The sequence below is a fragment of the Paraburkholderia sp. RL18-101-BIB-B genome, assembly GCF_046026985.1.
Taxonomy (GTDB): domain Bacteria; phylum Pseudomonadota; class Gammaproteobacteria; order Burkholderiales; family Burkholderiaceae; genus Paraburkholderia.
In genome coordinates this window covers 1-57,671 of sequence record NZ_JARESV010000037.1, presented here as the reverse complement: position 1 = coordinate 57,671, position 57,671 = coordinate 1, and the positions used below count along the sequence as shown (strand labels likewise).

At 60.2% G+C, this 57,671-nt stretch carries 46 protein-coding genes and 2 pseudogenes (1 of these 48 running past the window's edge); 22 read left to right on the top strand and 26 right to left on the bottom strand.

Going from position 1 to position 57,671, the window contains the following annotated elements; genetic code table 11:
- From P0D73_RS34245 to P0D73_RS34230, 4 genes are all read left to right on the top strand, one after another.
- Positions 1 to 1,875, top strand: partial view of a hydantoinase/oxoprolinase family protein gene (locus tag P0D73_RS34245; protein ID WP_408318246.1) — the 3' portion only. Its footprint begins 201 nt before the window's first position; only the last 1,875 of its 2,076 coding nucleotides appear in the window; the start codon falls outside the window, past its left edge; it ends in the stop codon at positions 1,873 to 1,875.
- Between the two features lie 7 nt (positions 1,876 to 1,882).
- The gene (locus P0D73_RS34240; RefSeq protein ID WP_408318248.1) at positions 1,883 to 3,598 is read left to right on the top strand and encodes a hydantoinase B/oxoprolinase family protein; all 1,716 of its coding nucleotides are present in this window, start codon (positions 1,883 to 1,885) and stop codon (positions 3,596 to 3,598) included.
- Positions 3,599 to 3,906: 308 nt separating this feature from the next.
- Entirely contained in the window at positions 3,907 to 4,977 is a 1,071-nt protein-coding gene (locus P0D73_RS34235) for a porin (RefSeq protein ID WP_408434858.1), read from the top strand.
- A gap of 40 nt (positions 4,978 to 5,017) precedes the next feature.
- The gene (locus tag P0D73_RS34230; RefSeq protein ID WP_408318252.1) at positions 5,018 to 6,235 is read left to right on the top strand and encodes an ABC transporter substrate-binding protein; all 1,218 of its coding nucleotides are present in this window, start codon (positions 5,018 to 5,020) and stop codon (positions 6,233 to 6,235) included.
- A 251-nt stretch (positions 6,236 to 6,486) separates the two neighbouring features.
- On the opposite strand, the gene P0D73_RS34225 is transcribed toward P0D73_RS34230, so the two are convergent.
- Positions 6,487 to 6,738 carry a transposase gene (locus tag P0D73_RS34225; protein ID WP_408434862.1) on the bottom strand — a complete coding sequence of 84 codons (252 nt, stop codon included), beginning with the start codon at positions 6,736 to 6,738 and terminating at the stop codon, positions 6,487 to 6,489.
- A gap of 871 nt (positions 6,739 to 7,609) precedes the next feature.
- Here P0D73_RS34225 and P0D73_RS34220 point away from each other — a divergent pair.
- Positions 7,610 to 7,930, top strand: a complete 321-nt coding sequence (locus tag P0D73_RS34220) for a DUF4148 domain-containing protein (protein WP_408318254.1) — start codon at positions 7,610 to 7,612, stop codon at positions 7,928 to 7,930.
- A 789-nt stretch (positions 7,931 to 8,719) separates the two neighbouring features.
- Here the strand turns inward: P0D73_RS34220 and P0D73_RS34215 are convergent.
- From P0D73_RS34215 to P0D73_RS34200, 4 genes are read right to left on the bottom strand one after another with little or no spacing between them, the layout of a single operon-like run.
- A complete protein-coding gene (locus P0D73_RS34215) occupies positions 8,720 to 9,541 on the bottom strand; it encodes an amino acid ABC transporter ATP-binding protein (protein ID WP_408289298.1) in 822 nt (273 codons plus the stop codon).
- Between the two features lie 20 nt (positions 9,542 to 9,561).
- Positions 9,562 to 10,221, bottom strand: coding sequence for an amino acid ABC transporter permease (locus P0D73_RS34210; RefSeq protein WP_408318256.1), 660 nt, complete (start codon positions 10,219 to 10,221; stop codon positions 9,562 to 9,564).
- Complete coding sequence (locus P0D73_RS34205; RefSeq protein ID WP_408179627.1) at positions 10,218 to 10,862, bottom strand: amino acid ABC transporter permease; 645 nt, start codon at positions 10,860 to 10,862, stop codon at positions 10,218 to 10,220. Before P0D73_RS34205 ends, P0D73_RS34210 begins: the two co-directional genes overlap by 4 nt.
- 21 nt (positions 10,863 to 10,883) lie before the next feature.
- Entirely contained in the window at positions 10,884 to 11,918 is a 1,035-nt protein-coding gene (locus tag P0D73_RS34200) for a transporter substrate-binding domain-containing protein (RefSeq protein WP_408318258.1), read from the bottom strand.
- A gap of 288 nt (positions 11,919 to 12,206) precedes the next feature.
- Here P0D73_RS34200 and P0D73_RS34195 point away from each other — a divergent pair, with 288 nt between their 5' ends.
- Together P0D73_RS34195 and P0D73_RS34190 are read left to right on the top strand one after the other, a co-directional pair.
- Entirely contained in the window at positions 12,207 to 12,857 is a 651-nt protein-coding gene (locus tag P0D73_RS34195; protein ID WP_408179628.1) for a DUF1989 domain-containing protein, read from the top strand.
- 8 nt (positions 12,858 to 12,865) lie between these two features.
- Positions 12,866 to 13,411: a MarR family winged helix-turn-helix transcriptional regulator gene (locus P0D73_RS34190; protein ID WP_408318260.1), complete on the top strand. Its 546-nt coding sequence runs from the start codon at positions 12,866 to 12,868 to the stop codon at positions 13,409 to 13,411.
- Between the two features lie 146 nt (positions 13,412 to 13,557).
- Here P0D73_RS34190 and P0D73_RS34185 read toward each other — a convergent pair whose 3' ends face one another.
- From P0D73_RS34185 to P0D73_RS34160, 6 genes are read right to left on the bottom strand one after another with little or no spacing between them, the layout of a single operon-like run.
- Complete coding sequence (locus P0D73_RS34185; RefSeq protein ID WP_408318261.1) at positions 13,558 to 14,739, bottom strand: oxamate carbamoyltransferase subunit AllG family protein; 1,182 nt, start codon at positions 14,737 to 14,739, stop codon at positions 13,558 to 13,560.
- Complete coding sequence (locus P0D73_RS34180; RefSeq protein ID WP_408289168.1) at positions 14,736 to 15,440, bottom strand: SRPBCC family protein; 705 nt, start codon at positions 15,438 to 15,440, stop codon at positions 14,736 to 14,738. The genes P0D73_RS34185 and P0D73_RS34180 overlap by 4 nt, the downstream gene beginning before the upstream one ends.
- A 29-nt stretch (positions 15,441 to 15,469) precedes the next feature.
- Complete coding sequence (locus P0D73_RS34175) at positions 15,470 to 15,988, bottom strand: (2Fe-2S)-binding protein (RefSeq protein WP_408179632.1); 519 nt, start codon at positions 15,986 to 15,988, stop codon at positions 15,470 to 15,472.
- A complete protein-coding gene (locus P0D73_RS34170; RefSeq protein WP_408318263.1) occupies positions 15,985 to 16,812 on the bottom strand; it encodes an FAD binding domain-containing protein in 828 nt (275 codons plus the stop codon). The genes P0D73_RS34175 and P0D73_RS34170 overlap by 4 nt, the downstream gene beginning before the upstream one ends.
- On the bottom strand, positions 16,809 to 19,208 hold the full coding sequence (locus P0D73_RS34165; RefSeq protein ID WP_408318265.1) for a xanthine dehydrogenase family protein molybdopterin-binding subunit: 2,400 nt from the start codon (positions 19,206 to 19,208) through the stop codon (positions 16,809 to 16,811). The genes P0D73_RS34170 and P0D73_RS34165 overlap by 4 nt, the downstream gene beginning before the upstream one ends.
- Before the next feature lie 31 nt (positions 19,209 to 19,239).
- Positions 19,240 to 20,502 carry an amidohydrolase/deacetylase family metallohydrolase gene (locus P0D73_RS34160; protein WP_408318267.1) on the bottom strand — a complete coding sequence of 421 codons (1,263 nt, stop codon included), beginning with the start codon at positions 20,500 to 20,502 and terminating at the stop codon, positions 19,240 to 19,242.
- A gap of 342 nt (positions 20,503 to 20,844) precedes the next feature.
- Between P0D73_RS34160 and P0D73_RS34155 the strand changes: the two genes are divergently transcribed.
- Positions 20,845 to 21,372, top strand: a complete 528-nt coding sequence (locus P0D73_RS34155; protein ID WP_408318268.1) for a MarR family winged helix-turn-helix transcriptional regulator — start codon at positions 20,845 to 20,847, stop codon at positions 21,370 to 21,372.
- A 219-nt stretch (positions 21,373 to 21,591) separates the two neighbouring features.
- Here the strand turns inward: P0D73_RS34155 and P0D73_RS34150 are convergent, their stop codons facing one another.
- The 4 genes from P0D73_RS34150 to P0D73_RS34135 all read right to left on the bottom strand — a co-directional run bounded on the left by P0D73_RS34150 (position 21,592) and on the right by P0D73_RS34135 (position 25,444).
- Positions 21,592 to 22,632: a LysR family transcriptional regulator gene (locus tag P0D73_RS34150; RefSeq protein ID WP_408289150.1), complete on the bottom strand. Its 1,041-nt coding sequence runs from the start codon at positions 22,630 to 22,632 to the stop codon at positions 21,592 to 21,594.
- A 409-nt stretch (positions 22,633 to 23,041) separates the two neighbouring features.
- Positions 23,042 to 23,665 carry an FMN-dependent NADH-azoreductase gene (locus P0D73_RS34145; RefSeq protein WP_408434856.1) on the bottom strand — a complete coding sequence of 208 codons (624 nt, stop codon included), beginning with the start codon at positions 23,663 to 23,665 and terminating at the stop codon, positions 23,042 to 23,044.
- Positions 23,666 to 24,036: 371 nt separating this feature from the next.
- Positions 24,037 to 24,816, bottom strand: a complete 780-nt coding sequence (locus P0D73_RS34140; RefSeq protein ID WP_408289142.1) for an alpha/beta hydrolase — start codon at positions 24,814 to 24,816, stop codon at positions 24,037 to 24,039.
- Between the two features lie 373 nt (positions 24,817 to 25,189).
- Positions 25,190 to 25,444 carry a hypothetical protein gene (locus tag P0D73_RS34135; RefSeq protein ID WP_408289139.1) on the bottom strand — a complete coding sequence of 85 codons (255 nt, stop codon included), beginning with the start codon at positions 25,442 to 25,444 and terminating at the stop codon, positions 25,190 to 25,192.
- A 145-nt stretch (positions 25,445 to 25,589) separates the two neighbouring features.
- Between P0D73_RS34135 and P0D73_RS34130 the strand changes: the two genes are divergently transcribed.
- The 4 genes from P0D73_RS34130 (at position 25,590) to P0D73_RS34115 (ending at position 33,146) form a co-directional block, all read left to right on the top strand.
- Positions 25,590 to 26,342 carry a tetratricopeptide repeat protein gene (locus P0D73_RS34130; protein WP_408318272.1) on the top strand — a complete coding sequence of 251 codons (753 nt, stop codon included), beginning with the start codon at positions 25,590 to 25,592 and terminating at the stop codon, positions 26,340 to 26,342.
- 936 nt (positions 26,343 to 27,278) lie between these two features.
- Positions 27,279 to 29,699, top strand: coding sequence for a glycoside hydrolase family 95 protein (locus P0D73_RS34125; protein WP_408318274.1), 2,421 nt, complete (start codon positions 27,279 to 27,281; stop codon positions 29,697 to 29,699).
- An 89-nt stretch (positions 29,700 to 29,788) separates the two neighbouring features.
- Positions 29,789 to 31,918: an alpha-galactosidase D gene (locus tag P0D73_RS34120; protein WP_408318276.1), complete on the top strand. Its 2,130-nt coding sequence runs from the start codon at positions 29,789 to 29,791 to the stop codon at positions 31,916 to 31,918.
- Positions 31,919 to 31,940: 22 nt separating this feature from the next.
- Positions 31,941 to 33,146 (top strand): hypothetical protein, encoded by a 1,206-nt coding sequence (locus tag P0D73_RS34115; protein ID WP_408318278.1) that lies wholly within the window; start codon positions 31,941 to 31,943, stop codon positions 33,144 to 33,146.
- A gap of 134 nt (positions 33,147 to 33,280) precedes the next feature.
- Here the strand turns inward: P0D73_RS34115 and P0D73_RS34110 are convergent, their stop codons facing one another.
- The 3 genes from P0D73_RS34110 to P0D73_RS34100 all read right to left on the bottom strand — a co-directional run bounded on the left by P0D73_RS34110 (position 33,281) and on the right by P0D73_RS34100 (position 36,502).
- Positions 33,281 to 33,700 carry a c-type cytochrome gene (locus tag P0D73_RS34110; RefSeq protein ID WP_408289122.1) on the bottom strand — a complete coding sequence of 140 codons (420 nt, stop codon included), beginning with the start codon at positions 33,698 to 33,700 and terminating at the stop codon, positions 33,281 to 33,283.
- Positions 33,693 to 35,261: a flavin monoamine oxidase family protein gene (locus tag P0D73_RS34105; protein ID WP_408289119.1), complete on the bottom strand. Its 1,569-nt coding sequence runs from the start codon at positions 35,259 to 35,261 to the stop codon at positions 33,693 to 33,695. The genes P0D73_RS34110 and P0D73_RS34105 overlap by 8 nt, the downstream gene beginning before the upstream one ends.
- A gap of 524 nt (positions 35,262 to 35,785) precedes the next feature.
- Positions 35,786 to 36,502, bottom strand: coding sequence for a transposase (locus P0D73_RS34100; RefSeq protein ID WP_408179648.1), 717 nt, complete (start codon positions 36,500 to 36,502; stop codon positions 35,786 to 35,788).
- A gap of 186 nt (positions 36,503 to 36,688) precedes the next feature.
- On the opposite strand from P0D73_RS34100, the pseudogene P0D73_RS34095 reads away from it, so the two are divergent.
- From P0D73_RS34095 to P0D73_RS34085, 3 genes and pseudogenes are all read left to right on the top strand, one after another.
- Positions 36,689 to 37,084 (top strand): annotated as a pseudogene (locus P0D73_RS34095) (alginate export family protein); the annotation flags it as partial.
- Positions 37,014 to 37,334, top strand: coding sequence for an alginate export family protein (locus tag P0D73_RS34090; protein WP_408434854.1), 321 nt, complete (start codon positions 37,014 to 37,016; stop codon positions 37,332 to 37,334). The pseudogene P0D73_RS34095 and the gene P0D73_RS34090, both read left to right, overlap by 71 nt.
- Before the next feature lie 835 nt (positions 37,335 to 38,169).
- Positions 38,170 to 39,492, top strand: a complete 1,323-nt coding sequence (locus P0D73_RS34085; RefSeq protein ID WP_408179649.1) for a TIGR00366 family protein — start codon at positions 38,170 to 38,172, stop codon at positions 39,490 to 39,492.
- 553 nt (positions 39,493 to 40,045) lie between these two features.
- Here P0D73_RS34085 and P0D73_RS34080 read toward each other — a convergent pair.
- The 6 genes and pseudogenes from P0D73_RS34080 to P0D73_RS34055 all read right to left on the bottom strand — a co-directional run bounded on the left by P0D73_RS34080 (position 40,046) and on the right by P0D73_RS34055 (position 46,858).
- Entirely contained in the window at positions 40,046 to 40,861 is an 816-nt protein-coding gene (locus P0D73_RS34080) for an alpha/beta fold hydrolase (RefSeq protein WP_408179650.1), read from the bottom strand.
- 207 nt (positions 40,862 to 41,068) lie between these two features.
- A pseudogene (locus tag P0D73_RS34075) lies at positions 41,069 to 41,353 on the bottom strand (SDR family oxidoreductase); the annotation flags it as partial.
- A 407-nt stretch (positions 41,354 to 41,760) separates the two neighbouring features.
- A complete protein-coding gene (locus P0D73_RS34070; RefSeq protein ID WP_408318280.1) occupies positions 41,761 to 42,966 on the bottom strand; it encodes a phthiocerol/phthiodiolone dimycocerosyl transferase family protein in 1,206 nt (401 codons plus the stop codon).
- Positions 42,967 to 43,063: 97 nt separating this feature from the next.
- Positions 43,064 to 45,310 carry a xanthine dehydrogenase family protein molybdopterin-binding subunit gene (locus tag P0D73_RS34065; RefSeq protein ID WP_408318282.1) on the bottom strand — a complete coding sequence of 749 codons (2,247 nt, stop codon included), beginning with the start codon at positions 45,308 to 45,310 and terminating at the stop codon, positions 43,064 to 43,066.
- A complete protein-coding gene (locus P0D73_RS34060; RefSeq protein ID WP_408179654.1) occupies positions 45,303 to 46,361 on the bottom strand; it encodes an FAD binding domain-containing protein in 1,059 nt (352 codons plus the stop codon). Before P0D73_RS34060 ends, P0D73_RS34065 begins: the two co-directional genes overlap by 8 nt.
- Positions 46,358 to 46,858, bottom strand: a complete 501-nt coding sequence (locus P0D73_RS34055) for a (2Fe-2S)-binding protein (RefSeq protein ID WP_408179656.1) — start codon at positions 46,856 to 46,858, stop codon at positions 46,358 to 46,360. The genes P0D73_RS34060 and P0D73_RS34055 overlap by 4 nt, the downstream gene beginning before the upstream one ends.
- A gap of 684 nt (positions 46,859 to 47,542) precedes the next feature.
- On the opposite strand from P0D73_RS34055, the gene P0D73_RS34050 reads away from it, so the two are divergent.
- Positions 47,543 to 47,821 (top strand): DUF2934 domain-containing protein, encoded by a 279-nt coding sequence (locus P0D73_RS34050; RefSeq protein ID WP_408179657.1) that lies wholly within the window; start codon positions 47,543 to 47,545, stop codon positions 47,819 to 47,821.
- 156 nt (positions 47,822 to 47,977) lie between these two features.
- Complete coding sequence (locus P0D73_RS34045) at positions 47,978 to 49,135, top strand: methionine aminotransferase (protein ID WP_408318296.1); 1,158 nt, start codon at positions 47,978 to 47,980, stop codon at positions 49,133 to 49,135.
- A 195-nt stretch (positions 49,136 to 49,330) separates the two neighbouring features.
- Here P0D73_RS34045 and P0D73_RS34040 read toward each other — a convergent pair whose 3' ends face one another.
- Positions 49,331 to 50,224 carry a LysR family transcriptional regulator gene (locus tag P0D73_RS34040; protein WP_408318284.1) on the bottom strand — a complete coding sequence of 298 codons (894 nt, stop codon included), beginning with the start codon at positions 50,222 to 50,224 and terminating at the stop codon, positions 49,331 to 49,333.
- A 331-nt stretch (positions 50,225 to 50,555) separates the two neighbouring features.
- Here P0D73_RS34040 and P0D73_RS34035 point away from each other — a divergent pair, with 331 nt between their 5' ends.
- Positions 50,556 to 51,932: an MFS transporter gene (locus tag P0D73_RS34035; RefSeq protein ID WP_408318298.1), complete on the top strand. Its 1,377-nt coding sequence runs from the start codon at positions 50,556 to 50,558 to the stop codon at positions 51,930 to 51,932.
- Between the two features lie 128 nt (positions 51,933 to 52,060).
- Here P0D73_RS34035 and P0D73_RS34030 read toward each other — a convergent pair whose 3' ends face one another.
- Positions 52,061 to 53,284, bottom strand: coding sequence for a CaiB/BaiF CoA transferase family protein (locus P0D73_RS34030; protein WP_408179659.1), 1,224 nt, complete (start codon positions 53,282 to 53,284; stop codon positions 52,061 to 52,063).
- 339 nt (positions 53,285 to 53,623) lie between these two features.
- Here P0D73_RS34030 and P0D73_RS34025 point away from each other — a divergent pair, with 339 nt between their 5' ends.
- The 4 genes from P0D73_RS34025 to P0D73_RS34010 all read left to right on the top strand — a co-directional run.
- Positions 53,624 to 54,466 (top strand): IclR family transcriptional regulator, encoded by an 843-nt coding sequence (locus P0D73_RS34025; RefSeq protein ID WP_408318286.1) that lies wholly within the window; start codon positions 53,624 to 53,626, stop codon positions 54,464 to 54,466.
- 51 nt (positions 54,467 to 54,517) lie between these two features.
- Positions 54,518 to 55,714, top strand: coding sequence for an acyl-CoA dehydrogenase family protein (locus P0D73_RS34020; RefSeq protein ID WP_408318288.1), 1,197 nt, complete (start codon positions 54,518 to 54,520; stop codon positions 55,712 to 55,714).
- A gap of 71 nt (positions 55,715 to 55,785) precedes the next feature.
- Positions 55,786 to 57,045: an MFS transporter gene (locus P0D73_RS34015; protein ID WP_408434851.1), complete on the top strand. Its 1,260-nt coding sequence runs from the start codon at positions 55,786 to 55,788 to the stop codon at positions 57,043 to 57,045.
- A gap of 71 nt (positions 57,046 to 57,116) precedes the next feature.
- A partial coding sequence (locus P0D73_RS34010) for an electron transfer flavoprotein subunit beta/FixA family protein (protein ID WP_408318290.1) occupies positions 57,117 to 57,671 on the top strand: 555 nt, incomplete at its 3' end.

Sequence of the window (57,671 nt, the reverse complement as noted above, 5' to 3'; positions counted from 1 at the left end):
GGCACTACGGTTGCGACCAATGCGCTGCTTGAACACAAAGGGGTGACGGCGGGGCTGCTGATAAACCGTGGCTTTCGGGCCGTATATGAACTGCGCGGTGGATTGCGGCCGGTGGGTGCGGATGCGATCGATACATTCTGGCGCAAGCCTGGCCCACTCGTACGTCAGCGCCATATCGAGGAAATCGACGGACGGATCGCTTTCGACGGCAGCGAACTGGAACCGCTGGACGAACTCGGCGTGCGCGCGGCGGTGCGTCGATTGAGAGAGCGGGGGGTGTCGGCAATTGCTGTGGCGTACCTCTTCTCGTTCATGAACGATGCTCACGAAGCGCGCACGGCGCAGATCATTCGTGAGGAATTTCCTGGGTGCCGCGTGTCGCTGTCGAGCGTCATTCTGCCCGTGATACGCGAATACCAGCGTATGTCGACGACCGTGGTGGACGCTTATGTTGGTCCGGTAATCGAGAACTATCTGCGCCGGCTGTCGACGGGCCTGAAAGAGCTGAATCTTACGACACAGCAACGTTTCATCATGCAGTCGAACGGCGGCCTGATGCGTGTCGACATGGCCGCGAACTATCCAAACCAGACGTTACTGTCCGGCCCGGCGGCGGGGGTGGTATTCAGTGCACAACTCGGCCTGGCCGTGGGTGAGCCGAATGTTGTCACGTTCGATATGGGTGGCACCAGTACGGATATCGCCGTGCTGGTGGGCGGCGAATACCAGGAAAATCGCGACGGCAGCATCAACCACCAGGACGTCGGCACGCCGATGATTCACATCAACACGCTGGGCGCGGGCGGCGGCACAATCGCGCGTATCGGTCCGGACGGATTGCTCAAGGCGGGGCCGCAATCGGCAGGCGCCGCGCCGGGTCCCGCGTGTTACGGCCGCGGCGGCGAGTTGCCCACCGTGACCGATGCCAATCTCGTGCTCGGCTATCTTGAACCGCATGCGCTTGTGGGCGGCAAGGTCAAGCTCGACGCGAACCTTGCGCGCGAAGCGATTCGCAAGCGCATTGCCGAGCCGCTGGGGTTGAGCGTCGAAGAGGCGGCGCTTGGCATCATCGCGATTGTCAATGTGAACACGGAAGTCGATACGCGCCTTGCGTTTGCCGAGCGCGGGCTCGATCACCGGACCTTCGCGCTCGTGGCATTCGGCGGTGCGGGGCCGGTACACGCAGCGCGCGTGGCGCGAAACGTCGGCATTCCACGCGTGATCGTGCCGCCGCATCCCGGCATTAGTTGCGCGATGGGGCTACTGCAAACGGACGTCAAGCATTTCTACCTGCGCAGTCATCCCGCGCCGTTACCAGCGCTCTCCGTGGCCACGATCAATCAGCTGTTCGGCGAGCTCCGCGAACGGGCGCTTGACGAAGCGTACGCGGAAGGTTTCACGTCCGATGAAGTGGAACTGCATTATCAGATGGACTTGCGCTATCCGTATCAGGGCTATGAACTGACGATTCCATGCGTGGCGCCGCCGTTCCTCGATGCAGATAAGGAAACGGTGCGGCGTGCATTCGACGAGGCCCATCTGCGCGTATACGCGATTTCCGCGCCGCACGAAACGCCGGAGGTCGTGAACTTGCGGCTGGTGTCCGTGAGTGCGGTCCCTCATCTGACCTTACCCGATGTGCCGCAAGGAGAGGGCTCCACGGATGCCGCGCGCGTGGGCACGAGGCGCGCCCGCTTTGAGGAGTTCGACGACTATATCGACACGCCGGTGTATCACCGCGAGCGCTTGCGGCGCGGTGATGTGATCGAAGGACCGGCGATCATCGAACAACTCGATTCGACTACGGTGCTGCTGCCGCGACAGAAGGCCGAAGTCGTGCGCTTCGGCACGCTGATCATCACTGTGGAGGTGTGAGGCGATCATGATTGTGAATCCTGTCACGCTCGAAGTTCTGAACAACCGGCTGCGCGAAATCGTGTCGACAATGGAACATCTGCTGTTTCACGGCGGCTACTCGACGATTTTGCGCGAGTCGAAAGACGGCAGCGCGGTGATTACAGACCGCGACGGCTGCGCGGTATTCTCAGGCTCGCAAGTCCACCTGATGCCCTATCAGTTCACGTTGCGCGCCATTCTCGAACAATACCCGCTGGATACGATGCATGAGGGCGACAGCTTCATCGCCAACGATCCGTATCTGGGAGGCTCGTTCCATGCTTCCGATATTGCAATCGTCACACCGATCTTTTTCGACGGCGACGTGCTCGGCTTTGCGGCGAGTATCGCGCACAAAAGCGATATTGGCGGCATGGTGCCCGGTTCTGCATCGGGCGCGTCGCGCGAGTTGTATCACGAAGGCTTTCTGATTCCCGCGGTCCGCTATGCGACGGCAGATGGGCCAATCGAAGACGTCGTTCGATTGTTGATGCGCAATAGCCGGCAACCCGATGCGTTGCGCGGCGATTTGCAGGCACAGGTTGGTTGCACACGCGTCGGTGCGGAGAAGGTGAGGGCGCTGTGTGAGAGTTACGGGGTGGACACGATCCGCGCGGCGTTTCAGGAGTTGCAGGACGTTACCGAAAGACGCGTGAGGCGCGGTCTGCTCGAATGGCCGGACGGAGAATATACAGGTGAAACCCATTTCGAGGCCGATGGTCATCTGTTCAAGGCGCCAGTACGCTTTAACGTCAGAGTGAGAAAAGAAGCCGACACAATCACATTCGACGTGACCGGCAGCAGCCCGCAGGTGGCAAGCCCGCAAAACATTCGTCCGCAATCGCAACTTGCCGCGGCGGCACTCTCGCTCATCACGAGTATGGATCCATCCATTCCGCTTAACTATGGCGCATTGCGGCCGATTCGTCTTGTCAGTAAGCCCGGCCTGGTCACCGAAGCGAGGTTTCCCGCGCCAGTCGGATCGTATTTTGCATCGACTGCCATGCTGTACAGCGCGTGCCTGATGGCACTCGCACGCTTCAATCCCGCACGTGCGGTGGCGACGAGCGGATTTGGCACCTCGGGGCCAGTACTCGGCTTTCGCCAGGCCCGCTCGGGCAGGCCGGCGGTCTCCTATGAACTGATGTCGCCCTCGCTTGGCGGAACGCCGACGCACGATGGCAATCTGGCCGTCAATCCGATGCATCAGTACACGCCGTACACGCCTGTCGAGATCATCGAGACCGAATATCCGGTGCAGGTCGAGCGCATCGAAACAATTGCGGATTCGGCGGGCGCCGGCCAGTTTCGGGGCGGTTTGGGCTATCGAAAACGCTACCGCGTACTGGAAGACTGCACGCTCAACTTCCGTCGCATGCAGGCGGGAGAGCCACAAGGTGCATTTGGTGGACGCAGTCCCCTGCGTCTGCGCTCGTCGATCAATCCGGATACGGACGATGAGAGACCGCTTACGCATTCGGCGGCATTCGAGCTGAAAGCCGGTGAGACATTCCAGTATCAGTCTCAAGGCGGCAGCGGATACGGCGACCCCTATGCACGTGATCCGCAGTCGGTACTGGATGACATACTCGACGGTTACGTGTCGGTGGAAGGTGCGTTGCGGGATTATGGCGTCGTCATCGATCCTGTCACGCATGCGATCGATGCCACGGCGACTGCCGCGCGCCGATCGGTGCGGTGACAAGCGCGACAGCGGCGAGTAGGGCATCAGCCGATAGGGATTCACCTGATTGGCTACGAAACTTAGATGGCTAAACTAAAGTCATTCTCCGGGAAAGGTTGGCGATGTTCGGAGTAGAAGGGCGGAACATCATGAATCTCGAAGAAGTTGTTTCAGGAAGGACGATTTGTCTTTTGATTAAATAGGATACCTATCAAATAAAGATTGATGAGTTTCGGAGAAAAATCAGTGCGCGACGAGCGTGGGTCTTCTGATCTCTGGCTAATGCGCGCTTCATCCTGAGCTGGACTGAATTGAAAGGGTCTCTCATGACCAACAAGAAAATCTGCGTCGCGCTGGCGTTTGGCGCCGTGTCCGGAATAGCTAGCGCGCAATCGTCGGTGACGCTGTACGGCTTGCTCGACGTCGGCATCGAATACAAGAATCAGGTCCCCACGACGACCGGTAACAAGACCAATAGCAGTCAGGTCCAGATGCAGGCGGGCAATCTGCTCGGCGATCGATGGGGCCTGAAAGGGGTCGAAGACCTGGGTGGCGGTCTCAAGGCGATTTTCACCCTTGAATCCGGCTTCCTCATCAACACCGGTCAGTCTTCGCAGGGCGGTCGCGAGTTCGGGCGTACGTCGGTAGTCGGCCTGGACAGCAAAACGTGGGGCACGGTCACCGTGGGCCGGCAAAAGAATCTCGCGTACGAATATCTATGGACGTATGACCCCTTGCAGTTCGCCTTTTATTCGGCGTATCCGATGGATTCGTTCCTCGCCTCGCGAATGGACAACTCGGTGCGTTACACGATCAATCGTGCTGGCTTTACGTTGGGCGGCATGTACAGCACGGGCTTCGATTCAACGATCGTGAACGGCGCGCAGGTCCCCGGCGCAAGCAAGGTCGGGCGTGAATGGGAACTGATGGCCATGTATCAGGGTTCGCTGCCGATTAGCGCCGGTGTCGTGTTCGATCAGCAGCAGGGCACGTCGATTGCCACACAAAGCAATGCGCTGCAGCGCGTGGTGGCCGGTGCGTCCTATAAGTATGGCAGTCTTACAGGCTATCTGGGGTATCGCTGGCTGAATGGGCAGAACGGCGCGTCGGCGCAAAGCTCGAACCTTTACTGGTCGGGTCTGTTCTATCGCTTCACGCCGGCGTTTTCGCTGTCCGCGGGCGGGTACCACATGCAGATCCGCAATTTGCACAACGGCCCGACAAGCGGCGTGATCCTCGCGGACTACTTCGTCTCCAAGACCACGGACTTCTACGCGCAGGTCTCGAAGATCTGGAACACGAAAGGCAGTAACGTTGGCATTGACGGAGCCGGTTTCAACACGTCTTTCGGCGCGTCCCAAACCGGCGGCATGGTTGGCATCCGGCACACGTTCTAGCTGGCCGACACGCCTGCGCGGTGGGGCTACAGGGGGGACGATGCATAACTATTCGTTTGTACGTCGGACGCTGGCCGCCGCATGCGCGGCGTGGGCGATCAACGCGACGTTCGTCATGCCCGCGTTAGCGGACGACGTGATCCACCTTGGAATGACGGTGCCGATGTCGGGTGCTGGAGCGAGTTGGGGCATGAGTGCGGAGTGGGTCGCGCAAGTGGCCGTCAAATATGTGAACGACCATGGTGGCGTCAATGTCAACGGGAAGATCTATCACTATGCGGTGACGGCGTACGACAACAAGTACACGGCGGCCGACGGGGTCAAAGTCGCCCAGACGATGTTCAATCGGGACGGCATCCGCTATGTCGTATTCGGCATGTCGACGCAGGCCGTCGCGGCGACGCAGAGTATGTCAGAGCGCGCCGGTATTCTCATGTTTACCGTGAGCTGGTCCAATTCGATCAAGGGTCCGAAATATCCACTAACCTTCACGATCACGAACACGCCGACCGAGTTTCTGGGGCCGCTCTATACACTTGTCAAGAAACAGAATCCGTCGATCAAAACGATCGCGCTGATCAGCCCGAATGACGCTGCCGACGAAGAGGCAGTGGCATCCGCCATGCCGCATCTCAAGGCGCTGGGCATTCAGGTTCTCACTTACGTGAAATACGAGCGCGGCACTACCGAGTTTCAACCGGTGGCAACCAAGGTCGTGCAAACCAAACCGGACGCGATCGATACACTAGGTGCGCCGCCTGGTGACATTGGTGTGCTCTATCGCGCGATCGCGGATCAAGGGTGGAATGGTGTTCGCATCGCGTCTGCGGGTACGGTGTCCGATGCGGTGATTCGCACCGGCGGCAAAGCGGTTGAAAACCTTTATATGGGGCTGGGCGCCGACTTTGCCGGACCCAACGCGACGCCGGTGCAGCGTCAAGTGGCCGCAGCGTTCGAGCCGGCGATGCACGAGCCGCTCGATATTGCCGGCATGTCGGCGTGGGAAGCTGTGATGGCGCTCAAGGCAGGAATGGAGAAGTCGGGGAGCATCGATCCGCGCGTCGTTGCTCAGACGCTGCCGAAGATCACCTTCGAGTCAAGCTACGGACCGGCCGCGTTCGGCGGAGCGTCCACCTACGGGGCGCCGCAGGAGATGCTGCTGCCCGTCATCATTACGCAGATACGCAACGGCAAAGTGATCGAACTGGCACGCATCCCGTCGCCTGAGTTGGAAAAACGCGTGGCGCGAGCGAAGTAGCGCCGCCGCTCGTGATGGGCGGAACGGAGATCGACAGGGGAGCTTGACCGGAAATCTCGGCGAGACATCACGTGATATATGGCGAGCACGCCGCCGTGCGCGAAATAGTTAGACCGGTTCGAATTGTTACGCGTTATTCGACACCCGCCCTTGTTTGCGGCCTAAGGAGTACACGACAACGCGCGCTGGCGGGCGGGACGCGCTCGAGGGAGGGCCCGCGAAGTGGTCCGAGAGGCGGGAGTCTTGTGCGGCTAGGGGAGTGAAGTGCTCTCATGAACGGCGGAGTTTCTCGGCCATCGCTTGCGACTCGCAGCCGGTGCGCGTAGCGACGTCCCGTATCGTCGCCAGGTTGCCTGACGCACCGCATTGGCCAGCAGACCGGAGTGACGGAAGCGATGGAAGCTGGCCGGCAGCAGATGCAGCGGGAAGCGCCGCATGAACTCCTGCGGCTCTCGCGTGATCGTCTTCTGGTGCGTGCGACCGCTGCCCGATGTTCCCTCCAGCGGAAGGCGACGCCCCGGTCGTCGAGTGCGGTGAGCCGCTGCTTGAAGTTGATCACGGGATGCGTACAGCGCGATCGATAGACTAGCGCCGCGTCAGTTCGGCGAGCGGGCGCTTCGTACATACACCCATTCACTCAGACGCAGCGGCGCGACCCACGGTGCGAAGCTTGGCGTACTCACCAAAAAAACAACTGGCCCCCTGGTATGCATGAGTGAGCTCTTCTAGGCGCGTCGCCGGATCAACCCCGAATGCACGCATATCGGCAGGAAGACGGCGGCCCGTAATGGCACCCACCGCTCACCGCCCGGCGAAATGCCCCCGCTGCGAACAATGAACGAACTCCCCACTTCGCGCCGGCTCCGAGAGAAGCCCCTTGAGGCCCGGCTGGAGCGTTCTTGTCAAACGTTGCACGCAGGAGAAAGCAGTCTACAAGTGTGTCAGCAAGCATGCGCATTCCAAGTTGCCGAACCTTCTTCGTTGTCGCCGGCGACGAATTCAGAGAGCCAACGAGCCTCGCGCAAGGCGGTGTCGTATCGTCACACTGCGCAAAACATCCTGCGGCGGAGCCACGGGCGTCGGTGCCCCGCAATCATCTTCAGTCCGTGAGCGCCGGGTGAGATGCCTGCCACAGCGTTACCTTTCAGCCGCGCTAGTCTGGAAAACAACTGACACGCCATACACTTCAAATCCGTTAGCTTGGCGGGTTGGCGCGGCCATGCGGCAACCGTTTCGACTACTGTTTCGATTCCCGCAACAGTGCTTTCATCAATTAGGTATTTACCCTGATAAATACGGCTCGTAGACTGCTTTGATGAGTTGCAGACCGGTGTGTCTGTAGCAACACTTGAAATGATCGCTGAGGTTCAAATCATGAAATCGCTCATCAATGCCATCGCTGTTGCATTCGTTCTTGCCGCTCCGGCCGTGTCGTTTGCACAAGTGAATCAACCCGTTACGCGCGCCGAGGTCCGCGCTCAACTGGCCCAGCTCGAGAAGGCTGGCTATGACCCGGCGCGGGCAAATAGCTCCGATTACCCGCAGAACATCCAGGCCGCCGAAGCACGTATCGCTGAACAGAACGGTTCGGCAACCTACGGCGGCGTAGTAAGCGGCTCGTCGACGTCGGGTGTTCATGCCTACAAAGCCGAGGCAGACTCCACTGGCCCGCGCTCTGTATTTTTTGGTCAATGATCGAAGAGTTGGGCGGGCCGCTGCTGCGCAGTCCACCCAGCAACACAGTCCTTGGAGCGCGGTTCCGCTGTGCACCGACATTCATGCAACCGGCTCGCAACTGGGAGTCATCTCGATAGCGAGCCGGTTTTATTTTAATTCTTCCCAAACCACGAAAACTCCTGGCGGATTTGCGCAATCCGCTGGCGTACCTGATTGAAGCACGCAGTACGCACGACACGCCGCTAGAGCTCTTGGCTCAGGCAAATCCGCTCGTCTCATCAAGGCCGCGCACGAGCTCGTCGTCCTTGACGAGCGTGCAGTGTGAGAGCAGGGCGCCCAGGAGCGCCAGCCGGAGATTGCGACGCGGGTCTCGTGGGCTGTCGGAGCGACAGGTCTGTCGCACGTCGCTAACAATTGGCCCTACGAGCTTATCGATGGCATTCGCAATCGGGAACAGTCCGGGTTGGATGACTGTTTGGGTATGACGAAAATGCAACTAACAGTCGATTCTGCCGGAACCTTTAGTCGCGGTTTTACCGCTCAAAAGGCGCCTTCAAAGCGAGTCCAGGTAAGCCTAAAGTAATGTCCGGCATGAGATTGATCGAGCGGGGCACTACCGCACATGCGGGACCGCCGCGTCTTAGCCGCTCTGTAGCCGATCCCTCGAATCCGCTGCATGTCGCGGTGCCCATGCCTTGGTTCGATCGTGACCGTGGCTCATCGTGCCCCAACTCTTCCTACCTGGTATAACCGGCGCACGCCATTTCCCGTCGCGCGCAAGCTCGGGATTAAAAGTCCGTCTCGACCTCAAACCGAAGTGTTGCCGCCATGCCCATGAAATCGAGCGAGAAACTGCCTTGCGCGCAGCGATTCCGGTGAGCCGAAAAATTTGGCTGGCGTCGCCGTTTCGACAACCTGGCCGCCGTCCATGAACACGATACGATCGGCTACCTGTCGCGCGAATTCCATTTCGTGCGTGACGATCACCATCGTCGCCCCTTCGTTGGCAAGCGACCTCATCACGCTCAGCACTTCCCCAACCAGCATCGGATCGAGCGCGCTGGTCGGTTCGTCGAACAGCAGTACGTCCGGTTTCATCGCAAGAGCGCGGGCAATGCCGACCCGTTGCTTCTGCCCCCCGGAAAGGCGTGAGGGAAACTGGTCGTGCTTGTCGGCAAGGCCGACGCGGGTAAGCAGTTCGATCGCTTCCTCGCGCACGGTCGCGCGGTCGCGTTTGAGCACGTGCAGCGGTGCCTCCATCACGTTTTCGATGACGCTCAGGTGCGGCCACAAAGCAAAATGCTGAAAGACCATGCCGATTTTGGCACGCATTTTCGCCAGATCCGCATCGCTCATCCTGATACGGGTATTGTCGCGCACGCCCATCCGTTGGCCGGATACATGCACGCTGCCTGCGTCGGGCACTTCGAGCCAGTTGATACAGCGCAGCAGCGTCGACTTGCCGCATCCGGACGGTCCTAGCAGGCAAACGGTCTCGCCCTGCGCGACCTGCAAAGACACGTCTCGCAGAACGTGGTTATCGCCAAACGACTTGGAGATGCCGACGAGCCTAAGGACGTTCGGCGATGTATCGACGGGGGGCAAATTTTCCGTTTCTGTTGCAGGCATTGTCAAAGGCAAGGTCGGGGTCACGCTCGACGCTCCTCGGCGAATTTGTTCAGCATCCCGGTGCCGGCTTCGATTGCAAGGCAGAGACACCAGTAAAGGAGGACCGCCGCGACGAACGCAGCGAACGGAATGAAGTAGGTGGCCTGAATGCCCGTCATTTCATGGGTCAGTTCGCCGACGGCGATGACGGTCAGAAACGCACTGTCCTTGACGATCTGGATCAACTGGTTGCCGACCAGGGGCATCGCGCGCAGCATGACCGGCGGCAGAATGATCCGTCGTAACAGGGTGAGACCGCGAAATCCGAACGCCTTGCCCGACTCGATCAACGATGCCGGAAGTTCGAGCCAGGCGCCGCGAAGCAACTCGCCCATGTAAGCCGTGTTGTAGAGAATCAGCGCGACTGCGCCAGCCGACCAGTTCGACATTCTGATGCCGAGCGTCGGCAAGCCGAAGTAGATCAGGTAGACAAACAGCAGAAATGGCGCGCAACGCATGGCATCGACGTAGGCGGCGGCCGCGCGGCTGACCGCCTTGTTCTCCGACATGAGCAACGGCGTAAGTAGCGCGCCCAGTACGAGCGACGCCACGCCGGATATGACTAGAAGGATCACCGTGTTGAGCAGGCCAGCCAGCGCGATGTCGCGCTGCTGCCAGATGATCAGGAAGTTGTTGATCAAATCATGCCTCCGGAGCGAAGACGTTTCTCGACCGCGCGTTGCAGCTTGATGAGCGCGAACACGATCAGGCCGTAGAGCGCGAGCGCGAAGATGAACGGAGGCAGCGGCTCATACGTGTTCGAGCCGACACGCAACGCAGCGCGCGTAATCTCGACAATGCCGATCACTGCCACCGCGGGCGTCGACTTGATCTGCAGCGTCATTTCGTTCACGAGACCGGGCAGACTCGCGCGGCAAACCTGTGGCATCACGATGCGCCGTATGCGGGTGAAACGCGGCATCGCGAACGACAGCGCTGCATCGTATTGATCTCGCGGAAATTCGACGAGCGCGCTGCGCCATATCTCGCAGTTGAAGGCCGACGTGCTGATAGTCAACGCGACAATCGCGGCGGGCAGCGGATCGAGCGATAGTCCGAGCTGGGGCAACGCGAAGAACACCAGCAAGGTCAACGTCACGGTCGGACACGACCGGATGACGCTGACGTAGGAGTACACGAAGCGGTCGAGCACCGGCACTTTCGCCCAGCGAATCAGCGCCAGTGCGAGCCCGAGCGGAACGCCGAGCACGATGCTGATGAGCGACAGCGAAATGGTCGCGAGTGCACCCTGCGTGATGCTCCAGTAATCGTAAGCGGTCATTAAGCGGGCTCGCCTGCGAGGTCAGTTGATGGACTGCGGCATCGATTCAAAGCTGGCGCCGAACCACTTCTTCTGAACCTGGTACATCTCACCACTCTTGCGCAGGTCGAGGAGCACGCTGTTGACCATCTGCAGCGCAGCCGTGTCGCCCTTCTTGACCGCCCATGCGATATACACTGGGCTGCCGATCTTTTGACCGATTACGAATGTGTCCGGCCGCGTCCTGATTAGTGAGTTGAGATTGATCTGCGTATTGGCGACGGCGTCGAGCCGCCCGAGCGCGAGATCCTGATAGGTCTCCGGATACGACTGATATTCGACAATCTGCTTGAGGCCGTTGCCGCCGTGGGTTTTCTTCAGTTGCTCGTCAAATGCTTTCACGTCGGCCAGCATTGCGCTGCCGGTCTGCACGCCGATCACCTTGCCGATCAGGTCGTCGGCGGACTTAATGGGCGATCCCTTCTTGGTCGCAAAAAACGTCGTCGATTCCGCCAGCGGCGCGGTGAAATCAAAGGTACCTTTGCGCTCCGGCGTGACTAGAACCGCAGTGACAGCCATGTCGTACTTGCCTGTCGTTACGCCCGGCAGGATGCCCGACCACGGCATGATCTGCTGCTTCACCTGTACCGGAAGCTTCTTCTTCACTAGCGCGAGCATCTCGTTGTCATAGCCGGTGGGGGCACCGTTATCGACGAATTCGAATGGCTTGAAATCGTCTTCGGTCGCGACCGAGATATAGCCGCGCGATTTGATCTCGTCGACGCTGGCAGCCGATGCGATGTGCGCAGCGCCCGCAAAGGCGGCAATAGCGAACAGCGAACGCAGAGACGACAGCGCGAGCCGCCTGAAGCCGGTGCGGAAAGTCTTGTCCGTTGCGGCACTTTGGATGGTGAGAGACGACATGAATACCCCTCTTGGCTGTAATGACTCGATGGCGCGCGAAGCGTGCGCTTTGGTGGCCGAAAGGCCGTCTCGTTCATGCGCAATCGAAAATTCGTATGCACACTGACAAGTTGCGCATCTCCGATGCAATTCACATGCCAGTTCGACGAACACCGCGCCTTGCCGATGTGAGCGTCGAGGCGAGCGCATACATGCGTCGATAGAGGGCAATCTGCGCACCAACAAAAGACTTAAGCCCCACAGAATGGACGAAATGCACTCATTTGAGTCAATGCAGAGGCTTTGGCGCCGTTGCGCGATAAAGCAGACGGCGCACAAAAAACGTGCGTGACGGACAGAGACGAGAAAGAAGAGAATTTCTGTTTTTGTACTGATACGATGCATACTGACGAATCAACTTCCCGTTGAGCAATTTGATAAGAAGCATGGAGGCTTGACCAAATGAAAGGCGGCGATCTTACGTTACAAGAACCGGCTTATCGTGAAATCATCGAACCGGGCGGCCGCTGGTCGATGCGGCTGGAGACGGGCGATCAGTTGCGTATCGTCGATCTGGAGGGGCAGCAGGCGGTCGACTTTCTCTGCTACTCCGGCGAGTTGCCACTCGACCGGCTCAACGTTCCGAACACGGTAAAACTCAATCGCTCGTTGTATGTGACCAAGGGCACCACGATCTATTCCGATCGCGCGCGCAAGATGTTTTCGGTGCTCGACGACACCTGCGGTTTTCACGACACGCTCGCGGGATGTTGCAGCCACGAGATGGACTTCCTCCGCTACGGCGTGCATAACAAGCTGAGTTGCCGCAGCAACTTCGCGCAGGAACTGGCGAAGTGGTCTCTGGGGCCGTCGGAGATCGTCTCGAACATCAACTTCTTCATGCGTGTGACGTTCGGCCAGCAGGGCGAGGTCGAGATTGCGCCAAGCCCGTCGAAAGCAGGCGACTACGTGGTGTTGCGCGCGGAGATGCCCGTTATTGCTGTGTTGTCGAACTGCCCGCAACAGAACAATCCCTCGTCGGGCTTCCGACCCACGCCTGTCGAGGTCACGGTGTCGCGCGCCCCGTCAGATAACCCTCCGCAGGCAAAATAAGGCAGGTCATGGTGGCGAGTCCGAATAAAGCAAAACCCGACAGGGCAGGCGCGAGCGATAGCGCGTCCAAGGACTGGCGTCATACCGCGCTGGATGCACGCCCAGGCTTCCTGATCCGCCGGCTGCATCAGATCCATGTCGCGTTATTCGTCGAAGAGTGCGCGCCAGAGGGTATTACGCCAGTGCAATACAGCATCCTCACTGCGCTGGAGCAGATAGGGCCGTCCGAACAGATTGCTTTGTCGCGCGCCGTCGGTCTCGATCGCGCCAATACCGCCGACGTGATCGGGCGGCTTGTCGAGCGGCGTTTCATTCAGCGGCGCGTGTCGAAGACGGATAAACGCAAGAAGGTGGCGGAGCTGACGGAGATTGGACGGGCGCTGCTGGCGCGGCTCGAGACGGGCGTCGCGCGGGCTCACGAGCGGACGCTCGCCGCGCTGCCGCCCGAGGATCGCAAGCGCTTCATGACCTTTCTGACGTTGCTCGTCGAGACCAATAACGATCTGAGCCGAACACCGGTCGGTGGCGCCGCGAAGAAAAGCGACGACGACTGACATTTCTGCCTTTTGGCGAAGCGTGGATCGTGCGTGCGACAGTGAGGATTTGCCAGGCGCCATCGATCCGGGCCTCGGCTCTGCGACTGACAGCCCAGAGGCGATTCTGGTCGGGAAGTCGTTGCCAAAGGCGGTCTCGGAACAGCTCACGAGCATCGCGTTTCGAGAGATTGAACGGCCGACGCAAACAGACTCTGCGGAGCAGCGAAGAGACCGCGGCCTAGCAGACCGGCACGGCCATCGGCGCCGATCATTGCGATCGCAGCGAGCGGCGCGACGCGGTGTAAGGCGACTCGCGCGGCATCGAGTCCGCAGTGGAGATCAGTAAAGCAGGGGTGGGAACCCGCGTACAGTTGGGCTTGCTCGCGTTGCCATTCGGGCGGCAGCCACGCGGCGAAGGCACCCGCCGGTTCAGGCGCGAGCGCGAGCGCCTGCGCTCCAAAACCGGCTATATCGATGACGCCGCTGTCTCCGGTCAAAGGAGCGGCAGCGACCTTGAGCGCGAGATTGATGGCCGGCCCTGCCGGCGCAGCAGCAGCGGCGGTGTGCCAGAGCGACGGGCGGCCCGCCAGTTGAATCCCGACGTCGATGCCGTTTCCCGCGAGCGAGACGACGAGCGTCGATGCCGGATCCGCATTTCGCGCGGCAGCCGACGTCATCAGGCGACACGCGGCCATCCACAGCGTGAGGAAGAACAGCGGCGTCTGCTGCAACATCGTATGGATCGACGAATCGGTGAGTCGTGCGGACAACACGTCGTAGAGCGCTGCGCTTGCGGCGGTCGTGCGGGCGTGCAGATCGTCGCCGTTGTCGAGGCCGTGCCGGGCGAGCGCGAGGAGATCGACGGGTTCGCCGCGCAGCGCTGTGTCGAGTGCCGGCGCGAGAACCGAGTCGCGCCATTTCATGCGGTCGAGAATCGCGGGGTCGCGTGAGCCGAAGCGCAGTTGCGGCCCCGCGCCGCTGCCCAGCAGCGACCAGGCGGCGCCAGTCGGATCGCCGGCTTCGACAAGCGCCGTGCTGCCCGAAATCACGGCTGCGAGCGGCGTAACCACGCCATAGGATTGGGCGCTGACAAGGTTCACGCGGCCGGTGGCGATCAGGCGTTCGGCATCCTGCTCGCTTGCCGCCCAGCCTTCATACAGACAGCACAACACCGCCGACGACAGCACCGGCGGGGGTGGCCTGCATGGGTCTTCATACGGAGGGCCTGCATGCAGCAGCGTGAACTCGGGCAGCCCAACGGCATTGCGTGCGAAGCGCACAGCGCGCCATTGAGGACGAACCGCTTGCAGGCGCTGAAGCGCGGCATCCTGGACCGGGGATGTCATCTGCGGGCTCCGAAGCCGAACAGACCGCAAACACGCGACCACAGGATTTTCCAGAACATGTTGCCGAGGTTGAGCGGGGCATTAGCGGACGGCTGCGTAGCCGGGTTAGCCGTATGGGCTGGTATGACATCCGTAGGCTGCAAAACGGGTGGAACTGTTGCGGCTGGCGTCGTCACCGGGTCGGGGGCTGAAACGGTTGCCAGTTCCGGCTCGGCAACAGGCGCGGTGGTCGTAGCTGCGACTTGCGAAGCCGAGAGATCCAGCCGGGCCTTGAGGTTCGCAGCGAAGGCTTCGGTCATCCGTGTGGCGAGTTCCTTTACGATGCCGCCACGCGAGAACTGGGCAAGGCTGCCGGCGATCGCGTAGTCCACCTTCACGTCGACGCGCGTCTCGCGAGGCGTCGGGTCGTCGAGTGAGAACGACGCTTCCCCCTTCACGCGCGACGCGCTCTTGCGGTCCACGCCGCCGCCAATAACGCTGCCACGCCAGGCTGTATCGTCCAGCTTCATTTCGCCGTCGCCGGCAAAGCTTGCCACGATTGGCCCGAGTTTGACGGTCATCGCGAGCTTCAGCCGGCCGTCGTCCGGTGGCGCGGTCAGCGACGCCCCGGGCAGACACGCTACGATCCCAGGCGTATCGCGGAAACAGGCCCATACGACATCGCGTGGGTAGGGCACTGTAAAGTTTTGCTCAATTTCCATTCGTGGTCCGGTCTCTTGAGACTAGGGGATCAGGTTGCTGCAGTCGCGGCGAGCGGTGCACGCTGACTCGCCCGGTGCGCATCCAGTACGCGCCGGATCGCTCGCACGATACCGACATAGCCGGTGCACCGGCACAGGTTGCCCGACAGTTCGAGGCGCACGCGGTCGTCGTCTGCGTCGGGCAGGCGGGTCACGATATCGCGTGCCGTCACCAGCATTCCCGGCGTGCAGTAGCCGCATTGCAACGCGTGCTCTGCTGTGAAGGCGGTGCGCAGTTCGTTCATCACGTCGTCGCCGTCGAAGCCTTCTATGCTCTGCACGTCGGAACCCGAGCACGAGACCGCCGATGTGATGCACGAGCGGGTCGGCATGCCGTCGACCATCAGCGTGCACGCGCCGCACACGCCCTGTTCGCAACCGAGGTTCGTCCCGCACAGCATCTGATGCTCGCGCAGGAAATCCGCGAGACTCGTGCGCGGTTCGACAGCGGCCGACACCTGCTCGCAATTGATCCGGAGTTCGATCCGTTGAGTGAGGATATCGGTCATTGCTGCTTCCTGTTTTCGCGGACGATTGCGGCAGCCCGTTCAAGCGCCACGCGATGCACCTGGTATTCGTAGCTCCCGGTTTCGAGACCCGCTGCGTCGAGATGCGGATCGAGCAGCGCTGCATTGGGGCTGTCGAGCAACGCGCGCGCGTTCTCGATCAAATGCGGCGGCCCGTCGATTGCACCGATCACGGCGCGGCAAACGCCGGCCGGCGCATCGTCGATGAAGACCGCAATCGCTTCCGCGAACTCGCCGGGCTTGCGATTGAACTTGTAGTAGCTCCAGCGCGCGGCAGGCGACAGGCGCCGAAAGCGCACGCCGGTGAGAATCTCGTCGGCCTTCAGCGCGGTCGTGAACGCGCCGCTCATCCAGCCGGCCGCCGTCAACGAGCGGGTCCCATGCGGGCCCGCGACGAGAAATTCCGCGTCGAGTGCATACATCGTGTTAATCCAGTCGGCAGCCGGATCGGCATGAGCGAGACTGCCGCCGAGTGTGCCGCGATTGCGCACCGCGCGATACGCGATGCCGCGCGCCACGTAGGGCATCAATCCCTGTGTACCGTCGTCGATCTTGCGATCTTCGATCTCCGCGTGCGTCACGCATGCGCCGATCAGCGTCCTGTTACCTTCGTTGCCGCATTCACGCAACGCCGCGATACCGCGCAGATCGACCAGCGTCTCGGGTTGCGTGAGCCGCAGATTCATCATTGGGCCAAGCGACTGGCCACCGGACACGAACTTCGCCATTCCGTCGCTGGCGCCAACCAGCGCGATCGCGCTATCTTCGGTAACGGGCTTTGCATAGTCGTAGATCGCGGCTTTCATGCTGGCATCCCCTTGGCGGCGCGAGCCGGCGTTGCCGATCGCATGGCTTCGACAATGACACGCGGCGAGATCGGCAACTGGTCGACCTGAACGCCGAGCGGCCGCAGTGCATCGTTGACGGCATTCGCGATCGCGGCAGGGGAACCGATCGCGCCGCTTTCGCCGATGCCTTTTTGCCCGAATTCGGTGTACGGAGCGGGCGTTTCCATGTGTTCGATACGGATAGCGGGGACTTCCGTGGCGCCGGGCAGCAGGTAGTCGGCGAGGGTAGAGGCAAGCGGCTGGCCGTCCTCGCTGTACGGCATCGCTTCGTAAAGGGCCGTGCCGATTCCCTGCGCTGCACCGCCGAATACCTGCCCATCGACGACCATCGGATTGATCAGCACGCCGCCGTCCTCGACGATCACGTAATCGAGAATTTCGGTCTTGCCGAGTTGTGTGTCGACGGCAACTACGACCGCATGGCACGCGTAGCTGAACGTGCCGGTATCGCGTTTAGCCTGATACGACGTCGACACTTCCAGGCCGCGCGGATCGACGTCGGGCGGCAGCAGTTGTGGCGCGAGATACCACGTTCGCGCAATGTCGGCGATGGTGTAGCGGCCTTCCGCACCGACAACTGCGCCGTGCTCCCAACGCACGGCGTCGAGCGGCTCCTTCAGCAGCCATGCGCCGATTTTCATCATCCGCTGTCTGAGTTCCTTCGAGGCCTGCCCTAGTGCGCCGCCAGCCATCACGATCGAGCGCGAGCCCCATGTGCCGGTCGAATACGGCGTCACACCGGTGTCGCCAAGTACGACGCGTACGCGTTCCGTATCGATGCCGAGCACCTCGTGCGCGATCTGCGCAAGCGTCGTCTCCATGCTCTGACCGTGCGAATGCACGCCGGCCCGCACTTCGAGAATCCCGTCGGGGGTAAGGCGAATGACGGCCGGCTCGCGGCCCGGCACCATCGGAATACCCCAGCCATGATAGACGGAGGTGCCGTGTGCGCCTTGCTCGCAGAAGACCGCGAGACCGAAACCGATCCGGCGACCATCGGGTTCGCCGCGCCGTTGACGCGCGCGTATCGCGGGAAGATCGATGGCGGCGATGGCCCGCCGTACGGCCTCCGGATAGTTGCCGCTGTCGAAGTGCTTGTTGGTGATGTTGTCGTACGGCATTTCGTGCGGTTCGACGAGATTGCGCAGGCGCACTTCGTAGGGTTCGATGCCGGCTTCCACGGCGATTGCATCCATGACCGATTCGATCGCGTAGCACACGCCGGTACGAGCCACGCCACGGTACGGCAGGATGGGCGGCTTGTTCGTCGCGACCGACCAGGTGCGGCAGCGATAGCGATCCATCTTGTATGGGCCGGGCAGAATGCTGCCCACTTGCGCGGCCTCGAGGCACGCGGAGAACGGATACGACGAGTAAGCGCCTGAGTCGACGCTAGCCTCGCACTCGACGGCGATAAGCCGGCCGTCGAGTTCGGCATACGCGGTGATGTCGTAGTCGTGCTCGCGGCAGTTGGCATTGGCCGTCAACTGTTCGCGGCGATCCTCGATCCAGCGGACCGGCTTCTCCAGATGCATCGCAAGCCAGCCACAGCAGACTTCTTCCGGCAACAGGATGCCCTTGTAGCCGAACCCCCCGCCGACGTCGGGCGCGATCACGCGGACCTGGCCCTCATCGAGACCGAGGCAATGCGCGAGGCCCGTACGAGTGATGTGCGGCATCTGCGCCGACGTGTGGATGATCAGCTGAGAGAGGCGTCTATCCCAGTGTGCGACGACGCCGCGACCTTCCATCGGCGCCATGCTTTGGCGCGAGGTGCGTAGCTTGCGGCGGACCTTGATCGGCGCATCGCGGCGGATCGCTTCGAGGTCGACGTCGGGCTTCGCATCGACAAAGGCTTCGAGGAAGACGTTGTCCCCCCAATGCTCGTGCACGAGTGCGGAGCCTTCGCGGCGAGCGTCGAGCATGTCGACGACAGCGGGCAGTTCTTCGAAGTCTACGAACACCTGCGCTGCGATGTCTTCCGCGGCAGCGCGCGTCGCCGCGACGCACATCGCAATGGTTTCGCCCACCTGCCGCACCTTGCCGCTGGCGAGTACGGGCTGTTCGGACGGCTTGAAACCCGGCAACCCCGAATTCGCTACGATCGGTTTCACATTGTCGAGATCAATCAGCGTGTAGACGGATTTTTCCAGACCGGCCGGCTTCTCTATTCCAACGATATGGCCATGTGCGATCGGGCTGCGCACGAACGCGACGTCGACCATTCCGACCATGCGAATATTGCTGACATATTCGCCGCGGCCATGCAGGAAGCGGTCGTCTTCCTTGCGCGGCAGCGATACGCCGATGCCCTGCGGCCGGTCCGGCGACTTGACTGTGACTGCACGTTTCATCGTTTGCCTCGTGAAGAGAGCCGGGTCGGATTTACGCCGCTCGCGCGAGCGGCAACTGGGACGCATTGGCGTCATAGCGGACGCCATCGCGTACACAGAAAAGCGGTGCAAGCATGCGATCGGTGATCACCTGGGTGCCTTCGTTGTCTTCGAGCACCCAACGGCCACGGCGGTCGTCCAGCACGCTGATGTCAGCGACGCCGCCCACCTTGAGCGTGCCCAATTCACCGTCCATGCCGATCATCTTCGCGGCATGGCTGGTCGTCATCGCAACGACGTGATCGAGAGGAAGACCGAGCGCCAGCATGCTGGTCATCGCACTGACGAGACTGAACTGCGTGCGGCCGAGGAATGAGTGCTCTTCGTCGGGATGGCTGTCAGGCGTGCCCGCAGGCGAGGGCACATGCGTGTTGTATCCATGCATGTCCGCGCCCAGCGTGTCGGGGATCACGCCGCTGTCGAGCACGACGCGAGCTGTCTTGAAGCTGAAGTGCGAGCCGTGACCGACGTCGATCTTGAGGCCGCGTGCGACCGCTTCATGAACGAGCGGATGCAACTGGCCGTTCTCCTCGACAAACCCGCCCGGATGCCGGCTGAACGGATGCGCGAGAATATCGCCGGGCTTCAGGGTCTCGACGACCTGATTGAAAATCGAGTCGGGATTGACCGGCATGCCGCCGAGCTCCGGCTTGGGCCAGAGCTGTCCGAAGTGAATGTAGACTGGCAAGGCAGCATCGCGGCCAATTTTCGATGCGATCTTCATCACGTCGAGTCCCCAGCGCGCGAAGCCGCCGATCTCGGCATGCGCCTTGATACCCTTGACCAGATCGGCGTTGGCGAGCGCTGACTTGACGGTTGCTGCCGCATCGAGACAGTCGGGACGGTACAGGTCGGGATAGTAATGACCTTCGAGGCCGCCGACGAGATAGGCCGAAATAAAGGCGAACACGCGGGTTGCGGCGCGCTCGGCGACGAAGTTGCGAAAGCCCGGAATCGTGATGCAACTCGCTCCGCCTTGATCGACTATGGTCGTCACGCCGGAGTGCACGCCGCATTGATCGGCATTCAGGCCAAAGCGGCCGGTCACGTATTGATAAACGTGGCCGTGTGTGTCGATCAGGCCGGGCAGCACCAGCCGGCCGCGGCAATCGATGATTTTGGCTGACGGCGCCTGGGCGACGAGCCCGGCACCGATCGCGGCGATCGACTTGCCGTCGACGAGAACGTCGAGCGTGGCGTCGATGCCGGCGGCCGGATCGATCACGCGGCCACCTTGAAGTAGAAGCTGGGACATGTTTTGTGTGCGTTTCCGGGACGAGATGCGTGGTGTACCGCAAATACTGTGCCGGTTTGAATCCGTTGCTTCAATGATTCGGAAAAGCCTTTTGCATCAATGAGAAACCGTCGATATGGCCAACAGATGTGTGCCATACCACGGATTTTCCCGAGCGACTTCGCACCAAAATGAAGACTCTGAGGCGGATGTGCACCGGATTCTTGCCCAGTGCTATTTTTTGGTGAATTGTGTGGTGTGCCGCGCATTTGAAACGGGGCACGTCGTTCGCATAGAATGCTGCCATTGAGCGCGCGGTTCGCGCGTCTACGTCAGTTCACCAGTCACGCCAGAGACCGCACCATGTCGACCTTGATCATTCCGGAAATGGACCTCGAAACAACCCGTGCTGAGCTTGAGCGGCTGCAGGCAAGATCCCCATTGTTTGGGCGGCCTGGTTTTCTGATCAGGCGCCTGCATCAGATTCACGGGTCGTTGTTCGCCGAAGAGACTAGCGAGTTCAATATCACGCCCGTGCAATACAGCTTGCTGACCACGCTTGAAGCGCTAGGCGAAATTGACCAGAACACGCTGTCTATCGAGATCGGCCTTGAACGTTCGAGCGTGGCCGAAGTGATTCCGAGGTTGCATGCGCGCGGCCTCGTCAACCGAAAGCAGGCTGCGCACGACAAACGCCTTAGGCTCGTACGGCTTTCTGCCCAGGGCAAGCGTCTCGTGGCAAAAATGGCGCCGGCCGTGCAACGCGCGCACGACAGAACGATCGAGCATCTGTCATCTGTAGAGCGCGATTTCTTCATGTTGCAAATGATCCGGCTCGTGGAGGCCAATAATGAGCGGACCGTCGTGCCGTTGAGGTTGCCGGAGGGTTAGTGGTGGACAACGTGAGAAATTCGGTTGCCACTTGTCTTTGTCGAGGTCAGATTCCTTTGTCAATGGATCCGCAGTTTTGAGGAAGGGCGATGAGCGCACGTTATAGAACCACCACGGGCAGCATGACCTGGAAGATTCCAGCTCGAAATGTATACACAGCGTAGTGCCCGTCGACTCCCTTAGAGGTGGTTCCGTTCGTTCAGACTGTCTTCATGCGATCTAAGGTGGAAGCTGCTGGACCTCACGTTGCTGTTCTGATCGCAGGTAGCCGCGCGAAGTGGGCGCTTGCGGCAAGCATAAAGAGCTTTGGTGTCCATCTCGGTCTTTCATCGCCCTCGAGCTGGCAAGCATCGCTTTGTCGCGCGCGATGACCCCTGGCAAGTGGGCGCGCAGGAGATCGACCCACGTGCGTACCTTCGCATCGGTGAACTTGCGTGAAGCGTAAAGTGCGTAAATGTTCATCTTCTGCAGCGTGCGATCGGGTAGCACGCGAACTAGCGTGCCGTTGCGCAGACCGTCGACTGCGGCATACAACGGCAGCATCCCGATGCCCATGCCTTCGCGGATTGCGACAACAAGCGATTCGGCGATATTCACTTGCAGCGGGCCCCTGACTTGTAGCAATTCGCTGTCGTCAGGTCCTTCGAGTAACCACTCGCGCTCCGGAAAGCCAGGCGTGTTCAGCGTCAGGCATTCATGCTGCGCCAGATCGCCCGGTTGCCGCGGAGTGCCGCGCGAGCGCAAATAGTCCGGCGATGCGCACAGGATGCTACACGTCGAGCCGAGCAGGTGCGACACCATCTCCGAGTCAGAAAGAGACGGCGCTACGACGACGGCAACATCGCTGCCGCCACCGAACAGATCCGGCGTACTCTGCGACAAGGTTAGTTCGACCGAAACTTCCGGGTACTGGGCACGATATTTCGAGATCGCCGGCAGCACATAGTGTTGTCCAATGCTCGCCAGGCTGAACATCCGTAAAGTGCCGGCAGGGCGTTCGTGCGCACTGCGAGCCTCCTCTTCTGCAATGTCGAGGTCAGCTAGGATCTGTTGACAGTTTTGCAGATATCGCTCGCCAGCCGGTGTGAGGGCAAGACGTCGCGTCGAACGGTTCAGCAGGCGGGTTCGCAGATGGGCTTCGAGTTCTGATACCGCTCGAGACATGACTCCGGTCGTCGTATCGAGCGACCTGGCAGCGGAAGTGAAGCTGCCGGTCACCGCGATTCGCGTGAACGCGCGCATTTTTTGCAATGTGTCCATAAAACCCTCAGATTTAAGTGGACGGTCAACACACTACTCGTTGCTGCTGCGCTTGCCGCGGTCGCGGATTTGTCCGGAAACTCGACCGGCCTCCCCGACTATAAATGTCTCGTTGGCAAACTGTCGCGACCACGATCGATGCCATACCGAGGCGAGCACTGTCGGCCCAAGACCAGACAGGTGGTGTCGATAGCGGACCACCGCCGTGTCAGGAAAAGCGTAGCTTTACCAAGCGACCGAGACCGGTGATTAGGCGGCCAGACGCCAAAAGCGCAACACAAGCAACACGAAGAATAGGGCGGCGAACAGGACGATCCGGTAGATAGCGTCGACCGTCTCGCCAGAACATTTTCAAGGTGCTGTAGTCGCTAAACAAACAGGCGCTTGCGGGTACGCTGTGTTAGCACGATTAGAAATCTGCGGCCATCGCAATCGCTCGAGCTTTCCCCTGCTCGATAGTTTCCGGTCCCTTAGCATCCCAAGTGTGTTCCACCATCAGGCTTTTAACTTCATCCACACCGATGAACTTCAGCCAGAAATCGATGTAATCGGCTTGATGTTTAAACCCTGGGCTACTGATACCCGCACCTCTATCGTGGCTCTGTCCGCGAACATAGATGACGAGGGCCCTCGGGATCTTCAGCATTGGGCCGTATCTTTCGCCATCGAAGGTGAACAGCATGTTCCTCTGACTGACAAGATCAATCAGGTGTTTCAGCTTATAGGGATATCCAAAATTCCACATCGGGACACCGACCACTATCCGATCGGCTTGTTGAAAACGCTTCACAAGAGACTGTATCCGAATCCAGATCGACAATTCGGCGCTATCCATCGGCTCTTTTGATATTCCTTTGTACTTTGCACCAATCGCATGACGGTCAAAGTCAGGCAAGTTTTCGTCCCAGACGTTCAAGGTGTCGATCTCAATCGAAGGAGTAGCCTTACCATACGCATCGAGAAACGCGTTAGCGACAGAGATTGAGACTGACTTGGCGCCACGAGGAGAAGACACGATGTTTAATAGACGCATGATGCGTGACCCTGATGCGAAAGTGTGAACAATAGGGGTGAGTGCAGAATGCCTTGTTTCTTTATGTCTTGCACCGAGTGGTCCACGCATGCCGGGCCATAGCGGTCGGCCTGCGTCTGGAATAACGCCCCCCGCGAATGGGACGGCGTTTGATTGGACACAATTGCTCTTGCGAAGACATGAAGTCAGTCTACGGAGTGCACGACACCAGTTCAATAACGCTGGGCGGGTAGACGTTACCCACCACGCGAACGATCGTTCAAGGCCTTGTGGCGAACTTCGCACATCGCCCCGACGACGGTCGGCCGGTCGATCGATATGCCACCGCCTAATTGACCGCTCGCGCTCTATACGCCGATGCGAGCACCGCCTTACTTCTGCTCACCGGTCGCTTCGAGGATCAGATTTGCCACTTCAGTCGGATGCGACAGCAGCGACACATGGCTCGACTTTAGCTCGATCGTATGCGCGTGCATCCGGTTCGCCATGAAGCGCTCCAGATCGGTGTTGATGGTCCGATCTTCAGTCGACACCGCATACCACGTTGGCTTGTCGTGCCACGCGGCGACAGTCGTCTTCGCCATCGTGATCGCCTTGCCGATGGGCTGCTGAACCGCATAATACTTTTCTGCTTCAGCCGTCGGCAGATCGCCGGCAAAGTCTTTCAGAAATGCCTGCTCAGACAGCGCGCCGTAGCCGTCCGACCACTGAAGCCCCGCCGATGCGGGCGCGGCCGGGAATTTTTTCGTCAGCGCCGGATAGTCCTCGCCGGCATCCGGTGCACGCGCGGCAATGTACACGAGACCGGCCACCTTCGGATCATCGCCAGCCTGGCTGATCACCATCCCGCCGTACGAGTGCGCGACCAGCAGCGTTGGGCCCTGCTGCTGCGCAAGCGCGCGCTTGACCGCGTCCACGTCCGCGTCGAGCGAGGTCGTCGGATTCTGCACCGCCGTAACGTGCAGGCCCTTTGCCTGCAGCAGCGGGATCACTTTCCCCCAGCTTGAACCATCTGCAAACAGTCCGTGAACCAGCACGACGTTCTTGATCGGTGCGGACGGGGCGGCGGTGCTGTCCTGCGCGAATGATGTCGTTGCACTCAGCAGCGTGGCGCAGGCGAAACCGGCGAGGACAAACGAATTCAACTTCATGAGACTTCTCCGAGATAGTGAGGGATGAGATTCGCGGATTTCGCTCAGCCGCTGCGGCGAGTCGATAGACGAACCATACCCAGTCAATCATCCGGTCGATGCTTCCGACTGCAAGCGGGCGCTGGATTCTGGTGTACGAAGGTGCAAACACAGGCTCGGAGCAAACATTCCATTCGCTGCAATTTTTTTTATGGCGTCAAATGTGCCGCGACGCGAGACCGTCGGAGAACGCCGAAAAAGGATCCCGTTGCGATTTGCGGATAGACGCTTGACGCGAGACCGTGTGAAGCATGCCATTGCGGGCTGGGTCCATGGGCGGGCTAGTTTGCGGCTGCACGGCTATATGCCGGTGTGGCGCTGCTGCATCGTCTCGTCAGCCGACGTGGAGAAAGTCGGGTATGGGCTGCAAGAACTTTTGCATCCAGATGGTCAAACGGGAAAAGCCATCTTTCAAATCCCGCTTAATTTCACAGCCGTAAACGGGGTTGGAAAAAACCGGTCCTAGACGCTTTCGAATCCGGTCCCTGTTGTCTTCCAAGGCATCGTTGAGCCAATAGAGAGCCTGGACGACGCGCATCGCAGGCCTCCCGGCCCAATAAAGACGGCGGGGAGCGATGATGCGGGGCATCCGCTGCCGCGGGCCGGGCTAAGTGCCAGGTGGCGGGAAGGGTGCCGTTGAGCTACCAGATATGGCAGCGTGTTTCTGTCACAATAGCGCTCAGCCGTTTCGCTGACGTACCCTCGGCAACGCCCCACAACTGACCTTCTCGTAAATGCGCATCTTCGGAATCAGCCTTTACGTCATCATCGCCCTGTTCTTTGCGGTGCATGCCGTGCGCACTCAGCAGAACATGTACTGGCTGCTGATCCTGTTTCTTTTCCCTGGCCTTGGCAGTGCGGTCTACCTCTTTGTCATTTACTTGCCCTCCCTGCGCCAGTCGCGTGGGGCAAGGGCGGCAACGAGGGTCATCTCGCAGCTTGTCGATCCCAATCGAGCGGTGCGCGGGGCGCGCACTGATTTCGATCGCGCGCCGACCGTCGCGCATCGCATGCGGTTGGCCGCAGCGCTGCTCGATGCAGGAAATGCCGCCGAAGCCCTGGAGCATTACCAGGCGGCGGCCAGCGGGCCGTTCTCATCCGATCCGGCTTTACTCCAAGGGCTGGCGCGTGCGCAGTTTGCCAACGGCAATGCTTCGGCCGCGCAGGACGCACTGGAAAAACTGTTCGCCGCCCATCCTCTCACCCGTCGGCAGCCGGAGCCTGCCTTGCTGTATGCACGGGCCTTGGACGCGATTGGCGCGCCAGGCACACGCGCCGCGTTCGAGATTGCGCTCGCGAGCGCAAGAGACGCTGCACCGCGTTGCCTCTACGCCGATTGGTTAGCGGTGCAGCCAGACGAGGCTGACCACCAGCGTGCGCGCGAACTTTACGCCGAGATTGTGCAGGATGCCAGGCATTGGCCACGCCACGCCCGCGAACATAACAGCGAGTGGCTGCAACGGGCCCAGGCCGCCCTAAGCCGATAATCCACGGGCGCCCGCTTGAGAGCGGCAGACCTTTGGCTGCGGGCTCAGTCCGGGCCGAAGCCTGCCGAAGGCCCCATTAAACCTGACAGATTCGAAACGACCGGTTCATACGGTCTGCGCGTAAGCCGCTGTTCGCGAGCGATATGGATGACGCGAGTGCTTCGCGTATGGGAGCCCGATGAGGTTTCCCTGATTCCAGAGTTCTCATGCTCGAGACTGGCTGTTAATCCTCCGTGACGGTTTCTGTCAGATGCCTGGTGCACCAATCTACGACGGGCGGCCTGAATTCGTCAGCACCGGTCAGGGCAGCCAGTTCACCAGCGAGGCGTTCACCGACGCCGTGCTCGGAAATGTCCATAAGGCCTTTATCGTCTGGGGCGGATTTTTGCCCCACCTCTGCCCCCACACGACGGACGGCTCTCGCGGGAACAGAGCGGAATTGTCGGCATGGGCAAGTGGCCGGCCGCGTTCGTTTGTTCGCGAGCTTGGGGCTACTTTGCGTGCTCGCATATCAATGCGTGATCTACACGCGCGGCAACCGGTCATACCGATAACGCTGTCCCATTTCTGACGGGTCGGGGACTGCCAGCCGTCCAAACGTAAGTCGGCGGAGCAGCAGTTAATTCGCTTAAGAGAACCAAGGATTTGTGTCGGGAACTAGCCGGACTGGGTTGCGTAGAAACGTATCGTTACCCACTGAAATGACCGCTTTATCCGCACGCGGTCCCGTATGCCATAAAAAATACGGTTTCCTAAATTTCACCAAATTCCGATCCGCAGACATCCCACAGCAACATCAAATCGCCCGCATCTTCATCCCACCATTTGCAACGCGGTATTAGGGGAAAAACCTAATGTCTGACGAATCCTTACGCGTGCATATTTGAACTAAATATTCATAGGTGGATTCAGCATAATTTCCTAGCAGGAGAGACGATGAAAATTCCCACCAGTCCAAAGCGTCGCAAGCTGCTGAAGTTAGGCAGTGCTGCTGTCATCCTCCCGGTTGCAGCACGTGCTGGCGCTGCAACTCTTTCCTCGCCCGGTGCGACCGGCGATCCCTCTTCAGTTCCATCCGATACTTTCGATTCAGCCAACGCTTCGACGCAGGCGGATTCGGCGCGCGTTCCCACCGATCAGGCACTGCTGTTCCGATACGACTCGCCTGCTGTCGAGTCCAGCGTCCAGTTTCAAGGCCTGCCGGTCGGGAACGGACGACTCGGTGCGATGGCCGGCGGCGCGAGCGAACGTGAGGTGCTCTACCTGAACGAAATCACGTTGTGGTCGGGCAGCAAGAACGTTGTCGATCCGGCCTACACGACGACGGGGATGGGCACCTACCTGTCGCTCGGCAAGTTCTACATCGATCTGCCCGGTCACGCCGGCGCCACGAACTACCAGCGTTCGCTGGACATCAGCAATTCGATCGTACGCACGCAATACCGCGTTGGCGGCAAAACCTATCGGCGCGAGATCTTCAGCAGCTTCCCCGACAACGTGATCGTCGTGCGGCTCACGTCCGACGGCGGCACCTATAACGGCGCGGTGTCGCTGGTCGACGGGCAGGGGACGCAAATCATCGGTGAATCGAACCACGCGCTGTCGTTCTCGGGCGCGGTCAGCGGCAGTGGCGAGCTGTACACGACCTACATGCTGGTCGTTCCAGATGCGGGCGTCGCTTCGCTCGACTCGGCCAACGCACAGATCACTCTTCAGGGTTGTCCGGCGCTCACGATCATCATCGCGGCGCGCACCGACTACAACGGGCGCTACGTCGAAAACTATCTGACGGGCGTCAATCCGCGCGGTGCAGTGATCGCTGACGTGAAGGGCGCCGCGTCCCTGCGTTACCGCGAACTGCTCGAGCGTCACGTGCGCGACTATCGTTCGCTCTTCGGGCGCATGGACCTCGATCTCGGCAGGTCGAGCGATGCGCAACGGGCACTGACGATCCCGGAGCGGTTGCTGGCGCGTCAGGTGAATCCCAACGCGGCCGACCCGGAGCTCGAAGCAATGTACGTGCAGTTTGGACGCTATCTCACGATCTCGTCGTCACGCGGTTCGATGCCGGCGAATCTGCAGGGTTTGTGGAGCACCACGAACAACCCGCCGTGGATGGCCGACTACCACACCGACATCAACATCCAGATGAACTACTGGCTCGCCGATCGAGCCGGTTTGCCGGAGTGCCAGCAACCGTTCGCCGATTACGTCACCGGGCAGTTGCCGTCGTGGGTTCAGTCGACGAAGAATCACTTCAACGATGCCGCGAACGTGAACTACAGCAATTCGAACGGCAACGTCGCGGGCTGGACGGTCGCCATTTCGACGGGCATCTACGGCTCTATAGGCTGGGACTGGAGTCCGCCCGCGAGCGCCTGGTATTGCCGCACGCTGTGGAATCACTACCAGTACACGCTGGACAAGGCGTATCTCGCCCGCATCTATCCGGTAATGAAGTCCGCGTGCGAGTTCTGGCAGGCGCGTTTGATCAGAGACCCCGTGACGGGTCTGCTCATTGACGACAAGGACTGGTCACCGGAGCAGGGACCGCATCAGCAGCTCGGGATCACCTACGCGCAGGAACTCGTGTGGGATCTGTTCACGAACTATCTGACCGCGAGCCAGTTGCTCGGCAAGGACGCGGATTTTGCTCGCTCGATCGGGAGCATGAAGGCGCAGCTCTATCTGCCGAAGGTGAGTCCCACGACAGGGCAGCTTCAGGAATGGATGAGCGACAGCATCGTCGGCGAGACGGGGCATCGGCATCTGTCGCCGCTGATCGGCTGGTTCGAAGGCGAGCGCATCACGCTCGACAGCGATCCGAAGCTCGTGGCCGGCGTGAAGGCGCTGCTGCTTGCACGCGGCTTCGACTCGTTCGGTTGGGGGCTCGCATGGCGCATCGCCTGCTGGGCGCATTTCCACGACGCCGCCAACTGCTATTCGATGATCCCAAAGCTGCTGCGCTATTCGGTGGGCAATGACGGCGTGAGCGGCACGTTCGCCAACATGTTCGACGCGTATGCGTTGTCGAGCAACTCATCGGCGTTCCAGATCGATGCGAACTTCGGCGGTCCGGCGGCAATACTGGAAATGCTGCTGCAAAGCAGGATGGATCGCATCACGCTGCTCCCCGCGCTGCCGTCGCAATGGAGCACGGGGCATGTCACGGGCGTGCGGGCGAAGGGCGGATTTGCGGTGGACGTCAAATGGAACCGCGGCGTGTTGTCGTCCGTGAAGCTCGTCAGCGTCGGCGGCACGCGAACCACACTGCAATACGGCAACGTGGTGCGAGCCGCGTCGGTAAGGGAAAACGGAACGGCACGATTCGACGGCAACCTGCAGCCGGTTTCCTGAGCTCCCCAAAGCGGCCGGGCAGCCCGAAACAGACGCCGCACAGCAGTTTACCCGGAAGTCCCAGTTTCATTTTTCAACAAAGGAAAATCATGAAGATCCTGGGTCGCACACAGGTGTATCTGTTTTTCGCGAGCATCATGATGGTTTTCGGTTTGTCCGGCTGCGGCGGCGACCAGCAAGGTTCCTCCGACGGCGCGAGCGTCATGCAGGCCGCGGCCAACTCCGCAAACGTTTCCGCACAAGGCGGGCCATCGCAAACTCAGGCCCAAAGGTCGATTGCACTACCGCCTATGGGTTGGGCGTCGTGGAATGCATACGGCTGCAATATCACCGAGGATCTGGTGAAAACGGCCGCGGACGTTATCTCCGACGGCCTGAAGAAAGACGGTCCGTTGATGAAAGCGGGCTACAGCTATATCAACGTCGACGACTGCTGGTTCGCGCCATCCCGCGATGCGCAAGGCAATCTAGTTGCCGACCCCGTGAAGTTTCCGAGCGGCATCAAAGCGCTGGCCGACTACATTCACGCCAGAGGTCTGAAGTTCGGCATGTATGAAGTGCCCGCAGCCGAAACCTGTGCTCAGCGTAACAATCTGTACCCTGGGCACACCAACCCGATGGGCAGTCTTGGGCACGAAGTTCAGGATGCCAATACATTCGCGGCGTGGGGCGTCGACTACGTGAAGTACGACTGGTGCTCGCCGGATGGCACCGTCGACGATCAGGTGGCCGGTTTCCGAAAGATGCGCGATGCGCTGGACAGTGCGGGTGCCGCGGTGAATCGGCGGATCGTCTACAGCATCAATCCGAACAGTTTTCACACCGACAAGACGGGCAGATCGTATGACTGGGGGCAAGTCGCGGATCTGTGGAGAACGACCGAGGACATCACCTATGACACCGGTACACCGGGTCATCAAAGCACGCCGGATTTTTCCAGAATCGTGAACCAGAATTTCTACGGCAATCTGTTTCCGGAAGCGCAACATACGGGTGTCTATAACGATGCGGACATGATGCTTGCCGGGTTCGGTCTGAGCGCCGCGCAGGATCAGACGCACATGAGCCTGTGGGCCGTTTCCGGTGCGCCGCTTATCCTGGGTCTCGATTTCACGACGCCGGTCAGCCCGGCAACGATGACGACGCTGACCAATCCTGAGGTGCTCGCCGTCGATCAGGACCCGCGTGGCCTTCAGGCGATCCGGGTGGCGGTGCCGCAGAACGGTCTGGGCGTGTGGGCCAAGTTGCTCGCCGGTCAAGGTCGCCGTGCGGTAGTTCTGCTCAACACGACCGGGTCTGCCGCTTCGATCACGGTGAACTGGAAGGATCTCGGACTGGACCCCGCTGCTTCGGCCAGCGTGCGGGATATCTGGGCGCACCAGGATCTTGGTTCGCACACGTCCGGGTATACGGTGTCCGCTGTTCCGGCCGGCGGCTCCGTCATGCTGACCATCGCCGGCGTGGACGATGCATCGAAAATCCACCCGGCCAAACCGGTCACACATGAAGACGGCGTAGCACGCTATACGGTGAATGCAACCACGGGCGGGTACATCGACGTGACGTACCGGAACGAAGGAAAGTCTTCGCTGAAGGTGCCGCTGATTCTCAACGACAGCGTACTCACGACGATCCAGCTGCCCGTTACCACCGGACAGGCCCAGGGCACCGTCACGCTGTACATGCCGCTCGTGCCGGGAAGCAACAAGCTGACTTTCGTTCTTCCGGACAAGGGCCGCCGCGCTCCGTCGATCGGCAAGGTGACGCTGATCGCCGCTCCGCAACCCGCATTGCCGCCCATCGCCTATGAAGCGGAAAGCTCCACCAACATCATTCAGGATGCGGCAGTCCAGGCATGCAACATATGCAACGGCCACGAAAAGGTCGGCAATTTTGTGAACTCGGATTCGAGCCTCCAGTTCAACGGAATCGTGGCGCCTGCCGATGGCGAGTATGCGGTCCCCGTGGTGTATATCAGCGCGGACGACGGTGGCGGTTCGCCTCGTGCAATGAGCGTGAGCGTCAACAATGGCCCACCGGTCCCCGTGCAGTTTCCCGGTGAAGGCACCTGGGACTTTCCGATCCTGTCGAGTGCTCAGGTCATGGTCCCACTAAAAGCCGGTACGGCCAACACCATCAAGTTCTCGGTGATTTCCGGCAACTACGGTCCCGATATCGACGGCCTGGGCCAGGCAGTCAGCCAGCCGGCCAAACAGTGACCGGCGATCCATGGAGACAGGCATGAAGAATTTCTTGATGCGGATTGCGCTGCCGTTCGTATTGGCTACGAGTGGGGTACAGATGTCCGTTGCCGCCGACGCGACGGCCCAACCGAATGCCGCCGCGGCGCAATCGTGGGAGAAAGGATCGCGATTCCGCCACGACGAAGTGGCGGTCCTGTTCGTGATGGGACAGAGCAACAGTGCCGGTCTTAACGGCCTGCCCGCGGAACTGACGTTGACGGGAGCTTCGGGTGCAGGCGCGGGCACCGGCGGGATGCCGGCACCCAATGTATGGGGCATCCGCAACGACGGTTGGGGGAACATCACCGGTAACGCCGACGGGACGGGTGCGCCATTTACCCAGCCGATATCCACGATCGATCACGTGTCGTGGGTGAACTGGTCGGACAGCACGTCGTCCGACATGAATCTCGGCTACTACGGCGGCAGCGGAAATGCCGCCAATTTCGCCGCGTATGCGTGGCAGGCGGCGATCAATGCGGGCGAGCCGCTGCCCGATCTGTACATCATTCATATCGGCTGGGGCAGCCAGGGCGTGGACGTCGCAGACGACGCGTTCAGCGGCTGCTGCGGCTGGACGGTGCATGGCGTTAATCTCTGGCAACCCATGCTCGATGCAAGCAAGACGCCGACGTATGCGCTTGCACCGTTCGCGCGCCGCATGATGTATCTGGGACTGAAGCAGATTCTGGCGACCGGCAAGAAACCGCGAATCCTCGGCCTGGAGTGGAACCAGTGGGAGGCAGAAGCTGCACCGCTGAATTCGGCCGGCAACGCAACGACGATTCATCGCGCGCCGCAGAATTACGCTGACCTCTTCGGCAGTTTTTTTGCTGCGGTGGGTTCGACCTTCCCGGTGCTGATCGTGAAGCCGTTGTCGACCGCTTACGACAACGTCACCAACGCGGTAGCGCCTTATAATCCCGCCGCGCTTGCGTCGATGCAGAAAGTGTTCGGCGGCTTCGTCGACGCGAATCCTCGCATCTTCAGTTTCGTCGATGCGTCGCAGTCGCCGGACTGGAATGGACAGCCGCCCGGCTTCGGTATTTTCCAGGGCGGCGCGTTAGGCGGTGGGGACGGCAGCGTGCACTACAACCTCGACACGCAGAAATGGTTCGGCGAGCAGGCGCTCGCATCGTGCCTCGGACACTCCCGATTCTGTGGGCCGCGCGTCACGGATCTTCCGCGGCGCCTGCCGAATTGACGAACGGATCACTCCGTACCACTCGGCACCATCGCCGCGCTGAAACGGACCCGGGTACATCGTGCCATAAGTCTCGTGAAGCGAGTGGAGAAGGGTGCGGGAAAGCGGCCTGGCGATAGCCATGCCACGTGAACTCAGCGCAAACCTCTAACCTCGCTCGGCGTGACAGTTGCGGCAAATCGATTGCCGAAATGGGTTCTCGTGTAGTTGACGACAGCAGCGACCTGATCGTCATTCATCGCGTCGCCAAATGATGGCATCGCCTTCCGGCCGTGCAGGACGTTGACGATGACGTAGGTTGCCGCTTCGACTGCCGGGTTATCAGCGAGCGCCGGGTAGTGACCCGCGCCCTGTGCGCCTTTTCCGTCCGGCATATGGCATCCCGCGCAGGTAGCGTTGTAAAGCGCTTCGCCGCTTTTTTCGGTGAAGCGATAGCCCGGCGAAATCGTGAAAGTGCGTGGTGCTTCCTGTGCCACGGCCTGAACCGACACTGTCGCGGCTCCCATCAGCAAGGCCATCAGCATCGCGCCGAGGATCAGCGTCGGCCTATCCATTGACGATTCTCCGATGCAACCGGTTGATCGCATCCAGCGACGACAGCACGGCGCCTTCCTGCCATGCGGGGATATGGGACGCGTGCTCTCCGGCAAGGACGATCCGTCCGTCGATCTGACAGAGATTTGCGTAATGCGCTTTTCTCAACGCATCCGTCCATGCGGCGAAGCAGCCATTCGTGAACGGTGATCGGCTCCAGCTCATCGCGAAGCCGGTCTGGTACTCGCGCGCGTACTGCGGATGAATCTGGCTGCCCTGGCTCAATGCCACCGCGATCCGTTCGGCAGGGGGCAGCGCACCCATCTCATAGCTGGCGGGCCCCCACATGTAGGCGCCAAGCAGCACCGCAGGACCGGTCGATCCGTAACCTGTTGCCGGATAGCCGATCGTCGAGATCGGCAGATCAGTTTGCGTGATGCCGCCGTAGATCTGCTCGTCTTCTTCCCAGAATCGCCGGCCGAATTGCAACCCGATTTTCACCGATGTCTCGTAGGGCACCGCATCGATCGCGGCGCGCATGGCCGGACCGACCGCAATGTCGATCTGACTCAGAATCGAGAGCGGAATGGTGCACACCAGCCAATCCGCGTGCGCGTTCCGTTCGGTCCGGGTGGTCGTATCGGTATAGCGCACTGTGACGCCTTGCTCGTCCTGCAAGATAGCCGTGACTTTGGCGTTGAACACTACGGCGCTCGCGATCTGCGAATGAAGCGCATGGGCAATCCTGTCCATGCCGCCGACAGGCTGGAAAATGGTGCTCTGGAAGTCCTGCTCGTTTCCAGACGAGAGCCATTGCCACAAACGCGATGCAAGCAGGGGGTCGCGCGGGAGCAGATCCGACGGCACGGCCTCTGGCATCAGCCCACCGCCGTGCGCGGTCGCGAATCCGCGGCGTTCACTGCTTCGCCGGCCCGCCTGATAGCTGCCATCCCGACCGAGCGCACCCCATTCGCGGAGGGATTCGAGTAGCAGATGCGCATCTTCGCCTGACACCGCGTCGTCGAGTGCATCCTTGCGAATTGCTTTGGAAAGCAGCTCGGCGATATAGCCTTGATAGTCGGTCTGTACCGCCCGGAATCGTTGCGGCTTGCCACCGAAAGCCTCAGTCGAATGCAGGTATGCGTTGTAATTGACCTGGATGAACGGCTCGAGCGACACCTTCAGGCGTCTTGCGTAGTCGAGTACGCCCTGGTGGTGATACGGAATGCGCCACGGCCCCGGGTTCAGATAAAGCCCGTCAGCGAAATCGCAGTCCTGGGTGGCACCGCCGAGTTCTGTATAACGATCACCGCCCCTGACAGTCCAGGCCCGGCCACCCGCGCGGTCGTTGTACTCGAGCACCTGCACGTGGTAGCCCGCGTTCCTCAGCTCAAAGGCCGCGACGAGGCCAGCCATGCCCGCGCCGAGCACGAGAATTCGCGTTCCTTTGGGTGCGCCGTCGAGTCTGATCGGGCCGGCATAGGTCGAGGTAGCGGCGAACCCAAGCGTGCCCATGCCTTGCATCATGGCGGCCGCGCCGAGGTTCTTGCCGATCAGCGTCAGCAGGTGCCGGCGGCTCATCGCATTTGTGGTCATTCTCGACATAAGGACGTGGTGCCCCGACTGGAGAGAGACGATGGCAAACGAAATCCAATGGCATCCCAGATCGTAAGGCTCGAGTCATCTGGATCCGTATGTTTGCGGATTGCGTTGGGGCGTACTGCAACGGACTAGTTCATTTTATGCGATCACCCGTCGAGCGTCGTGATTCGAACACCAGAAACACCGGTGGTGAGCGCGCGATGTTGGTCGTCGCGCCCCCGTTGTGGCGCGGACGTCAGGAGGCCGCCTATTTCCACTGAAATAGGGCTCGAGGCGAATTAAAACTATGAACCGTTTCTCTTCACCACGCTCGACTGTCCGTTATCAGGACGGCCGACTGCGCCTTGTGGGTCGGGCTCGCCCGGACGCGTGAGACGACAGCGTTCGAGGACGAACGCGATGGGCTGGGTGGTTTCTCGACACCGGCCAAGCGGATTGAAACGCCCTGACCTGATGTAGCACCTCTCAAACAAGCAAGGTTTCCTTGCTTGTTTTTCTTCTGATTAGTCCACGTCTGCGAGGGCGCGTGTCGTGCGAACCTTGGACGGCCGGTCTCGCAGCAGCAGGGGCATCAAACGCCGGTTAGCGGTCTGCGCCGCCCACTCGCAATACGCGGCGCTGCCGAGCACCCAGCCCTTAAGCGTCGACTGCATCAGGTTATCGACCTCGTGTTCGTCAAGGGGCCGTGCGCCCAAATCGCGGTAAGTCTGATGGCGCTCGGACGGCGTATTGCCGAGCGCCCGGTAGAGTGGATGGTCCTTGATGAAGCTATCGACACGCATTCCGATGTGATGTGTGTAGCTCGACCACTGGTAGTTCCCAGGCTCTGCCACAAGGCGGTTGCGCACCGGCGCTTGATCGATGATCTGGCTCGCGAGCAGGAAATACCGGTCGGGCTCAATCACTGTTGCCCAATACGCGCCACGCCACACCGTACCGCGGCGTCCATGGCGGCGGTTGAAGGTCTCGACATAGCGACGGCCGACCGCCTGCATCGCCATGGCCACACTCGACTCGTATGAAGGCGTGACGAGCAACTGTACCGCGTCAGGCATAAGGACCCACGCGTGAACTGCCAGATCGGCGACGCGCGCTGCGTCTGCCAGGCAGGCGAGGAAGTACAGGTAGTCTCCTTCGTCCAGGAATGCGGGCCCCGTGAGCCCCTGCAGGATAACGTGCTGAGGTTGTTCTGGGACGTAGTGCCGTGCAAGCCGTGTCATGCTGAAGTAACCGGAAATCCGATGTGAGAAAGCGATCCGACAGGTATCGGACGCGGGACGGTGCGTAACGAAATTCTATCGGTCACGTGCGTGCGTTTACATCACGAACAGGCCTTTTTTCTGGCCTCTTTTCGTTGATTTGCCCATCGTAGCCAGCGTCTTTTTTATGTGTGCGCTGCGTTCGCCGTGGGCGGATTGACGGAGGGCGCGAACGCGTTCGCCGCCAATAACACGGCGGATGCGGGCGCGGCCGCCGCGCCTCAATGCATTGCGGAGCAGCCGTCGGCGCTGTCGTTGAACCGCTGGCAGGAAGACTGGTCGGCGCTGGCGAATCCGTGCGTGCCGCGCAAGCCATCCGATGCGCCCAAGTACATCCCGCTCGGCAGCGATCCGTCGACGTATCTGTCGCTCGGCGCGAACCTGCGCGAGGCCTTCGAACTGAACAATACGCCGCTCTTCGGGCTCGGCAGCGCGAGGCCCGACAGCTACGTGATCAAGCGCGCCGAAGTGCATGCCGACGCGCGCATCGGTCAGCATGTGCAGGCGCTCTTTCAACTCCAAGATGCGCGGTCCTTCGGCCGGCTACAACCTGATGCACGTGAAGCCGTCGATTACGTTCAAGGTGTCGCCGAAGGTCACGTTAATTACCGCGCGCGGTTTCCAGTGGCATGCGATCGCAGCCGATGCAATCTACAGTCAGGGCATGGCTTTGGTGCCCGGCACGGAAGGGGAGCGAACGCGCTGGACCGGGATGTATGGGCAGGTTCGCGCCGACTGGCTCGTCAGTGCGAACGTTGCGCTCGCGCTGGAAGCGGTGCGAACGCGGACTTAGGCGAATACTGGAGGTGGCCGACAGAAAAAGTCGGGCATTGCGGAGTGCTCGCATTCTCGTGACGGCCGCAGACCTCGGTACAGCATGAGGTGGCTACTCGCCATCGCGGCGGCTCAGTTTCAATAAGCGATTTTCATGCACTCGTGATGCTCAGCTTCGAGCATTGCCCCCACAACGAGCTGTTCGCCATGATGTCAGCCTGATTGCTGACGGGGGCACCAGGTGTCGGCATCAATGTGGCTGACTTGAATACAAAGTCGACAATAGTCTCCGGGTTTCAAAAGACAGTCTGTTGCAGACTGTGCGGGACGCCATCACATCCGCATCGCGCGCGACTACGAAGATGCCGGTATCACTGACGTGACCCGGCGAGAGTGGCCAGCGCTCATACAGTTGCTTTGGATGTCGATAGCCGAGAACGGAAATTCACGTCCGTGCTCGTGTACGACGTCATCCCGATGCGCCCGACCTTCGACGAACCAAAAGCCTGCAATCCACAGCACTCTTGTCAGTAGTGAGTCAATGAGTTTGGTCTGAATCGCCGCTGATAGTGGCGATTGGGACGGCGCCGTCGCGTTCTCGTGGCGTACTCGCGTGTGCGAACTCGGCTTGTCTTCGTCGCTGCTTCTACGGTTCACGATAGCCCGTCTGTCTGTCCAAGGCGCGAAGTTTGCCGAGGACGGCTCTATCAATCAATGCCGTCTTTACCCACTGTAACAGTCGTGGCATTCGTCGCTGCAGGATTTTTCGTTGTGTGCAAGAATCGCCGCGCGCGGCTTACCGGCCATAACAACGACAGTAGGCCGACTTCATATTGGTGACGAGGAGTAGACACTTGATTCAGCGAATTTCCGCCTTCTTTACTCAGGTGGTGCACAGGTTTTTGCCGGACCCCCTGATTTTTGCCATCCTCCTAACCATCGTGACTTTCGCGCTCGCGCTTGGTTTGACGCCGAAGGCACCCGCGGACCTCGTGATGCTATGGGGTTCTGGCTTCTGGAATCTGCTCGCATTCTCGATGCAGATGGCGATGATTCTTGTGACCGGCCACGCATTGGCGAGCTCAGGCCCGGTCAAACGGATGTTGGTCGCCCTCGCAAGCTCCGCGCGTACACCCGGCCAAGGCGTGATGCTGGTGGCGTTTGTGGGCGGAGTGGCCTGCGCCATTAACTGGGGCTTCGGTCTGGTCCTTGGTGCGATGCTTGCGCGCGAGGTCGCGAGACGTGTCCCCGGAACGGACTACCGTCTCCTCGTTGCAAGCGCCTACATGGGTTTCCTGACGTGGCATGGTGGCCTGTCTGGCTCGGTGCCGCTAGTGGCCGCGACCAAAGGCAATCCGATGGAGAAGACAGTAGGTCTGATTCCGGTATCGCACACCATATTCACCGGCTACAACGCGTTCATCACCGTCGGCCTCATTATTCTTTTGCCAATTCTGGCGAGACTCATGATGCCGAAGCCGGAGGACGTCGTCACAGTGGACCCGGCGCTTTTGCAGGACCCGCCGAGTGTCGAGCGCAAACTTCCTCCTAACGCGACGTTCGCGGAGAGGATGGAGGAAAGCCGTATCCTGGCGCTCCTGGTGGCGGCACTGTGCGCCGTGTTTCTGGTAATCCGATTCGTCAAGAACGGCTTCGTTCTTGACATCGATACCGTGAACCTCGTGTTCCTCGCAGCAGGTATCGTGCTTCACAAGACGCCGATGGCATACGCGCGCGCTGTAGCCGGTGCAGCCCGGGGTGCGTCCGCCATCATGATTCAGTTCCCGTTCTACGCTGGCATTCAGGCCCTTATGGACCATTCGGGGCTGGCTGGTGTAATTACGAAGTGGTTCGTCGACATCGCGAACGTTCACACATTCCCGCTTCTGGCGTTCCTGAGTTCGGCGCTTATCAATTTCGCGGTGCCGTCTGGCGGCGGTCATTGGGTGGTGCAAGGTCCCTTTGTTATGCCGGCAGCGCAAGCACTTGGCGCCGACCTCGGCAAGTCCGCGATGGCAATTGCCTACGGCGAAGCGTGGACGAATATGGCGCAGCCGTTCTGGGCACTGCCTGCACTTGCTATCGCCGGTTTGGGCGTTCGAGACATCATGGGCTACTGCGTGACGGCACTTCTGTTTTCAGGCGTGATTTTCGTGGCTGGTATGTACCTGTTCTGAGAAGGTCGGCGCTCCGCCTCAAGCGAGGTGGGGCGCCCAGGAAGGCATGTTGCGAAGCTTCGTGTCCTTCCGTATGAACTACATCGGGCCGTTGCTGCTCGCCGGCTAGGCACTAGATTCCTTGACCGAATTGATTTCGTAACGATTGGGTCAAATTTTCCTACGCAGCGATTTTTGCTTCGTAACACCGTCTGTTGTGATCTGTTCGGGGCCGCGGGTCAGTTGCGCAACCCTCGCCTGCAACGCCAAATATTCCGCTGGATTGAAGAACCGCATGCTTGTCCTGTAACGGCGTTTTGCTTCGATTGGCACTGGTAATTCCGGCTCGGCAGCCCTGGCCGAACGTATGTTGACCAGGCTGCCATTCTGGTCGTGGACGAACGTCTGCCAGTTCGAACTGCCGTTCTGGTTCTGTTATCGCGCACTCATGCCGAGCTTTTCGAAGTGTGCGTGGAACTGTGTGAAACCTTGGGCAAGCAGTGCAATGTGGTCGACAGCGCCACGTTCGTTGTCGGCCCGAATATCGTCGTTCTTATCGGCAGCCGCTCTGCCGCTACGCGACATGCTGACCAAGCCACGTGAGCAATGTGTCAGTGACGAAGGACTGATTTTCAAGGTTCGAGATGTGGCCCGCGTCGGGTATTAGCATTTGCCGGCAGCCAATCACCGCAGCCATTCGTGCCATTTCGGTTGGCGGCCGCGGAATGTCGAGTTCGCCGCACATGAGCAGCGTACTGGCGGCATCAAGACCGGCAAGACTGGCAAGCGCGTCGGACCGCCCGAAAATTAACCGGCCCAGCGGTACAACCGACTGTCGCAACTGGTCCGCAGAGAACCCCGCCAGCGCTTTTCGAAATCTTGCGTGCACTTCACCGTCTAGCGTTGCGCCCCGGCGGAAAAACAAAGGCGCGATGACCTCGATCATCGGAGCGGGAATGCTGCCAAGCGATTCGATCGCGTTGAACATCTGGGAATATTGCTTGAGCGTCGCATCAGGTTCGGCGCTCCTGTCGGTATCCATCAGGACGAGGCACTTGACACGGCCCGGTTCTCGCAACGCGAGTTCGGACCCCCACATCCCGCCGACCGACAAGCCGACTATCGCGCATTGTCCGATACCCAGGGCATCCAGAAGGCGGCCCGCATGTGTGGCCAAATCGCCAAGCGAACGCGTATTCTCCGGGAGCCGCCCGGATTGCCCGTGGCCCCAAAGGTCCGGAACAATGACCTGATAGTGGCGAGACAACGCGTCGATTTGCGGCGCCCACATTGACGAATCCCACAAGTAGCTGTGCCCCAGCAGCACCGGGAATCCCGTGCCGCGAGTCTGATAGTGCAGCGGCTTTCCTTCAATTTCGATGAATGGCATGTTTGATCAGGTAGAGGTTTCGAGTTCCGTGCGGCAGACTCGCTCCGTCGCAACGAGTGCAGCGTAATAACGCTTGAACCGATCAAAGCATTCCATCGGTTCGTTATGTTCCTGGGGCGCAACCTTGCTGAGGCACGGTCCTACTGGACCGCAGGCACGGGAGGAAAGTTCCGCGTATAGGCCCCGCTGCAAGTCGGCCCGAAGCCATCAGTCAAGCACTTGTGCCCCATCGACCTTCAGACTTGTGCCCGTTATGAACGCCGCATCGGGGATTTCCAGCCAGGCGACAAGTCCCGCAATATCATCGCCTGATCCGTAACGGCCCAGTGCAATTGAGCCCCGGATCTGGTCGGCCATCGGACCGTTGGCCGGGTTCATCACGGTATCGATTCGTCCGGGCCGGACGTTACTGATCGTAAATTCCCGGCTGCCAAGATCCGTTGCCAGTGCACGCGTCATGCCAGTTACCGCACCTTTCGTCGCGGAGTAGCGTTCAGACCGGCGACACGCTGTATGTCGGAGCGTTTATGGCCGACCGTTTGCTCAGGATCGATCTTCCCAGGAATCGCGAGCAGGGCTAGCCGGCCGAGCTGGCTGAGCAGATAGTGGGTTGCTCGGAACCAGCTTTATGCAAAGCAACGCGCGGGGAACGTGCGTCAAGTAGTACAGGTAGATACTCCCCACTCGGGGAAATTACGCCCGACGTATCGAGAGGCAATAACCGGGCCATTTCCAAACGTTCGCCGCTGCCGCCCGGATCGTGGACAATCATCGGGGAGCCTCGATCTGTAGCGGCCTTTCAAAGCGGCGACGGCCGCGCTGATGGAAACGACAGCCGACCGGATAGTATCGGCGAAGCCCATCTTGCCGGCTACACACACTCTAATGATCGACGATCGTTAGCCAGCATCTTTGGAAGCTGCAATCAATATAACTTCGGCCAACTCAAGCATTGACGGCAAAGGGCTCCTGCTAGCGAGGGTGAGGTGAGCACTGCCCTCCACCGTAGCCACTCCCACCGTATGATCGCCGGGATAACCGGAAAGCGCCAAGGGGCCCCACATCGATGTTAATTTGAACCGGCCAATCTCCGTTTGAAAACGGAGGCGCCCCATGTTGGTCAGCATGATGTCGCGTGCAAGCGCATTTTGTCGAATCTTTACCGCTCCAACGGCGTCGAGTCCGCTGTTCAGCAACTTGCGCTGGCCTTGAGTTTGCGCGCAGATGGCACCCCGTGCACCCGGTACGTTCAAGCCCTGCGTTGCTTGGCGGGCGACTGCCCAGAAAGATTCGGAGGCGTTTCGCTCGATAACAACTGAACTACTGGCGAGAAAGAGGCCGCATTGATCATCGCCAATGCCAAAAACGGAGCGAACGTCCACCGGTGAGAAAATACGCAAACTCTTCTCCCGCCACTCTGCTGAGGCGTTCCACCCAGCATGTACCATCGCACTACACAGTGCGCCGTGCATGGTCGTATGTTCAGCTCGAGCCCGCAGTATGATCCGCTCGGTAAGGTCGGCCGAGAGCTTCACACGATGTACGCGTGGAGTGTCCCGGGGATATTGAATTCCCTCGCCAGGTGGTACCGGCTGCGATGTTTCGGTCGAGATGCCACAAAGCTGATCGAGCGATTTGGGAATCGGCAACGGTTCAAGGTGTTCACCGTTGAGGCTTCTTAGCAAATCGCGGAAGCACAGAGACAGGGAAAGGCCATCGCATATTGCGTGATTGCCGACAAGCAGTACGACAGAGCGCTGCTCGCAGTGGGCAAGAACCGCACGTATCAGCGGAGCTGACTCAGTGTCGAACGGCTCAGCCAACTCGTCTGCCATTTGGCTATCCAACCACTCTGTTGCGATTGCTCTTTCCACCCACATCGCGTCGGCGGCAAAACGCAGTGGGATTTCCTGAACGCTGGGAACCTCGAAATAGGGCAAACCATTCGAACTCAGCGTAATCGCAGTAGATAACAGCGGATGTCGGCGTTGCAATGCGTCAAGTGCTTGGCGCCACGCGCGCAACGTCGTCTCGCCCTCGATTTCAGCAGCCAGGACAATTTGATTACCGGCACTTCGATTCAGTAACCCAAAGATATGTTCCATTGAACCTAGCGGTCTTAGCATCGAAGATTCCATAGTCGTAGCAGTAGTAGAAGCCTGGTAGATGCTTTGACGTCGGCGATCAAAGTGTTCCTGATGCCTACCGCACGAGCAGCTTGTCCAACGTGATCGGCGCTTCGCGCACACGAACCCCGGTCGCATGCCAGATGGCATTCGCTATGGCGCCCGCTGTTCCGGTAATACCGATCTCGCCCACGCCCTTGATGCCGAGTGTATTGACACGTGGATCGACTTCGTCGACCAGGATTGCCTCGATCGAAGGTATGTCTGCGTTGACGGGCACGTGGTACTCGGCCAGATTAGAGTTCATGGGCCGCCCCGAGCGAGTGTCCATCACCGCATGCTCCTGAAGCGCGAAGGACACGCCCCAGATCATTCCGCCGAAGTACTGGCTGCGCGCCAGTCGCGGGTTGATGATGCGCCCCGCCGCGAACGCGCCAACGAGTCGCGTGACGCGGATCTGCCCGAGCTCGGGATCGACCTTCACTTCCGCGAACACAGCGCCGTGAGCGTGTGCTGCATAGTCGCCTTGCGCGAGAGCGTCTGGCGCGGCGTTGCCCTTGCCCTCGATGGATGCACGCCCGGCTCGCGCGAGGATGGCCGTGTAGGTTTCCCCCCGGCTTTGATCGTCGCAGCGCGAAAGACGTCCGTTGCGCGCGATCACGCCCGTGTCGCCCGCCCCGAATAGCGGCGACCGGTCGTCGTTCGTCGCCATCTCGATCAGTTGCGCGACGATGGCTTGCCCTGCATTGTGAACGGCCGTGCCCGCAGTGGCCGTCCCCGCCGATCCACCGGCAATTCCGCCATCCGGCAGGTCGGACGTGCCGATCCGGAGCTGGATTTGCGAGAGATCGAGGCCGAGACTGTCGGCGGCGATCTGGGCCAGCGCGGTCCAGGCACCTTGCCCCATGTCGTGCGCGCCGCACGCTACCATCGCATTGCCGTCCTTGCGGAGTTGCACGTGGGCCTCGGCGGGGAACATCTTGGCCGGAAACGTCGCGGTGCCCATACCCCAGCCAATCAACAGCCCGGATGAATCCGTCATCTGCCGTGGCGCCCGCGGCCGGCTGGTCCACCCGAATCGCGCCGCACCTTGCGCATAGCATTCCCGCAGTGCTTTCGACGTGAATGGCTTGCCGGAAATCGGTTCCGCCTCGGCGTAGTTCTTGAGGCGGAACGCGAGTGGATCCATGCCGCACGCATGCGCCATTTCGTCGATCGCACACTCCAGCGCGAAGCTGCCTGAGGCCTCACCCGGTGCCCGCATGAACAAGGGAGTGCCGATATCGAGGCGAACTGCGTCGTGGGTCGATGAGATGGCTTCGCTCGAGTAGAGCGTGCGGGACACGGTGCCGCTCGATTCAAGGAAGTCGTCGAAAGTGCTTGATGCGGTTCGCGTATGGTGTGCGAGCGCCGTGAGCGCGCCGTCTGCATGGGCACCAAGGCGCAGCGTCTGACGTGTTGGCGCGCGATGCCCAACCGGGCCGAATAGCTGTTCGCGACGCAGCACGAGTTTGACGGGTCGCCCGACGAAGCGCGCCGCCATGATCCCCAACACCTGCGGTCCGGAGATCAACGCCTTGGCGCCAAAGCCGCCGCCGAGGTAGGGGCTGCGGATCAGTACGGACTTCATGTCGATGCCGAAGAGCCCGGCGAGGCGCGTCCGCGCCAGGCCCATGGCCTGGTTGGGGGTGTCGATCGTGAGCTCGTCGCCATTCCACTGCGCAACGATGGCATGCGGTTCCATCGCGTTGTGATACTGCGCGGGCGTTTCATAGGTGGCGTCGATGCGCACGGTCGCCGACAGCAGCGCCGCCTCGACGTCGCCCTCGGACTCGTTCGCGGCGTCCCCCGCGCCGACCACCTGTGGCGAGAACGGCTCGGCGGCATCGAGTTGCACGCAGGCGGCCCCGGATTCATACCTGGGCGAAAGCAGGTGCGCGCCCTCGGTCGCCGCCTCGAGCGTTTCTGCTATCACTACCGCAACAGGTTGATTCGCATACCTGACATTATCGTCCTGCAGGAGATCGAGTCTGAAGGTGAACGGGGTGTCCTTCAGGTCGGGATGCCGGGCGAGCTTCGGCGCATTGGCGGGCGTCATCACGCCGATAACACCGGGGTGGGCACAGGCGCCGGCCACATCCAGATGCGTGACGCGTCCTTTTGCGATGCTGCTCGCGGCAATGACGGCGTAAAGCATGCCTTCCGGGTGGTGATCGGCGGCAAAGCACGCCTCGCCGGTCACTTTGAGTACCGCTTCCCTGCGAGTGACGGGCTGGCCGGCACTCGAGCGGTGAGCGTCATGCTGGGAAAGGGTCTTAAGCATGGGAAAGGCTTCCTTGAACCACGGTAAACACAGACGCGGGCAACGCCGGCGACTGTCCAGGCGTACCGGCCATCGCGGTGCGCAAGACGCGCTTAATCACGCGACGCGCCAGTTCGATTTTGAAAGCGGCCCCGTCGGTTGGCTTCGCTTCGGCGAGCGCGGCGTTGGCTACCCGCTGAAATAGCGCCTCACCGGGCTCCTGGCTGTGCAGCAGTTCTTCAGCCGCACGCGCCCGCCAGGGTTTCGAGGCGACTCCACCCAACGCCAGCCGTCCTTCAGCAATCCTGTTCCCTTCGATGCGAAGGCTCGCGACCGCCGAGACCACCGCGAACGCATAGGACGTTCGGTCACGTACCTTCAGGTAGCGCGAGTGGTCTGCGAAACCCGCCGCTGCGGACGGTAGGCGAACAGCAACGACCAGTTCGCCGGGTTCGAGCACCGTCTCGCGATCCGGAGAGTCGCCCGGTGCACGATAGAAGGTCTCTAGCGGTACCTCGCGCCGGCCCGAGCGACCGTGGATTTCCACGACAGCATCGAGCGCCACCAGTGCGACAGAGAGATCCGAAGGATGAGTCGCTATGCAGTGTTCGCTCCAGCCGAGCACCGCATGGGTCCGCGTTTCCCCGCCCATGGCGTCGCATCCGCTGCCGGGCTCGCGTTTATTGCAGGCGCTTGCGATATCGTAGAAGTAGGGGCATCGAGTGCGCTGCAACAGGTTGCCGGCGGTCGTGGCCACGTTGCGCAGTTGAGCCGAAGCCCCGGAGAGCAGCGCTTCGGATACGGCAGGATAGGTTTTTGCAAAGAATGCGTCATAGGCGAGGTCGCTGTTTCGAACGAGCGCGCCGATTCGCGTCCCGCCGTCTGGTAACGGCTCGATTCTTCCGAGGTCCGGTATGCGCGTCAGGTCGACCACGCGAGCGGGGCGCGTGACACCGCCCTTCATCAGGTCAAGAAGATTGGTTCCTCCTGCGAGAAAAACGGCTCCAGGTGCGCTCGCTGCCGCGACCGCTTCGGGGATGGTGTTAGGGCGGACATATTCGAACCGGTTCATGCCGCTTCCCCGTTGCGGGTCTTTTCGCGCATCCGGCCCAACGAGTCGAGCACCGCCTCTGTGATGCCAGCATACGCGCCGCAGCGGCACAGGTTGCCGCTCATGCCTTCACGGACGCGCTCCGGATCGTGCCCGGTGCACCCTTCATTGATCAGCCCCACCGCACTCATGATCTGTCCTGGCGTGCAGAAGCCGCACTGAAACCCGTCGTGTTCGATGAAAGCGGCCTGCACCGGATGAAGTTCTTCGCCCCGCGAGAGCCCTTCGATCGTCATGATGTCTGCTCCGTCGACGGAGATCGCGAGAGCGAGGCAGGAGTTCACCCGGCGTTGGTCGACGAGCACCGTGCAGGCGCCGCATTGACCGCGGTCACAGCCTTTCTTGGTTCCTGTGAGATCCAGGTGCTCACGTAAGAGGTCTAGCAGAGTGACGCGCTCGTCTTCAAGTGTGATGTCATGGCGCGTGCCATTCACAGTCAGAGTGATGGGAAAGCTCATTCAATTTGCCCTATAAAAACTGCCTACTGTGGGGCCGCGCAATTGCGGGGATGTGCTAAACGGCGTATCGAGAGGCCAGGATGTCGCATCAGGCGGCTTACGCTGATTTTTCTAGAACAGGGCAAAGCGCGTTTTTATTCCACGCGATTCGTCGGATGACAGGGAAGTCTGTTCGTCGCCAGATCTTTACCGGGAACGAATTGAAAGAAGAGTGTCGGGATACCGCAAGATGTGAGGCAATAAAACTCGCCCCTCGCTGGGCAATTCGTTTCTTGCCTGCAATTGTCGCCGTACTCAACATGCGGTCAACGACCGAGGACCCTTGCGGCACAGGTTCTCGTACATTTCGCTTTCGATATTAATGCGGCACGCGCAAGACGGTGCTTTCGTCCTTGCTCGCCAGCAAGCAAAGGCACCGCGTCACGCCTGGAATAAATTCCCGGATGAAGTGTTCTTGCATGTAGGTGTGGGCCATTCAGCGGATCGGCGTCGCCCTGCGTTATCAGCAATACCCCTTACGAAGCGAAAGGGATACCAGTGAACGAGAACGTGCTCGTGCACCCTGATAGTGAAATCAGGTGTTGGGTCTTTCTATCCGAGATGCTGCGGCCAATTACTCGACGCACATTGCTCACGACCGAGCACGCCCCCGACAACTAGTCACGAAATTACACGGACACCGCTATGACAGCAGACAACGCATCTATGGAAGTAAAGCTCCGTCTTCGCGCTTACTACCTATGGGAAGCAGACGGTTGTCCCGAAGGTCGGTTGAGTGAATATTGGAAAAAGGCCCAGTCAATGCTGGACGACGAAGCGACAATCTGGGCGCCGGTGGACGAAGCGACTGCAGCGGGCACCCTATTAACCAAACGCCCTCACGATCCCCGCTTAAAACACGGAACCGCACCGGAAACAGGCGATTCACATATGCGGTCCGATGCGTCCGGAAAGAAGAGTTGATGTTCCATGCCACATAAGTTCATCTTTCCAATACATCGATATTTCGCTCGATACTGTCTGAGCGATAGATGTCCGGACTTTCGGTCCGTCAAGCAAACTCATCAGCTTTAGCCGTTGATTGTTTAGTTGAATCTGATTCAAACTGGGATACATATGATGCAAAGTGCCTTTTCGATCCGATCGAAATTGACTAGCGGGATTTCCATTTATGCCGTTATCGGCCAGCTTGCCGCAGAACATAAGGCAATCAATCTTTGGCAGGGTGCGCCCAATTTTCTGCCAGATCAGTCATTGATTGATTCGGCGACGCGGGCAATGAAAGAGGGCTTTAATCAGTATGCGCCCATGGCCGGCATACCGGCCCTGCGTCAGCTACTGGCAGAAAAGATAGCGAAGCTTTATGGCGCACGATACGATCCTGACCAGGAAGTTACTGTCACCGCCGGCGGTGTTGAGGCGGTCTACGCATCGATCACTGCACTCGTGCATCCTGGCGACGAGGTCGTCTTTTTCGAACCAGCCTTCGAGTGCTACGAGCCTATAGTTCGACTGCAAGGCGCGACGCCCGTTCCAATCAAAATTCCTCTCGATACATTGAAGATTGACTGGGACGAGGTGGCAGCGGCCATCACACCTAGAACACGCATGCTGATCATCAATACGCCCCACAACCCGACCGGTGCGATATTAGAAAAGTGTGACATCGATCGTCTGATTGCCGTTACCCGAAACACCAATATCGTTGTTCTCTCCGACGAAGTGTACGAGCATATGGTCTACGACGGAATGACGCACCATAGCATGTCACGTTACCCGGAGCTGGCAGAGCGCAGCGTCGTCGTTCATTCGCTAGGCAAGACCTACCACGTGACAGGCTGGAGAGTTGGCTACTGTGTTGCACCGGCCGGGATCATGGAGCAGATACGCAAGGTTCACCAATACCTGGTCTTCTCCGCGCCTGCACCGATGCAGGTTGCTCTGGCGGCGGCTCTGGAGAATTCAGAAAGTTACTTTGCCCTGGCAGAGTTCTATCAGCGCAAGCGCGATATCCTGCTAAGTGGCATGGCTGAGTCGCGGCTTGACATCAAACCATGCAGTAGCGGTTTTTTTATGCTGGCCCGCTTCAACGATTTCTCCAATTCTAGCGATAGGGATTTCGTATTCGATTTACTGCGCAGGATGCGGGTCGGCACTATTCCGTTGTCCAGCTTCTACGGCGATGGATCCGATACTGGCATGATCCGTATCAGCTTCTGCAAGGACAATGATACTCTGCGCGAAGGCGGGAGGGCGCTAGCGAATTGGCGGCCATAAGACCCCACGCCGAATTCGGCGCTCTGCAGCGTTGCGCAAGTCATGTTGCCGAGCACTTGCCATTCCGTCAAGCGGTCATCTGTCAGATACGGTGAGCGGATGGCTGCCGTCGCGTTCATCCGAATCGAGGCCACGGCTTTCCGGTCTCAGCCGCCACTTGTGCGATAAGTTGTTGTTCTCGTTTCCACGTCGCTTTCATGAGGCAGCCAATGCATCGTGTAACGTCGCGCGAAATTTTTGCACTGCGGGCGACATGTATGTTTTCCTTCGATGGAAAAGTCTGAGCCTGCTTTCGAATAGCGCAGTCTCGTAGGGAAGGGCAACAAGATCCCGACCTGGGTAGGACTGGAGCATTTGATCGGACAACATCGTGATCAAATCGCTATTGCGCAGCAAGGACGTCAGGAGCGTGATCGACGCGTCGGTTTCGACGACAACCTGAGGGGACACAAGGCCATGCTCCTCAAAGTATCGGTCGACGATCTGGCGCAGGCCATGACCTGGCAGTGGCAGCAGCCATTTCGCCGATTGGAGCATGCTCGGGTCGCCATGCGCAGCTGTCAGCGGATGGCCTCGTCGCGCGACGATCTGGTAGCGCTGCCGGCCGATGTCGTCCGATTGGAGTTCGTCCGGTTCCGTATCAGGCATGAAGCAAAGTGCCAGATCCAGTTGCCCATCCTTCAGTTCGTCGAACAGCAAGGCCGAGACCTGCACGGAAAGCTGGAAGGAGATCGCGTCCTCGCGCATTGTATAGCACGCCACGATTGGCAGGAGGGCGGACTCCAGCAGAGCCGGGACGACACCGATGCGGATCTTGCCGGTAGAGGCGGACTTTGCGGCTGCCATTTCGGCATAGGTTTGCGCGACCGACGCTCTTATGTCGGCAGCCCGCTCGACTAGAACGCGCCCTGCTCCAGTGAGATCAACGCCCCGCCCCCTGCGGTCCACGAGTTGGATTTCGAATTCGGCTTCCAGCCGCTGCACGATCTTCGAGACCGCTGACTGCGTCAGTCCGGTCTTTTGTGCAACCCGATGTAGATTGCGCGTCTCCGCCAGCACCGAGAATACGCGTAGGTCCTCGATTCTCATTCTTCCTCTGCTGTTCCATTTCGTAACCCAACTCTAGCGGAAATTCGTACCGCGGGGGCGGCTGCCACGGTACGCCGCGAGGTATTCCCGCCGGGAATCAAACGGTGCCGCGCTTTCCTCGCGTTACGGCCAACAATCTCGATGTCGTCTTCCGTCGCAAACACCGAGAGTCAGGAACCGCAATGGCCAGCGCAATCAACCCTTTTTTCATTGCTCGCGTCAATCGACGCCTGCATTCAGGGCGGAACGATAGACAGGAATGTACCTTGAACTAAAGGAGCCGATCTTGTCCGACACTTCGAACGCTGGCATACGCGCCGTCGACGCCCCGATATCCGCACAGAACCGCCGTGCGATGGTAGCGGTCATGTTAGCGGTCGCGCTGGCGACACTCGATACCGCGATCGCGAACACGGCGCTTCCCACGATAGCCGCCGAACTCCATTCCACACCGGCAGCATCCGTGTGGATCATCAATGCCTATCAACTCGCCATGGTGGCGACAATTTTGCCATTCGCCGCGCTAGGGGATGTTCTCGGGCACCGGCGCATATACATCGGTGGCCTGGTTGTGTTCACTGTTGCGTCGCTTGCCTGCTCGGTCGCCTCGACTCTACCGTCGCTCGTCACCGCCCGCATTCTGCAAGGGCTTGGCGCGAGCGCGATTACGAGCGTCAGCATCGCGCTGGTCCGCTCACTTTATCCGCCTCATCTGCTTGGACGCGGTGTCGGGACGAACGCCCTCGTCGTCGGGGTGTCGGTCGCAGTAGGGCCGACTGTCGCCTCGCTGATCCTTTCCGCGGCTGCATGGCCATGGCTCTTCATGGTGAACGTGCCGCTAGGCCTCGTTGCACTCGCGTTTGCGCTGCCCGCGTTACCGCAGACGACCCGGGGCACGCATCCGTTCGATCCCTTGGCCGCATTGCTGAACGTCGTCACTTTTGCGTCGCTGATTTATGCGCTTGGCGAAGCTGCACAACGTGCGCCTGCTACGCGCGTGTTCAGCATCGTGGCAATCACACTGGTCTTCGGTGGACTACTGACTCGGCGAGAAGCCGGGCGTACCGCGCCCATGCTGCCCGTCGACTTGCTCAAGCGGCCGGAGTTTTCGTTGTCGGCGATAACGGCCGTCTGCGCTTTCGCCGCGCAGGGCCTCGCATTCGTCTCGCTTCCGTTCTATTTCCAAGAGGTGCTCCATCGCGGCCAGATCGAGACGGGTTTCATGATCACGCCATGGCCCGTTGTCGTCGCGCTCGTCGCGCCGGTTGCCGGACGACTGTCCGACCGCTACCCGCCTGGCCTGCTGGGCGCGATCGGTCTGGCTTGCTTAAGCGCAGGCTTAGTGTCGCTTGCGCTGTTGCCCGATCATCCGCCCGTCCACGTCATTACCCTGAGGATGGCGATCTGCGGGGTAGGGTTCGGCTTTTTCCAATCGCCCAATCTGAAGGCACTCATGGCAAGCGCACCGCCCGCGCGCAGCGGTGGAGCAAGCGGCATCATCGCGACTTCGCGGTTGCTCGGGCAGGCCACCGGCGCTGCACTCGTAGCCTTGAGTTTCAGCATTGCCGGCCATCACGGCCCGACGCTCGCGCTGACAGGCGGCGCGATGTTCGCGGCCGCGGCCAGCATTGCAAGTGGATTGCGCCTGTTTGCGCGCTCGCATCGGTCGGCGGAACACGGGAGGATGATCGACCAGAGGGCGGAATGACGCGATCGGTTAACTTAGCCCTCTCGGATCCGTAGTTTGAAAGTCTGCAGTTTCATATCGAGCGGGACCCACCAGGGACCCGGTCCGACGACTTCTTCAGCAGGGGAGCTTCCTGCATCGGGCGCGTGTCAAACGATGCCTTTTCTCCGCAGCTCACCGAGTTCATCCGCATCGATCCCACACAGCGATACCAGCACATCATCGGTATGTTGCCCGAGCGTCGGCGGCGCACTTCGATATTGGATCGGCGACGCTGACATCCGGATCGGATTCGCCACGCCAGGCGCGCTGCCCGAGAGCGGATGGGGCAAATCCACCCGCATACCGCGGTATTGGACCTGTGGGTGTGCGAACGTCTGCGCGATGTCGTTGATCGGTCCGCAAGGTATGCCCGCGGCCGCGAGCGGCGTCACCCACTGCTCGATCGTGCGCGTGACCAGGATTTCCTGAATCATTGGAACGAGCATTTCACGGTTCATCACGCGTGCCGCATTCGTCGCAAATCCCGGATCCGTTGCCAGGTGTGCGCAATCCGCAATCTCGCAGAACTTGCGAAACTGTCCATCGTTACCGACCGCCAGCACGATTTGCCCATCTTTGGCCTTGAACACCTGGTAAGGCACGATGTTCGCGTGCGCATTGCCCTCTCGCTTCGGCGTCTTGCCCGATACCAGGTAGTTGAGGTTCATGTTCGCCATTGCCGCGACTTGCACATCGAGCAAGGCCATGTCGATGTATTGGCCTTCGCCCGTCTCGGTACGATGCGCCAGTGCGGCCAGGATGCCGACGGTTGCATACATGCCCGTCATCAGGTCGGCAAACGCTACGCCGACCTTTTGCGGACCACCACCCGGCAGTTCGTCCCGCTCACCGGTGATGCTCATCAATCCGCCCATGGCCTGAACGATGAAGTCGTAACCGGCCATCTTCGAGAGCGGACCGTCTTGCCCGAAGCCCGTTATCGAGCAGTAAATGAGTTGTGGATTGATGGCGCGCAGATCGCTGTACGCAAGCCCATAGCGTGCCATGTCGCCGACCTTGTAGTTCTCGATGAACACGTCGCACTGTTGCGCCAGCTTGCGGATGATGGCTTGCCCTTCATGCGTCGCAATGTCCAGCGTCACCGATTTTTTGCCTCGATTTGCCGACAGGAAATAGGCGGACTCGCCAGTGGCATTGCCGTCATGGTCGTGCAGGTAGGGCGGGCCCCAGCCGCGCGTGTCGTCGCCTGTGCCGGGACGTTCGATCTTGATCACTTCAGCGCCCAGGTCCGCCAGCGTTTGGCTCGCCCAGGGGCCGGCAAGGACGCGGGACAGATCGAGAATGCGAAGGTGTGAAAGTGCGCTGGACATGAACGTCATCCTGAAGTCGAAGGTAATTCGGGGGTGCTTCTGTTAGGTCCGCTGTGCGGACCAGTAAGATAGAATCTGAACTGATACGCACATTAGCGGACTCGGTACGGAATGTAAACACCGTTGCCGCGGCAGGTGATAGCAGTCGAAAGTGGCCGCGAGCATGCAATATTGCCGAGATTTTGATCGCGCGATCCGGTTTGTTACGCAAAATTGCACGATCGTTCCAAAATGGTCCGCTATGCGGACCGAAATTCGAAAACGTTTGACACGGAGATTTTCGCCATGACAGGATTCGGCAAAAGGAAGGGTTCGGGAGAGCAGGAGCAGAGTGCAGCCATGTCGAAGACGAAGAGCGCGGCGGGATCATCGGTCCCTCCGTACGAGCAACGTGACATGGCGCGTTTCGACGAAGAGGCGGGCACGGATCGGCAGTTCGTGACCGCGCTAGCGAGGGGACTCGAGGTGCTGCGGTGCTTCGGCCCCGGGGAGCGCTATCTGGGGTTGTCGGAGTTGGCTCGTCGCACGAGCCTCCCGAAAGCAACCGTGGCGCGATTGGCGGGCACGCTCGCGAAGCTTGGCTATCTGCGCTATTCGGAGTCGCTCGGGAAATACAGCCTTGGCACCGGTGTTCTCTCGCTTGGCTATTCGATGCTGTCGAATCTGGACATCCGCGATGTCGCGCGCCCGTTCATGCAGGAGCTTGCCGAGTATGCGCGCGCGTCGGTGGCCGTCGGGGTTCGTGATCGTCTCTCGATCGTCTACATCGAGTGGGTGCGCAGCAGCGCGCCGATTACGGTAATGCGTGCGGTCGGCGTCCGCTTGCCGCTCGCGACGACGTCGATTGGACGGGCGTACCTTGCAGCGGCGCCGGAGGATGAGCGCAACGAGGTGCTCGAGCAAGTGCGTCTTCAGGATGAATCGGACTGGCCGCGCATCAAGCGCGGTATCGATCAGGCAGTGAAGGACTACGAGGAACGCGGCTTCTGCCTCTCGGTCGGTGAATGGGACAAAGATATTGCGAGCGTCGGCGCGCCGTTCACGGCACCCGATGGCACGCGCATGGCTTTCAACTGCGGCGGCCCGGCATTCGTGATGAGCCGGGACACGCTGGAAAACGACATTGGTCCACGCCTCGTGGACCTGGTGCAACGCTTAGGTGCCGCCATAGGGCGGCGATGAACGACACGTGGGACGCTTGAACGAAGCGCCTCGCTGGAATCAGGAATACAGATGATCCGTGACCATGAAACGCTAATCCTCCTTCTCGGCGCAGTTTCGCGCTTCGTGCGCGAGCGGCTCGTCCCCGCCGAGGATCAAGTAGCGGAAACAGACCAGATTCCCGCTGACATCGTTGCCGAGATGCGCGAGCTCGGGCTCTTTGGCCTTTCCATCCCCGAGGAATACGGTGGTCTCGGGCTCACGATGGAAGAGGAAGTGCTTGTGGCGTTTGAAATCGGGAAAACGTCGCCATGCTTTCGCTCGTTGTTCGGCACCAATGTCGGTATCGGGTCGCAGGGAATCATCATCGATGGAACGGCAGAACAGAAGCAACACTATCTGCCTCGGCTCGCGTCGGGCGAACTCATCGCCTCCTTCGCGCTGACCGAGCCGGGTTCCGGTTCGGATGCCGCTTCACTGAATACGCGGGCCGTGCGCGACGGTGACCACTATGTCATCGACGGCACCAAGCGCTTCATCACGAACGCACCCGAAGCCGGCATCTTTACCGTCATGGCTCGCACCAATCCCGATGTCAGAGGTGCGGGCGGCATCTCCGCATTCATCGTCGAAAGAGGCATTCCCGGTGTATCGCTAGGGAAAATCGACAAAAAGATGGGGCAGAAAGGCGCGCATACATGTGACGTCATCTTCGAAAACTGCCGTGTGCCTGCGCAAAACCTCATTGGAGGTATCGAGGGAATCGGCTTCAAAACCGCTATGAGAGTGCTGGACAAAGGGCGTCTGCACATTGCTGCGATTTGTGTTGGCGCGGCCGAACGCATGCTCGACGATGCCCTTCACTACGCGATGGAGCGGCAGCAGTTCGGCAAGCCGATCGGCGAATTTCAGCTTGTCCAGGCCATGCTGGCCGATAGCAAGGCGGAGATCTACGCCGCTCGTTCGATGGTGCTCGATGCGGCACGTCGGCGGGACAACAAGGAGGACGTATCGACGGAGGCTTCGTGCTGCAAGCTCTTCGCTTCGGAGATGTGTGGCCGTGTAGCCGATCGCGCCGTGCAGATCCACGGCGGCGCGGGATATGTCTCCGAGTATGCGATCGAACGCTTTTACCGCGATGTGCGCCTGTTCCGCATCTACGAAGGCACGAGCCAGATTCAGCAACTTGTCATCGCGCGAAACATGATACGCAACGCGAGTATCTGCTCGCTGCCGCAGTGTCGAAAAAGTGAAGTGTGCGGTGACTGATCACCGCAAATCGTTTGCCGTAAAAGCACCAGAGAGCGCTTGCGGCATGTTTGTCGCATGGAGGAGTGTAGATGGAAATCAATTCGTTTAGCCGGCAAGGCTTGATCGCCCACGATCGTGTATGGATCGCGGCATTTGTCTTTGCTTTTCTGGGTCTGATGGTCGACGGAGCCGACCTGATGTTCCTGTCCTATAGCCTGTCGAGTCTCAAGCGCGAATTCGGGCTCTCGAATGTAGAAGCGGGGGCGCTCGGCAGTATCACGCTCGCCGGCATGGCGATCGGCGGCATCTACGGCGGATGGGCCTGTGATCGCTTCGGCCGCGTGCGCACGGTGGTCTGGACTATCGCGGTGTTTTCGATTGGTACGGCAGCACTCGGCTTCACGCACACCTTCTCACAGTTCGCGGTTTTTCGCTTCATTGCAGCGCTTGGGCTCGGCGCACAGTACGTGGCGTGCAATACGTTGATGTCCGAATATTCGCCTACCCGATTTCGTTCGACGATCCTCGGCACGCTACAGGCAGGCTGGTCGGTGGGCTATGTCGTGGCAACCGTTCTGGCCGCCTGGATTCTGCCCGAGTTCGGCTGGCGCTATCTCTTCTTCATCTCGATTGTTCCTGTCGTCCTTGCGTTGATCATGCAGCGTATTGTTCCCGAGCCGGAGAGTTACGTTGCGTCGCGGGATGCGCGTCGTCGCGGCGAGGCCGTCGGAAAAGAAAGCGGCGCGGGTACGATGAAGCTCGTCTTTGGCGATCAGGCTCACCGTCGCATGTTCATGCTGTGGTCGCTGACGGCAGGTCTGTTGCAGTTCGGCTACTACGGTGTCAGCAACTGGATGCCGACCTACTTGGAGAAGGAACTGCATCTGAACTTCTCGTCGATGACGAGCTATATGGTCGGCACCTATGTCGCCATGATCCTCGGAAAGATCATGGCAGGCTGGCTCACGGACAAGTTTGGCCGGCGAGCGGTGTTCGCATTCGGTGCATTCGGCGCGGCGGTGTTCTTGCCGGCGATCGTGCTGTGGCACACGCCCGGGAACATTGTCTATCTGATGACCTTTTTTGGCCTCCTTTACGGAATGCCGTATGGCGTGAACGCGACTTACATGACCGAGAGTTTCGAGGCCCGCATTCGCGGCTCGGCCGTCGGCGGCGCATACAACCTGGGACGTGCCGGCGCGGCGATTGCGCCTGCCGCAATTGGATTCCTTGCAACGAACGGAACGATCGGGCTTGGTTTTCTGGTCATGGGCGGGGCCTACTTTCTTTGCGGTCTTGTGCCCGCGCTCTTCATCAGAGAGAAACTCTACGATCCGCAGAATGCGTGACCGTAACGACTGACCGGGGCCGTACCTGCTCAGGTTGCGGGGCGGCGGCATATTTGTTGATTGAGGTATTTATGAAGATTCTGGTGCCAGTCAAAAGAGTGGTCGATTACAACGTGAAAGTCCGAGTCAAGTCGGACGGCACGGGCGTCGACATCGCGAACGTGAAGATGTCGATGAATCCGTTCGATGAAATCGCGGTTGAAGAAGCGGTGCGTCTGAAGGAAGCGGGCGTGGCGACGGAAGTGATCGCTGTGTCGGCGGGTGTCACGCAATCGCAGGAAACGCTGCGCACGGCGCTGGCGATCGGCGCGGATCGCGCGATCCTGATCGAGTCTTCAGTGGAACTGCAGCCGTTGGCCGTGGCCAAGCTGCTGAAGGCGCTGGTCGACAAGGAGCAGCCGCAGCTGGTCATTCTCGGCAAGCAGGCGATTGACGACGATTCGAACCAGACCGGCCAGATGCTGGCTGCACTGGCGAATCTGCCGCAAGCTACCTTCGCATCGAAGGTTGTCGTCGCTGACGGCAAGGCGACCGTTTCGCGTGAAGTGGACGGTGGCGCTGAAACGCTGTCTTTAAAGCTCCCCGCAGTCATCACCACGGACTTGCGCCTGAACGAGCCGCGCTAC

What these genes read in the sequence shown, in the direction of transcription:
- P0D73_RS34240 (WP_408318248.1), top strand. Translation starts at nt 1,883, where the DNA reads ATGATTGTGAATCCTGTCACGCTCGAAGTTCTGAACAACCGGCTGCGC.
- P0D73_RS34235 (WP_408434858.1), top strand. Translation starts at nt 3,907, where the DNA reads ATGACCAACAAGAAAATCTGCGTCGCGCTGGCGTTTGGCGCCGTGTCC.
- P0D73_RS34230 (WP_408318252.1), top strand. Translation starts at nt 5,018, where the DNA reads ATGCATAACTATTCGTTTGTACGTCGGACGCTGGCCGCCGCATGCGCG.
- P0D73_RS34220 (WP_408318254.1), top strand. Translation starts at nt 7,610, where the DNA reads ATGAAATCGCTCATCAATGCCATCGCTGTTGCATTCGTTCTTGCCGCT.
- P0D73_RS34215 (WP_408289298.1), bottom strand. Translation starts at nt 9,541, where the DNA reads ATGCCTGCAACAGAAACGGAAAATTTGCCCCCCGTCGATACATCGCCG.
- P0D73_RS34205 (WP_408179627.1), bottom strand. Translation starts at nt 10,862, where the DNA reads ATGACCGCTTACGATTACTGGAGCATCACGCAGGGTGCACTCGCGACC.
- P0D73_RS34195 (WP_408179628.1), top strand. Translation starts at nt 12,207, where the DNA reads ATGAAAGGCGGCGATCTTACGTTACAAGAACCGGCTTATCGTGAAATC.
- P0D73_RS34190 (WP_408318260.1), top strand. Translation starts at nt 12,866, where the DNA reads ATGGTGGCGAGTCCGAATAAAGCAAAACCCGACAGGGCAGGCGCGAGC.
- P0D73_RS34185 (WP_408318261.1), bottom strand. Translation starts at nt 14,739, where the DNA reads ATGACATCCCCGGTCCAGGATGCCGCGCTTCAGCGCCTGCAAGCGGTT.
- P0D73_RS34180 (WP_408289168.1), bottom strand. Translation starts at nt 15,440, where the DNA reads ATGGAAATTGAGCAAAACTTTACAGTGCCCTACCCACGCGATGTCGTA.
- P0D73_RS34175 (WP_408179632.1), bottom strand. Translation starts at nt 15,988, where the DNA reads ATGACCGATATCCTCACTCAACGGATCGAACTCCGGATCAATTGCGAG.
- P0D73_RS34170 (WP_408318263.1), bottom strand. Translation starts at nt 16,812, where the DNA reads ATGAAAGCCGCGATCTACGACTATGCAAAGCCCGTTACCGAAGATAGC.
- P0D73_RS34165 (WP_408318265.1), bottom strand. Translation starts at nt 19,208, where the DNA reads ATGAAACGTGCAGTCACAGTCAAGTCGCCGGACCGGCCGCAGGGCATC.
- P0D73_RS34160 (WP_408318267.1), bottom strand. Translation starts at nt 20,502, where the DNA reads ATGTCCCAGCTTCTACTTCAAGGTGGCCGCGTGATCGATCCGGCCGCC.
- P0D73_RS34155 (WP_408318268.1), top strand. Translation starts at nt 20,845, where the DNA reads ATGTCGACCTTGATCATTCCGGAAATGGACCTCGAAACAACCCGTGCT.
- P0D73_RS34150 (WP_408289150.1), bottom strand. Translation starts at nt 22,632, where the DNA reads ATGGACACATTGCAAAAAATGCGCGCGTTCACGCGAATCGCGGTGACC.
- P0D73_RS34145 (WP_408434856.1), bottom strand. Translation starts at nt 23,665, where the DNA reads ATGCGTCTATTAAACATCGTGTCTTCTCCTCGTGGCGCCAAGTCAGTC.
- P0D73_RS34140 (WP_408289142.1), bottom strand. Translation starts at nt 24,816, where the DNA reads ATGAAGTTGAATTCGTTTGTCCTCGCCGGTTTCGCCTGCGCCACGCTG.
- P0D73_RS34135 (WP_408289139.1), bottom strand. Translation starts at nt 25,444, where the DNA reads ATGCCCCGCATCATCGCTCCCCGCCGTCTTTATTGGGCCGGGAGGCCT.
- P0D73_RS34130 (WP_408318272.1), top strand. Translation starts at nt 25,590, where the DNA reads ATGCGCATCTTCGGAATCAGCCTTTACGTCATCATCGCCCTGTTCTTT.
- P0D73_RS34125 (WP_408318274.1), top strand. Translation starts at nt 27,279, where the DNA reads ATGAAAATTCCCACCAGTCCAAAGCGTCGCAAGCTGCTGAAGTTAGGC.
- P0D73_RS34120 (WP_408318276.1), top strand. Translation starts at nt 29,789, where the DNA reads ATGAAGATCCTGGGTCGCACACAGGTGTATCTGTTTTTCGCGAGCATC.
- P0D73_RS34115 (WP_408318278.1), top strand. Translation starts at nt 31,941, where the DNA reads ATGAAGAATTTCTTGATGCGGATTGCGCTGCCGTTCGTATTGGCTACG.
- P0D73_RS34110 (WP_408289122.1), bottom strand. Translation starts at nt 33,700, where the DNA reads ATGGATAGGCCGACGCTGATCCTCGGCGCGATGCTGATGGCCTTGCTG.
- P0D73_RS34105 (WP_408289119.1), bottom strand. Translation starts at nt 35,261, where the DNA reads ATGAGCCGCCGGCACCTGCTGACGCTGATCGGCAAGAACCTCGGCGCG.
- P0D73_RS34100 (WP_408179648.1), bottom strand. Translation starts at nt 36,502, where the DNA reads ATGACACGGCTTGCACGGCACTACGTCCCAGAACAACCTCAGCACGTT.
- P0D73_RS34090 (WP_408434854.1), top strand. Translation starts at nt 37,014, where the DNA reads ATGCCGACGCGCGCATCGGTCAGCATGTGCAGGCGCTCTTTCAACTCC.
- P0D73_RS34080 (WP_408179650.1), bottom strand. Translation starts at nt 40,861, where the DNA reads ATGCCATTCATCGAAATTGAAGGAAAGCCGCTGCACTATCAGACTCGC.
- P0D73_RS34070 (WP_408318280.1), bottom strand. Translation starts at nt 42,966, where the DNA reads ATGGAACATATCTTTGGGTTACTGAATCGAAGTGCCGGTAATCAAATT.
- P0D73_RS34065 (WP_408318282.1), bottom strand. Translation starts at nt 45,310, where the DNA reads ATGCTTAAGACCCTTTCCCAGCATGACGCTCACCGCTCGAGTGCCGGC.
- P0D73_RS34060 (WP_408179654.1), bottom strand. Translation starts at nt 46,361, where the DNA reads ATGAACCGGTTCGAATATGTCCGCCCTAACACCATCCCCGAAGCGGTC.
- P0D73_RS34055 (WP_408179656.1), bottom strand. Translation starts at nt 46,858, where the DNA reads ATGAGCTTTCCCATCACTCTGACTGTGAATGGCACGCGCCATGACATC.
- P0D73_RS34050 (WP_408179657.1), top strand. Translation starts at nt 47,543, where the DNA reads ATGACAGCAGACAACGCATCTATGGAAGTAAAGCTCCGTCTTCGCGCT.
- P0D73_RS34045 (WP_408318296.1), top strand. Translation starts at nt 47,978, where the DNA reads ATGCAAAGTGCCTTTTCGATCCGATCGAAATTGACTAGCGGGATTTCC.
- P0D73_RS34040 (WP_408318284.1), bottom strand. Translation starts at nt 50,224, where the DNA reads ATGAGAATCGAGGACCTACGCGTATTCTCGGTGCTGGCGGAGACGCGC.
- P0D73_RS34030 (WP_408179659.1), bottom strand. Translation starts at nt 53,284, where the DNA reads ATGTCCAGCGCACTTTCACACCTTCGCATTCTCGATCTGTCCCGCGTC.
- P0D73_RS34025 (WP_408318286.1), top strand. Translation starts at nt 53,624, where the DNA reads ATGTCGAAGACGAAGAGCGCGGCGGGATCATCGGTCCCTCCGTACGAG.
- P0D73_RS34020 (WP_408318288.1), top strand. Translation starts at nt 54,518, where the DNA reads ATGATCCGTGACCATGAAACGCTAATCCTCCTTCTCGGCGCAGTTTCG.
- P0D73_RS34015 (WP_408434851.1), top strand. Translation starts at nt 55,786, where the DNA reads ATGGAAATCAATTCGTTTAGCCGGCAAGGCTTGATCGCCCACGATCGT.